The organism is Streptomyces sp. NPDC057424 (assembly GCF_042803315.1).
Classification (GTDB): Bacteria; Actinomycetota; Actinomycetes; order Streptomycetales; family Streptomycetaceae; genus Streptomyces.
Window position 1 is genome coordinate 1 of record NZ_JBHVCP010000022.1, and the last position, 56,145, is coordinate 56,145.

Sequence of the window (56,145 nt, forward strand, 5' to 3'; positions counted from 1 at the left end):
CGGGAAGGCGGGCGGGCCTCTTCGTGTACGGGCGCGTCCTCAGTCCTCGCCCAGGTACGCCTTCCGTACCGACTCGTCGTGCAGCAGGTCCTGCCCCGTCCCGGAGAGGACGATGTTGCCGACCTCCATGACGTGGCCCTGGTCGGCGAGGGAGAGCGCGGCCTGGGCGTTCTGTTCGACGAGGAGGATCGTCGTGCCCTGGGACTTCAGCTCGGAGATCGTCGCCATGATCTTCTGCATCATGATCGGGGAGAGGCCCATGGAGGGCTCGTCGAGCATGAGGAGCTTGGGCTGGGACATGAGGGCGCGGCCCATGGCGAGCATCTGCTGCTCACCACCCGACAGTGTCCCCGCCGCCTGCTTGCGGCGTTCGCCCAGGATGGGGAAGAGGTCGTAGGCGCGCTGGATGTCCTTCTCGATGCCTTCCTTGTCCTTGCGGAGGAAGGCTCCGAGCTGGAGGTTCTCGGCGATGGTGAGGCGGGGGAAGATGTGCCGGCCTTCGGGGGAGTGGGCGAGCCCGAGGGCGACGATCTTGTGGGCGGCGACGCCGTTGAGCGGCTTGCCGTCGAAGAGGATCTTCCCGGCGGTGGGCTTCAGCAGGCCCGAGAGGGTGCGCAGGGTGGTCGTCTTGCCGGCGCCGTTGGTGCCGATGAGGGTGACGACCTGGCCGGCTTCGACGCTGAAGGAGATGCCTTTGACGGCTTCGATCTTGCCGTAGGAGACCCGGAGGTCCTCGACCTCGAGGAGTGCGGTCACTGGGCTTCTCCCTTGGTGCTGCTGGTGCTGCTGGTGCTGCTGGTCGCGTCGGCGGCTGCTTCGGCGGCCTCGACCTCGGCGGCTTCGGCTTCTCCGGGGGCGCCTTCGAAGGGTTCGCCGAGGTAGGCGGCGACGACGCGTTCGTCGGCCTGGACGACGTCGGGGGTGCCTTCGACGAGCTTCTCGCCCTGGACGAGGACGGCGACGCGGTCGGAGAGGTTGAAGACGAAGCGCATGTCGTGCTCGATGAGGAGGACGGCGATGCCCTTGTCGCGGATGGCGAAGACGAGTTCCTCGGCGGCCCTGGTCTCCTGGGGGTTCATTCCGGCTGTGGGTTCGTCGAGCAGGAGCAGGCCGGGCTCGGAGGCCATGGCGCGTGCGATCTCGAGCTTGCGCTGCTCGCCGTAGGGGAGGTTGCGGGCGAGGTGGTCGCGCTTGTGGGCGAGGCCGATGAACTCGAGGAGTTCCATGGCGCGTTCCTCGCTGGCGCGTTCGGCCTTCTTGAAGCCGGGGCCGCGCAGGAGGGCGGACCAGAGGCCTTCCTTGGTGCGGGTGTGGCGTCCGACGAGGACGTTCTCCAGGACCGTCATGTTGGCGAACAGGCGGATGTTCTGGAAGGTGCGGGCGATGCCGGCCTGGGTGACCAGGTGGGGCTTCGGGGGGAGAACGGTGCCCTTGTAGGAGACAGTGCCCTCGGTGGGGACGTACAGGCCGGTCAGGCAGTTGAAGAAGGTGGTCTTGCCGGCGCCGTTGGGGCCGATGAGTCCGACGATCTCGCCGGCGTTGACGGTGAAGTCGACGGAGCGTACGGCGGTGAGGCCGCCGAAGCGCATCGTGACGTCGCGTGCTTCGAGTACAGGTGTGGGCTGTGTGGTCATGGTGGTTACGCCCCCGCCTTGGTGACGGCCGGTTCGTCGGTCAGCGTGGTCTGTTGGGGTACGTCGAGTTGGCCGGTCTCGTGGAATTCGAGCTGGCGCCGGCGGTTGGCGATGATGCCTTCGGGGCGGAAGCGCATCAGGAGGACGAGCGCGATACCGAAGGCGAGGAGCGACTTCTCCTGGAGGAAGACGAGCTTCTCGGGGAGCAGGTAGAGCAGGGCCGCGCCGAGGAGGGGTCCTGCGACGGTGCCCATGCCGCCGAGGACGACCGCGGCTAGGAGGAACGCGGAGTTGGGCGGGGTGGAGCCGGCGAACTGGTACGGCGTGGGGACGACGCTGTAGGTGACGTGGGCGCTGACGGTGCCGGCGAGGCCGGCGAGGGCGGCGCCGAGGGCGAAGGCGACGAGCTTGACGCGGAAGCCGTTGATGCCCATGGCGGTGGCGGCGGTCTCGTCCTCGCGGATGGCGATCCAGGAGCGGCCGATGCGGGAGTCCGCGGCACGTGTGTAGACCAGGACCACGATGGCCATGATGAGGACCATCAGGAGGTAGTAGTTGGCGAAGCGGCCGAGGGTGAATCCGCCGATGTCGTGGGCTTCTCCGAAGTTGAATCCCAGGAGCTTCAGGTCGGGGATGGACGGGATGCCGTTGGGGCCGTTGGTGACGTCGGGTCCGGACTGTCCGTCCATGTTGTTGACGGCGATGCGGAAGATCTCTCCGAAGCCGAGGGTGACGATGGCGAGGTAGTCGCCGCGCAGTCGCAGGGTCGGGGCGCCGATGAGGACGCCGAAGACGAGGGAGGCTGCGGCTCCGGCCAGGGCGGAGGCCCAGAAGGGCAGGTGGACGCCGGAGATGGTGGAGAACTCGGAGCCGGAGACGAGGGCGGCGGTGTAGGCGCCGACGCCGAGGAAGGCGACGTATCCGAGGTCGAGGAGTCCGGCGAGGCCGACGACGATGTTGAGGCCGAGGGCGACGGTTCCGAAGATCAGGATGTTGACGCCGATGTTGGCGTAGTGGTCGTCGGTCTGGGTGAAGGGGAAGGCGATGGCCGCGGCGAAGCCCATGGCGAGGGTGAAGCTGCGGTTGCCGGCGACGAGTGCGGAGAAGCGGTCGAGGAGACCCGCGGTGTGCAGGGCCCAGATGGCGAAGGTGACGACGAAGAGGTAGCCGACGAAGAGTTCGCCGTACTCGGTGTCGATGCCGTAGGTGAAGACGCCGAGGCCGATGATGGTGACCACGGTGATCACGGCCCGCTGGATCCAGGGCGCGGCGGCCTGGGGGGCGGGGGTGCGGTCGGGCTTGGCGATGTAGGCCTTGAGGGCTTCCTTGGTGCCGTCGGTGCCGGTGCGCTCCTCGGGGAGGGCGAAGGCGCCGATGACGGGCAGCAGGGAGGCTACGGCTGCGATCCAGCCACCGGGTTCGAGGTTGACGACGCCGCCGAGCTCGGCGCTGATGGCGATGACGGTGAACCAGGTGACGGCGAATCCGCCGAGGGCGGTGAGGGCGAGCGGCGCGTTGTTGCGGGCGGGCAGGAGCCAGCGGAGGCCGCGGATGCCGTACGCGGCGAGGGCGAACAGCGTGGTGAGGATGCCGGCGGTGAAGGTCAGCCACTGCAGGCCGCCGGGGTAGCCGTTGATGGTGAGGTTGCCGGGGAATTCGGCGGTCCAGGTCCAGGCGAGGAACGCGGCGGCGGCGGTGGCGATGCCTCCGGCGAGCAGCAGGGCGCGGGCGGCGGCCTCGGGCAGCGGTATGAGTCCGCGCAGTGCGGGCGGCGGGGTGGGGGCGGCGTCCGGCACGGGGGTCTTGGTCGTCTCGGTCATGTGATCACGCCCTGTCCGCGACGCGCTCACCGAGCAGGCCCTGTGGCCTGAAGAGGAGCACGAGGATGAGGAGGCAGAAGGCCCAGACGTTGGCCCAGCTCTGGCCGCCGAGCTGCTGCATGCCGGGGATCTCGTCGATGTAGGCGGAGGCGAGGGTTTCGGCGATGCCGAGGACGAGGCCGCCGAGCATGGCGCCGTAGATGTTGCCGATGCCGCCGAGGACGGCCGCGGTGAAGGCCTTGAGGCCCATCAGGAAGCCCATGCGGTAGTCGACGTTGCCGTACTTGAGTCCGTAGGCGACGGCGGCGACGGCGGCGAAGAAGCCGCCGATGGCGAAGGCGATGACGATGATGCGGTTGGTGTCGATGCCCATGAGCTGCGCGGTGTCGGGGTCCTGCGCGGTGGCCTGCATGGCGCGGCCGGTGCGGCTGCGGCGCACGAAGAAGGCGAGGGCGGCCATGCAGAGGACGGCGGCGAGGATGAGGAAGATGTCGGCGTCCTTGATGGTGACGGAGCCGATGGTGTGGGTGGTGTCGAGGCCGGGGAAGGCGCGGGCGCGGTCGGCGCCGGGGTAGAAGTTGCGCACGACCTCCTGGAGGGCCAGGGAGAGGCCGATGGCGGTGATCAGCGGTGCCAGGCGTGGTGCTCCGCGCAGTGGTCGGTAGGCGAACCGTTCCGCTCCGACGGCTATGAGGATGGCCACGATGGCTCCGCCGAGGAGCATGAGGGGTACGGCGATGGCCATCGAGGTGCCGTTGGGGAGGATGTAGAAGTAGACCGTGAGGGCGCCGAAGGCCCCGGTCATGAAGATCTCGCCGTGCGCGAAGTTGATGAGCTGGACGATGCCGTACACCATCGTGTAGCCGATGGCGATCAGCCCGTACATCGAGCCGAGAAGCAGCCCGTTGGCCAGCTGCTGCGGCAGGGTGTTCACCGCATGGCCTCCATGTCGCTGGTGGTCGTGTGCACTGGATGCGTGCGTGGTCGCGTGCTGTGTGGGGGTGCGGAAACGGGCCGCGCGGTCGGGGTCCTCCTCCGCGCGGCCCGTGATGCGGCGTTGTGGCGGGCCGGACTACTGCAGGTCGGCGGTGCCGGTCTCCACGTCCTTCCAGGCACCCTTCTCGACCTGGTAGACCGTCAGCTGCTTGTTGGTGGTGTCGCCGTAGTCGTCGAAGGAGATCTTGCCGGTGAGGCCTTCGAAGTCGGACTTCTGGACACCGTCGACGACCTTGGAGCGCAGGTCGTTGATGTCGGTGGGCACCTTGCCGCCGTTGGCGTCGGCGGCGGCCTTGACGGCCTTGATGATGGCGGTGGTGGCGTCGTAGGCGTAGGCGCCGTAGGCGCCGTAGTCGCCCTTGTAACCCTTGTCCTTGTACGTCTGGATGAACGTCTTGGCCGCGGGCAGGGTGTCGGCGGGGACGCCGATGGCGGTGGCGAGGTCGCCCTCGGCGGACTTGCCGGCGGCCTCGATGTAGGTGGAGGCGAACATGCCGTCGCCGCCGAACAGCGGGATCTTGACGCCGGCGTCCTTGAGCTGCTTGGTGATCAGTGCGGACTCGTCGTACTGGCCGCCGTAGTAGAGCAGGTCGGCGCCGGAGTTCTTGATCTTGGTGACGAGGGAGCCGAAGTCCTTGTCGCCGGTGTTGACGTGGTCGGTGCCGACGACCTTGCCACCGAGCTTCTTGTACTGCTCGTTGAAGATCTTCGCGAGGCCGGCGCCGTAGGTCTGCTTGTCGTCGACGACGAAGGCCTTCTTCTTCTTGAGGCCGTTGTACGCGTAGCCGGCGGCGAAGCTGCCCTGGAGTTCGTCGGTGGTGGCGGTACGGAAGTACGTCTTGAACGGACGCTTCTTGTCCGTCTGCCAGTTCTTGCCCTGGGTCAGCTCGGGGGCCGTGTTCGCGGGGGAGATCTGGACCATGTTGGCCGAGGCGAACACCTGCTGCATCGTCTGGGCGACGCCGGAGTTGAGCGGGCCGACGGCGCCGACGGCGGTCTTGTCGCCGACGAGGTTGGTGGCGTTGGACTGGCCGGTGGCGGGCTGCGCCTTGTCGTCCAGGGCCTTGAGCTTGAACTTCACGCCCGGGACCCAGTTGTTCTTGTTGGCGTCGTCGATGGCTATCTGGGCGCCGTACTGGATGCCGAGGCCGGTGGTGGAGTTCTCACCGGAGAGGGGGGCGTCCACGCCAATGGTGAGTGTGGTGCCGCTGCCGCCGTCTCCGCCCTTGTCACCGCTGTCGTCTCGGGAGCCGCAGGCGGTGAGAGTCAGAGCTCCGGTCGTGAGAACGGAGGTAAGAATCACCAAGGAACGCTGTCGCACAATCAGTCCTTTCACAGGCAGGCCCCGCCCTGGTCGGGGGGTGAGTGCCGCGCTGGTACCGAACTCCCGATGGAGCGGTGACTGGCCGTGACTCTAAGCCCGGGCTATGGGCAGGGGCAGCGGCGCGGGCTCGCTTGTGACTTTCTTGTTATGACGGGGTGGAGGCCCGGTCTCGGCGGCGGACTCTCTCGACGGGTTTGGTGGTTTTTCGCCGAGGTCCGCATTCTGAGAACCCGCACTTCCGGTTGGCCATGGCTGAGATCATGCGGTGCGCGGGCCGTTCGCCGCCCGGAAGAGATCAAAAAGGTTCCGGGTGTGGGCGCGGCCGAGGATGAAGCGGTGTGTTGCATTGCGCGCGCATTACGGAGCGTTACGCCGAGAAAAAGGGGGTCGGCGTCCGGGAAGGGGTGCCGAGCCGATCGAAACGGCGACTTCCACGGTGCCGCTGAGGGGGCGCCGGCCGGTGCGGGTGGTTCGCCCCGGTGTGGGAGGCGCGGGTGACCCGGAGGGTGGGGCGGCCCCCGGTCGTCGATCGCCGAGAATCGTAACCGATCTGCTTTTCCGGGGGAGTTGAGGGGTTCGGCGAGGCCGAAACAGTGCCGGGTGGTGACGCCGGCGGGCCAGGGCGTGGGGGCCGACTCGTGCGGCCGCCGCGACGGCCGCCCTTCTCCGTGCGGACATGGCGGCGCCGATGACGTCCCGACTCTGTTTCGCATACGGCGAGTTGGCCGGTTCGACGGGGCCGGTGCCCCGCCGCTTCGCGGGATGCGCGACGCGGCGGGGCGGTAGGTGTCACGGCGGTACGCGTTGCTGCGGTACGGGTTACGGCAGCTTCACGAACGGCGCCAGGAAGGCGCGGGCGCCGGGGGTGTCCAGGCGGTACGTCACGTTGGTCGCGTAGCAGGGGGTGTCGCCGGTGATGGTGGTGGCGGCGAGGATGCTCCTGCCGCCGATCATGGCGAAATTGGGCCCGCCCGAGTCGCCGTAGCAGGCACCTCCGTTGCCCTGCGGCGCGGTCATCGCGAGCCGGGCCCACGAGTCGTTGAGGGCGTTGAAGGTGACGGGAGCCTTCATCCGGACACCGCCGCCGGGGTGGGTCTGGCCGCCGGGGCCGTTGACGGCCTCCTGGGTGCCGTACCCGGCGACGAGCCAGTCGGTCGCGTTCAGGCCCCGCGGGCCGAGTCTGCCGAGCTGGTTCGCGGTGGGCAGGGTGGCCGGGGTGAAGCTCCAGCGGGCCTCGACCTCGGCGGCGGGCAGTTGGATCACGGCGATGTCGTGCGTGTCGGAGGCGGGCCCCGGGTAGCCGGGGTGCGTGTGGGCGGTGCCCCGGACGGCGACGGCGGCGGCCTGCGCGGCCGGGTCGCCCGGGTACTTCTTGGCCGCCGCGTCGAGCCCGGACTGCACGTCCTGGTCCAGGGAGACGGAGAAGCGCACGTTGTCGGGCCAGTCGGAGGTGCAGTGCGCGGCGGTCAGGAAGGTGTCGGCGTCGACCATGGTGCCGGTGCAGACCCAGTCGGCCCGGTCGGGGGTCGCCGGGTCGCCGTCGTGGTCCCAGGTGGCCACGAGCGCGCCCACTTCGGTGCGTTCGGGGGCGGGCGCGGCGTTGTAGGAGTTGACGGCGGAGGACGGCAGCGCGGTGGCGAGCACGGCGGCACAGGCCGCGGCGGTGACGGCGAAGGCGCGTACGGAGGTCAAGAGAAACCCTTCTGAGGGTGGGACGGGTCTTCTCCTGTGGGGGTGGAGCGCCAGTGAAAGGCCTGGGGGCGGTCGCGACAAGAGCGCGCCCGCCTCTCCAGGGTTTTCCCTGTGTCGGTCAGTTCGCCGCGCGGATGAGTTCCTCGTCGCCCGGCTTCACGTCGCGCAGGAGGCAGGTCAGCCGGGCCGTGCACACCCTCTTGCCGTTTTCGTCCGTGATGACGATGTCGTACGTGGCCGTCGTCCGTCCCCGGTGCACGGGCGTGGCCACACCGGTGACCAGGCCGGAGCGCACCCCGCGGTGGTGGGTGCAGTTCAGGTCGACCCCCACGGCGATCTTGGAGCTGCCGCCGTGCAGCATCGAGCCGATCGAGCCGAGTGTCTCGGCCAGCACCGCGGAGGCCCCGCCGTGCAGCAGTCCGTAGGGCTGGGTGTTGCCCTCCACCGGCATCGTCCCGACGACCCGGTCCGCCGACGCCTCGGAGATCTGGACGCCCATCCGGTTGCCGAGGTGGCCCGCGGAGAACAGGGCCAGCAGATCCACGCCGAGCGCGGCGTACTCGTCGATGACCTCTTGCGGGAACTTCACATGCTGCTGCTCACCCATCGGGCCCGGCTCCGTTCGTCCTCGTCACTCGGCTGCCTGTGCTGCCTGTGTCGCTGAGCAAACGCTCAGTCGGTCGCCGATTGTTCCAGACGCACCACGACGGACTTGCTGGCCGGGGTGTTGCTCGTGTCCGCCGTGGCGTCCAGCGGCACCAGCACGTTGGTCTCCGGGTAGTACGCGGCGGCACATCCCCGCGCCGTCGGATAGTGCACGACGCGGAAGCCGGGTGCCCGGCGCTCCACGCCGTCCTTCCACTCGCCGACCAGGTCGACGTACGCACCGTCCGCCAGCCCCAGGGCCCGCGCGTCCTCGGGGTGCACCAGTACCACCCGGCGGCCGTTCCTGATGCCCCGGTAGCGGTCGTCGAGGCCGTAGATCGTGGTGTTGTACTGGTCGTGCGAGCGCAGCGTCTGCAGCAGCAGACGGCCCTCGGGCAACTTCGGGTACTCCACGGGCGCGGCCGTGAAGTTGGCCTTGCCGGTGGCCGTGGGGAAGCGGCGCTCGTCGCGCGGGGCGTGGGGGAGCGCGAAGCCGCCAGGGCGACCAGCAGAACCCGCCACGCGCGCGTTGAAGTCCTCGAAGCCCGGGATCACGCGCGCGATACGGTCCCGGATCGTCGCGTAGTCCTTCTCGAACTCCTCCCACGGCGTGCGGCTGTTCTCGCCGAGCACACGGCGGGCCAGACGGCTGACGATGGCCGGCTCCGACAACAGTTGCCGGCTCGCGGGCTCCAGGCGGCCCCGGGAGGCGTGCACCATACCCATCGAGTCCTCGACCGTCACGAACTGCTCGCCGCTGCCCTGGAGATCGCGCTCGGTGCGCCCCAGCGTCGGGAGGATCAGGGCCCGCGCGCCCGTGACCGCGTGCGAACGGTTCAGCTTCGTCGACACGTGCACGGTCAGCCGGGCCCGGCGCATGGCCGCCTCGGTGACGTCCGTGTCGGGAGACGCCGAGACGAAGTTGCCGCCCATGGCGAAGAAGACCTTCGCCTCGCCGTCGCGCAGGGCGCGGATGGCGCGCACGACGTCGTAGCCGTGTTCGCGCGGGGGCGCGAAGCCGAACTCCTTCTCCAGGGCGTCCAGGAACGCCGGGGCGGGCCGCTCGAAGATGCCCATCGTGCGGTCGCCCTGCACGTTGGAATGCCCGCGCACCGGGCACACGCCCGCGCCGGGGCGGCCGATGTTGCCGCGCAGCAGGAGGAAGTTGACGACTTCCCTGATCGTGGGGACGGAGTGCTTGTGCTGGGTCAGGCCCATCGCCCAGCACACGATGGTGCGCTGGGAGTCGAGGACCATGCGGAGAGCCTTGTCGATGTCCTCCTGGGCCAGGCCGGTCGCCGTGAGCGTCTCGTCCCGGTCGGCGGCGCGGGCGGCCTCGGCGAACTCCTCGTAGCCGTGCGTGTGCTCGCGCACGAACGCCTCGTCGACCGCGCCGTCCGTCTGAAGGATCAGCTTGTTCAGGAGGCGGAACAGGGCCTGGTCGCCGCCGATGCGGATCTGCAGGAACAGATCGGTGAGCGCGGCGCCCTTGACCATGCCCTGCGGGGTCTGCGGATTCTTGAAGCGCTCCAGACCCGCCTCGGGCAGCGGGTTGACGCTGATGATCTTCGCGCCGTTGTCCTTGGCCTTCTCCAGCGCGGACAGCATGCGCGGGTGGTTCGTCCCCGGGTTCTGCCCGGCGACGATGATCAGGTCGGCCTTGTAGAGGTCCTCCAGCAGGACGCTGCCCTTGCCGATGCCGATCGTCTCCGACAGGGCCGAACCGGACGACTCGTGACACATGTTCGAGCAGTCGGGGAGGTTGTTCGTGCCGAACTCGCGGGCGAACAGCTGGTAGAGGAACGCGGCCTCGTTGCTGGTGCGGCCGGAGGTGTAGAAGACGGCCTCGTCCGGGGAGGCGAGCGCGGCGATCTCCTCACCGATGATGTCGAAGGCACGCTCCCAGGTGACCGGCTCGTAGTGCGTACCCCCCTCCGGGAGGTACATGGGGTGGGTGAGCCGGCCCTGCTGCCCCAGCCAGTAGCCGCTGCGGCCGGCCAGGTCGGCGACCGGGTGCGCGGCGAAGAACTCGGGCGTGACCCGGCGCAGGGTGGCCTCCTCGGCCACGGCCTTCGCGCCGTTCTCGCAGAACTCCGCCCTGTGCCGGTGCTCCGGCTCCGGCCAGGCGCAGCCCGGGCAGTCGAAGCCGTCCTTCTGGTTCACGCTCAGCAGCGTCAGCGCGGTGCGCTTCACACCCATCTGCTGCTGGGCCATGCGCAGGGTGTGCCCGATCGCCGGGAGGCCCGCGGCGGCGTGCTTCGGCCCGGCGACCTGCGGCGCGTCCTGAACCGGATCGCTCTTGGGCGGTTTCGACGCCATCGCACGCTCCCCTTCGGCTGAGCTGTGAGGTACATCTCCGATCCTCGCACGCGGAGGTGACATCGGGCGGGGCCGGGCTGGAGTCGATGCCCCGCGGCGGTGCCCGCGCGGCCGGGCCGGGACGGAGTGTCAGTGGGGCGTGGCAGGATCGGGGGCGTGGCAGAGACAGCATCGAAGACGACCGACAAGACCTCCGGCGGCAGCCGGCCGCGACTGATGCTCATGGACGGGCACTCGCTGGCCTACCGCGCGTTCTTCGCGCTGCCCGCGGAGAACTTCACCACCGCGACGGGCCAGCCGACGAACGCGATCTACGGCTTCGCGTCGATGCTGGCCAACACGCTGCGCGACGAGGCGCCCACGCACTTCGCGGTCGCCTTCGACGTCTCCCGCAAGACCTGGCGGTCCCAGGAGTTCACGGAGTACAAGGCGAACCGCTCCAAGACCCCGGACGAGTTCAAGGGCCAGGTCGAGCTGATCGGCGAGCTCCTCGACGCGATGGGCGCCCAGCGCTTCGCGGTGGACGGGTTCGAGGCGGACGACGTCATCGCCACGCTGGCCACCCAGGCCGAGGCCGAGGGCTTCGAGGTGCTGATCGTCACCGGCGACCGTGACTCGTTCCAGCTGGTCAGCGAGCACACCACGGTGCTGTACCCGACCAAGGGCGTCTCCGAGCTGACCCGCTTCACCCCGGAGAAGGTCTTCGAGAAGTACGGGTTGACGCCCGCGCAGTACCCCGACTTCGCGGCCCTGCGCGGCGACCCCTCCGACAACCTCCCCGGCATCCCCGGTGTCGGGGAGAAGACCGCCGCGAAGTGGATCAACCAGTTCGGCTCCTTCGCCGAGCTCGTCGAGCGCGTCGAAGAGGTCAAGGGCAAGGCCGGCCAGAACCTCCGCGACCACCTGGAATCCGTCAAGCTCAACCGCCGGCTCACCGAGCTGGAGCGCCAGGTGGAGCTCCCCAAGGGCGTCACCGACCTGGAGCGCGCGGCCTACGACCGCAAGGCCGTCGCGATGGTCCTGGACACCCTGGAGATCCGCAACCCCTCGCTGCGCGAGCGGCTCTTCGCCGTCGACCCCGGCGCGGAGGAGGCCGAGACCACACCGGTCAGCACCGAGGGCGTACAGCTGGACGGCACGGTGCTCGGCACCGGCGAGCTGCCCGCCTGGCTCTCCGAGCACGGCACCCAGCCCCTCGGCATCGCCACGGTCGACACCTGGGCACTCGGCACCGGCTCGGTCGCCGAGATCGCCCTCGCCGCGCCCGAAGGCCCCGCCGCCTGGTTCGACCCCTCCCAGCTGGACGAGGCCGACGAGAGGGCCTTCGCGGCCTGGCTCGCCGACGCCGGCCGCCCCAAGGTCTTCCACAACGCCAAGGGCGCCATGCGCGTCTTCGCCGAGCACGGCTGGACCGTCGAGGGCGTCACCATGGACACCGCGCTCGCCGCCTACCTGGTCAAGCCGGGCCGTCGCTCCTTCGACCTGGACGCGCTGTCCCTGGAGTACCTGCACCGCGAGCTGACCCCGGCCGCCGCGGCCGACGGACAGCTCGCCTTCGGAGCGGACGACGGCGCCGAGGCCGAGGCCCTGATGATCCAGGCCCGGGCCGTCCTCGACCTGGGTCAGGCCTTCGAGGGCCGTCTGGAGGAGGTCGGCGCCGCCGACCTGCTGCGCGACATGGAGCTGCCCACGTCCGCGCTGCTCGCCCGCATGGAGCGGCACGGCATCGCGGCCGACCGGCCCCACCTGGAGGCCATGGAGCAGATGTTCGCCGGCGCCGTCCAGCAGGCGGTCAAGGAGGCCCACGCGGCGGCCGGGCACGAGTTCAACCTGGGCTCGCCCAAGCAGCTCCAGGAGGTCCTCTTCGGCGAGCTGGCCCTGCCCAAGACCAAGCGGACCAAGACCGGCTACACCACGGACGCCGACGCTCTCGCCTGGCTCGCCTCGCAGACGGACAACGAACTCCCGGTGATCATGCTCCGCCACCGCGAGCAGGCCAAGCTCCGCGTGACGGTCGAGGGCCTGATCAAGACGATCGCCGCGGACGGCCGGATCCACACCACGTTCAACCAGACCGTCGCCGCCACCGGACGCCTGTCCTCGACCGACCCGAACCTGCAGAACATCCCGGTCCGCACCGACGAGGGCCGCGCCATCCGCCGCGGCTTCGTCGTCGGTGAGGGCTTCGACTCCCTGATGACGGCCGACTACAGCCAGATCGAGCTGCGGGTCATGGCCCACCTCTCCGAGGACGAAGGCCTGATCGAGGCGTTCACTTCCGGCGAGGACCTGCACACCACGGCCGCCTCCCAGGTCTTCGCGGTCGAGCCGACCGCGGTCGACGCCGAGATGCGCCGCAAGATCAAGGCCATGTCCTACGGCCTGGCCTACGGACTGTCCGCCTTCGGCCTCTCCCAGCAGCTGAACATCGAGGCGGCGGAGGCCCGCGCCCTGATGGACGCGTACTTCGAGCGGTTCGGCGGCGTACGGGACTATCTGCGCCGGGCGGTCGACGAGGCCCGGGCGACCGGCTACACGGCGACGCTCTTCGGGCGCCGCCGCTACCTCCCCGACCTCAACAGCGACAACCGCCAGCGCCGCGAGGCCGCCGAGCGGATGGCCCTCAACGCCCCGATCCAGGGCACGGCGGCCGACATCGTCAAGATCGCCATGCTCAAGGTGGACGACGCCCTGAAGGACGCCGGCCTCGCCTCCCGCATGCTTCTCCAGGTCCACGACGAAATCGTGCTGGAGATCGCCCCCGGGGAACGGGCCGCCGTCGAGGAACTGGTCCGCCGGGAAATGGCGAACGCCGTTCACCTCCGCGTCCCGCTGGGCGTCTCGGTCGGCGTGGGCCCGGACTGGGAGTCGGCGGCCCATTAGGCGCATCGACCTGGGCGTTGTTCGCACGGCTGATCGGTGGCCGGCCGCCGAGTGCGGGTGGCAGTGGTCGTGGTGGCAGGTGTGCAGGAAGCCTGCCAGGGCGTTGGTTCGTTCGGTGTTGCTGGTGTACCGAGGCGGGCGGTGAGCAGCCTCGCAGCCGGGCGTCCCGCCTCGGCCGGGCGCCGGTGCTTGCCCGAGCCCGGGCACCGGTCTCCGCCCGAGCCGGGCCACGGCCCTGTCCGAGCCGGAGCGCTGGGTTCGCCCGGGCCGGGCCACGGCCCTGTCCGAGCCGGAGCGCTGGGTCCCGCCCGGGCCGGGGCGCCAGGTTGCCCCGGCGACCCACGCACCCCCGACCCCCTCGGAAACCGTCACTCGCGTGGCCCCCGACAAGGCGCCCCGGCCCTCGGTGGTCGCAAAGATGCGGGGCATGGGTATACGTACGCTCCTCAGCCGCACGGCACCAGGCGTGGCACGGCCGCCGACCCCGGCGATCGAGGCCGCCGCGAGTACGGTTCGCGTCCCCGTCACCTTCACCACGGCCCTGCGCCGAGCGACGGCGGACCTCCGGCAGCGCCTGGCCGTCCGTGGACGGCGGCCCACCGGCTCCGGCGACCTGACTGCCGCCACGACTCTCCCCGGCGGCGACGACCCGGCCGCCGCTCCTGTCCTCGCCGGCCTCGCCGACACCGATGTCCTGTCAGCCCTCACCGGCCTCGCCCGATCCGATGTCCTGTCCGCCCTGACCGGCGCCAACACCAAGCCGACCGGTACCGATCCGCCCGCCGCCACCGGCCACGCACCCACCGAGGCCCGGCCCCGTCGCACCCCCAAGATCCCGGGCAAGCCCTCCCGCGCCTGGGCACAACTCGCCCGCGACTACCTGACGCTCGTCCTCACCCTGCTCCCACGCCCCCGCCCCGCGCACACCACGATCACCGTGTACATCACGACGACCGGCAGCGCCCTCAGCGAGCGGCCGGGCGGCTCGGCTCAGTCCCGGGGTCAGGGACAGGGACAGGACCGGCGTGGGCCGGAACCGGACGCCGCACCCTGACTCCCACGGCGTACAGCAGCAACGCCGGGACGAGTCCCGCGCCCGCCCCGAAGCACACCGTCGGAATGATCTCCCACGGCTTCGCCGCCGAGCCCCAGTAGGCCCACCACCGCGACGCCCGCTGCACCGCTCCCACCAGCGTGAATCCGCCGATCACGACAGCGGCCGCCCACCGGTCCCGTACCGTCAGCACGGGAACCCCCATCGGCTCGCACACGGGCGCCCGCCGCAGCGCGTGTGCCACGAACACGGCGATCACGACCGCGGCCACCGCCGAACCGCCGTACTGCAGGTACCAGTACAGCGGCGAGCCCGCCACCTCCCGGCCCAGCACCGGAAACAGCCGCATCCCCCACCGGTCGAGATGCGTGAACGCGTCCCACACCACATGGGTCGACGCACCGAGCACCGCGGACACGTACCACCGCGCCACCAGTGACGGCCGCACCCGCGCGCGGGGCGCCCCGCACCGCAGCAGCGCCGCCACCCGCCCCTGCCGGGCCCGCGGCAGCAACGCCACGAGCGGCTCACGTACCAGCAGCCACAGCCCCACCAGCGCCCAGGCGATGAGCACATCGACCGTGAAGACACCCGGGAAGGAGTGCGTGACGTCACCGAACTCCATCGCCCCGGACAGCACACTCGCCGCGTAGTAGGTCATGTCGGGCGCGAAGGAACCCGCCACGAGCACGGCGGGCACCAGCGGGCCCCGGCCGGTGCCGTCGGCGCGGACGGCGGGCAGTACCGCTGCCGCATGGCTCAGTGTGAACGGCAACTCGGCTCCTCGCGACGGTCGTTGCACCAGGCCGGGACGCCCGGCGGTCAGTGGCCCAGTATGCGGGATCCCCCTACGCCGACGGCGTCACGACCGCACGTGACCAACTGGTGAACAGCGGTCACGAACGGGTGCCCGAGCAAAGGAAGTTGTCGTAGGGTCGCCAGAGTCGCCGCGCCAGGAGCGCGGCGACCACGTGACGGGAGTGAAGAGCAGAGCACGCACGAGAACAGAGTTGTGACCGTCGGAGGGCAACCCCTCGGGCGGTTGGATCGTCACAACAGGGCGAACACTGCAGACGTTGACCGGACGCTCGGGCGTCCACGGGAGGGGTTCACTCTATGGCGGCGCAATTCGGCAGGAGGCTGCGCAAGGGGGCGGCGACCACCGCCGTGGCCGCGGTAGCGGTCGCGGCCCTGTCCGCCTCCCAGGCTCCGGGCGTGAACGACCACGGCAGACAGACCGCTGCCGACGCCACGCCCTCACCCGAAACGAGCGCCTCCGATGGCAGCGCGACGGGCAACTCGCCGTACTACACGGACCTGCCCCCGCTCAAGAGCCCGAACCCCTCACCGTCCACAGGGCCCGGCCCTGGCGGCACGGGCACGACGGAAGCCGGCATTCCCGCGACCGTCCTCGACGCCTACAAGAAGGCCGAGACCGCGCTGCGTGAGGCCAAGCCCGGCTGCAACCTGCCCTGGCAACTCCTCGCGGCCATCGGCCGGGTGGAGTCGGGACAGGCCCGCGGTGGCCAGGTCAACGCCGAGGGCACCACCCTCAAGCCGATCCTGGGCCCGCAACTCGACGGCAACGGCTTCGCCCTCATCAAGGACACCGACGACGGCGCGTACGACGACAACAGCTCCTACGACCAGGCCGTCGGCCCCATGCAGTTCATCCCCTCCACCTGGGCCTGGGCCGGCCGTGACGGCAACGGCGACGGGAAGGAGGACCCCAACAACATCTACGACGCCGCGCTCGCCGCCGGCCACTACCTGTGCCGCAACAACTGGGATCTGTCCGACCAGAACGACCTCGACCGGGCGATCCTCAGCTACAACAACTCGCGGGAGTACCTGAACCTCGTCATGAGGTGGCTGGAGTACTACCGCAAGGGCACGCACGAGGTACCGGACGGCACCGGCACGCTGCCCGACAACCGCAGCGACGTCGGCACGGGCGCGAGCCCGACGCCCACCACACCGGGCACGACCGCTCCAGGCGGTTCGACGCCCAAGCCCGGCCCCAAGCCCGAAAAGCCCGGCTCCAAGCCCGAAAAGCCCGGCAGCGGTGCGACAACCCCGAAGCCGCCGGCCACACCGCCCGGCACGCCTACGCCGCCCGGCACCCCCACACCGCCCGGCACCCCGACCCCGCCGCCCACGACGCCCCCCACCCCCACCGACACGGTGGACCACCTGGAGGACGCCGGAACCGCGAAGCTCACCGCGATGGCCGGCGACGCGTTCAGCCGGCGGATCAGTACCCGCGCCGAGACGGAGGCCGGAAAGGCCGTCGCCAAGGTCAGGGTCCGCTTCACGATCATCGGCGACACGGACACCACCTTCACCGGCGGGGAGAGCGTGGCCACGGTCGCCACCAACAGCTCCGGTGTGGCTGTGGCACCCGCCTTGCAGGCGGGGGAGAAGACCGGCGCCGTCACCGTCCGCGCCACCGTGGTGGGCCGTGTTGTCCCGGGCCTCGACTACAAGGCCACCGTCACCGAGCGCGCCGCCGACGCCGTCGCCCGCACCGGTGACGCCCCGCTGACCTGTGCCCCGGGCGGCGAGTTCGCGAACCAGGTCGAGGTGAAGGCCACGTACAGGGGGGCCGTCGCCGACGGTGTCGCGGCCACCGCCACGCTGGTCACGTCGGCGGACGACCCGGCTGCCAACGACAAGGGCCCCTACTTCAAGGACGCCGACGGCAAGACCGTCCGCACCCTCACGGGCCTGAAGACGGACGCGAAGGGCCTGCTGAAGCTGCCCAAGCTGTACGCGGACGACACGGCCGGCGCATTCCTGCTCCGCATCACCACGGCAGGCGGAGCGACACTCACGGTCGAACTGACGGTGGCGGCGGCCGGGACATCCTCGCCGAGCCCGTCGGCCAGCCCGAGCCCGTCGGCCGGCCCGAGCGCGTAGCTCTCCGGTACGACAGACGACGCCCCTCTTATAAGGAGGGGCGTCGTTGTGTGTGCAACGTGTTCTCATCTCCGCCGCGCGTTGCTACGGTGCCGAGAAACCTGACGGGGTATCAGTTCTGCCCGTCACGACCCGTGGGGAGGCTCCGTATGCGTGTCCTCATCGCCGTCGCCACCGGTCTCGCCCTCGCGTTCGCCGTGGTCCTGACGCTGACCGCCCTCGGCTCCCCCTCGGGCGGGACGTCCCCGGAACCACTGCTGACGACGGTGCCCGCACACCCCTGACCGCCCGCCCGGGAGGGAGGCCGAGATGCGCCGCAAGGCCGGCCTGGTCCTGCTCGCCCTCGCCGTGTTCTTCGCGGCCCTGTCCCCGCTGCTGCGCTGGTACGCCTTCCCGCGTCTCGCCAAGATCCCCGCGAACCACTACCAGGACATGGTCCTGGAGGCGAAGGACGCCACCCTCCTCGACTACGGCACGATGCGGGCGAAGAAGGTCTCCAAGGTCACCATCGTCCAGACCCTCAAGGGCAACGTGGAGGCCTCCGAACGGATCGAGGAGTCGGCCGGCCGGGACGTCGTCGTCTGGGACGGGCTGTCCTATGTCGTCGGCCCCGACGGCAAGATGGTCTCCAAGATCCCCGAGCGCTACATCTTCGACGCCCACACCCAGGACCCCGTCCACGCCACCGGCGAGATGGTCGACGGCGACCCGGTGCGCCGCCAGGGCATCGAGTTCAAGTGGCCCTTCCTGACCGAGAAGCGGGACTACGAGTACTTCGACGCCCAGGCCCGCGTCACCGCCCCCATCACCTACAAGGGCACCCAGGACTTCCGCGGCCTGGAGGTCTACTACTTCGAGCAGACCATCCCCTGGACCAAGGTGAGGATCCCGAAGACCCTGCCCGTGGAGGGCCTCACCCCCGAAGCGGTGGCACAGACCGGCACGACCCGCTGGTACACCACGGTCCGCAAGTTCTGGGTCGAGCCCCTCACCGGCGCCCCCGTGTACGGAGAAGAGATCCACGAGGAGGAACTGCGCGGGGGCACCCTCCTCGGCGACCGCGACAAGGTGACCGCGTTCGCCGGCCACGTGAAGATGCGCGAGGACTACATCACGCACACGGTCGACCTGGTGAAGTCACAGCGTCTGCTCATCCTGCTGATGACGTCCTACCTGCCGTGGGGCTTCCTGGTCCTCGGCGTCCTCCTGCTGGTCCTCGCGCTGTACCTGGAGGCCCGCAGCCGCCGCTCCTCCGGCCCGGCACCCACGTCGGCCGGGGAACCGTCGTCGGTCAGCGCCTGAGCCGCGCGCTGGTGTGCCGGGTCGGCTCGGCGCCCGCCGGGTCCTCGGGCCACGGATGCTTCGGATACCGCCCCCGCAGCTCCGCCCGCACGCCCTTGTAGCCGTCCCGCCAGAACGACGCGAGATCGGCGGTGACGGCGGCCGGCCGCCCGGCCGGGGACAGCAGATGCACGAGCAGCGGCACTCCGGCGACCCGGGGTGACTCCTGGAGCCCGAACATCTCCTGCAACTTCACCGCCAGCACGGGCTGCTCGGGCCGGGAGTAGTCGATGCGGATGCTCGACCCGCTCGGCACGGTCATCCGCTCCGGGGCCAGCTCGTCGAACCGCCCCGCCTCACCGGAGGCCCAGGGCAGCAGCCGGGCGAGCGCCTCCCCGGCATCGATCCGCGCCAGATCGGCCCGCCGCCGCGCCCGGCCGAGCTCCGGCTCCAGCCACTCCTCCACGCGCGCGTGCAGCGCGTCATCGGACACGTCCGGCCAGGGCTCACCGAGATGCTGCCGCAGGAACGCGAGCCGCTGCCGCAGGACGCCGGCCTGCGCCGGCCACCGCAGCAGCCCGAACCCCTCCCGCCGCAGCCCGTCGAGCAACGCCTCGCGCACGCGCCCGGGATCGGCGTCCTCGAGCGCCCGCACCGCCACCTCCACGGCCCCCAGCCGCTCCACCCTCCGCGCCACGACGTCCCCGCCGTCCCAGCCGACCTCGTCCCGCTCCTCCAGCAAGGCGCCGGCCGCGATCCGGGCCGTCTCCTCGTCGACGGCAGCCCCGAGCTGCACACGCGCGTGTCCCTTGCCGACGGGCCGGTCGGCCATGGCGACAGCGATCCAGGGGGAACCGCGCAGCGCGCTCGCATCGCCGACCTCCGCGCGGGTCCCGGACACCATCAGATACGACCCGCCGTCGGCCTTGGCGACCCGCTCCGGAAAGGCGAGAGCGGCGACGAGGCCGGCCTGCTGCTCCTCGGAGAGGTCCTCCAGTCCCCGTGACGTACCTGGAGAGACGCCCCGCAGCCGCCGAACCTCCGCACGCCACCGTCCGGAATAGGCGTCACCCCCACGCCGGGCTCGGCGCAACGCACCCGCCAGATCATCCCCGTACTCGCGCGGCGCCTCCTCACTGAGCAGCGCGACGACCTCGGCGGCCCGCTCCGCCCCGACCGGCCCGGACCCGTCCAGCAACGCCCGCCCCAGCCGGGGATGCAGGCCCAGCCGGGCCAGGGCGGCTCCCCGCTCGGTGGCCCGCCCCGCGGAGTCCACCGCCCCCACCGCCCCCAAGACATCCCGCGCCGCCGCCATCGCCCCACTCGGCGGCCCGTCCAGCAGCGCCAGACCGGACGCGTCCGGATCCCCCCAGCACGCCACCTGCAGCGCGAACGCCGTCAGGTCGGCCACCTTGATCTCCGGCGATGGATACCGCGGCAGACGCGCGTCCTCGGCCTCCGCCCAGCAGCGGTACACCACCCCCGGCGCCTCCCGCCCGGCCCGCCCTGCCCGCTGCCGCCCGGCCGCCTGCGACGCCCGCACCGTCGTCAGGGCACTCAACCCGCGCGCGTGGTCCACCCGCGGCTCGCGCGCCAGCCCAGAATCCACGACCACGCGCACCCCGGGCACCGTCAGCGACGACTCGGCGACGGACGTGGCCAGGACGACCCGCCGCCGCTCCCCGGGCACCAGCACCGCGTCCTGGACGGCCGCCGGAGCCCGCCCGTGCACCCGCAGCACCTCGACGTCACCGAGCCCTCCGAGCTGCCCGGCGACCCGGGCGATCTCGCCCACGCCCGGCAGGAAACACAGCACGTCCCCGTCCCGCTCGGCCAGCGCCCGCCGCACCACGGACGCCACATGCGCCAGCAGCGCCGGATCGACCCGCATCCCGTGCGGCGGGCGTACGGGCCGCACCGGCGGCGCCCACACGGCTTCCACCGGATACGCCGTCCCCTGCGCCTCGACCACCGGCGCCCCGCCCAGCAGTCGCGCCCACCCCCGCGCGTCGGTCGTCGCCGAGGCGGCCACCAGCCGCAGCTCGGGTCTGAGCGTCTGACGCACGTCCCAGAGGAAGGCCGCCGCCGTGTCCGCGTCCAGGTGCCGCTCGTGGCACTCGTCGAGCACCACCACGTCGGCACCGGCCAGCTCCTGGTCCCGCTGGAGCCGCTGCACCAGCACACCGGTCGTGACGACCTCCACGCGCGTGCGCCGCCCGACGACCCGCTCCCCGCGCACGGTGTAACCGACGCTCTCACCGGGCTTCTCGCCCAGCAGCCACGCCATCCGCCGCGCAGCGGCCCGGGCCGCGATCCGCCGCGGCTCCGCCACGATCACCCGCCGCTCGGGCCCCTCCCCGAGCAGTCCCGCAAGCGACGGCGGCACCAGCGTCGTCTTGCCGGTGCCCGGCGGCGCCACGAGGACGGCGGTGCCGTGTCCCTCCAGGGCGTCGTCCAGGGCGGGCAGGGCACCGCGTACGGGCAGGGCGTCCAGGGCGTCGTAACGGATCACGCCATCAGTGTCGTACGCCCGGGAAGAGGTTCCACGCGCGCGTGCATCAATCCCGCTCGCAGACGAAGATCGCCGTCCCCGGGATCAGGTTCCCGCGCAGCGGAGACCAGCCGCCCCACTCGGACGTGTTCCAGACGGGCCACTCCGGCTCGACCAGGTCGACCAGATGGAAGCCCGAGGCCACGACGTCCCGGACGCGGTCGCCGAGCGTGCGGTGGTGCTCGACGTAGACCGCCCGGCCCTCGTCGTCCTGCTCGACGTAGGGAGTGCGGTCGAAGTACGAGCCCGACACCGACAGCCCTTCCGGCCCCGGCTCGTCCGGAAAGGCCCAGCGGATCGGATGCGTCACCGAGAAGACGAGACGGCCCCCGGGGCGCAGCACCCGGCGCACCTCGCGCAGGACCTGACGCGGATCGGCGACGAAGGGCAGCGCCCCGTACGCCGAGCAGGCCAGGTCGAACGAGCCGTCCGCGAAGGGGAGCGCTCCGGCGTCGGCGCACACCAGAGGGAAGGAACCGCCGATGCGCAGGGCGTGCTGCAACTGCCGGTGCGAGATGTCCAGGGCGACCGGGCGCGCTCCCTGGGAGGTCAGCCAGCGCGAGCACTGCGCGGCGCCGGCGCCGATCTCCAGGACGTCCCGGCCCTTCAGCCCCTCCGGCGGGCCGAGCAGTTCGGCCTCCACCTCGTCCAGCCCCTCGGGACCCCAGACGAAGCGGTCGTCGCCGAGGAACGTGCCGTGCTCGATCTGGTACTCGTCCGCGTTGCGGTCCCACCAGCCGCGATTGGCGAGGGAGCTCTCCGTGGCACCGGCGTCACGCCGGGTGGCCTCGGGTTCGGACGCTTCGGACTCTTGGATGATCGGCTCCCTCGTCGTACTCTTCCGTCCAGCCGGTCCCGGTGGTGTCACGAGGGGGCGTCGTACGCCGCGCGTGGCCTCGGACGACAGGACTTGTGCCGGGTATGCGGTGGTCTGCCCCGCGTGGGCGGCTTCGCGCATTGACCCTGCCCGGCTGCCCCCGTATGCTACAAGTTGCGCTGCGGGCCTGCGCACCTCAGACGTAGCAGGCTGCGCTCGCATCTGTATGTATGTCCCCTCGGTTGTCGAGGCGTCACCGTTTTTGCGTGGCGCTTCCTTGGCTGTCCGGCTTCTGCAGAGCGAAACGGGCTCCCGGCGTAGCAGTACCTACGACTTCAATGTCCGTACCGGAGCCCTTTCCCACATGACGAGCAGCACCGAGACCACCGCCACCACCCCGCAGGTAGCGGTCAACGACATCGGTAACGAGGAAGCCTTCCTCGCCGCGATCGACGAGACGATCAAGTACTTCAACGACGGCGACATCGTCGACGGCGTCATCGTGAAGGTCGACCGGGACGAGGTCCTGCTCGACATCGGTTACAAGACCGAAGGCGTGATCCCGAGCCGCGAGCTCTCGATCAAGCACGACGTCGACCCCAACGAGGTCGTCGCCGTCGGTGACGAGATCGAAGCCCTTGTTCTCCAGAAGGAGGACAAGGAAGGCCGCCTGATCCTCTCGAAGAAGCGCGCCCAGTACGAGCGTGCCTGGGGCACCATCGAGAAGATCAAGGAAGAGGACGGGATCGTCACCGGTACCGTCATCGAGGTCGTCAAGGGTGGTCTCATCCTCGACATCGGCCTCCGTGGCTTCCTCCCGGCCTCCCTGGTCGAGATGCGCCGCGTTCGCGACCTCCAGCCCTACGTGGGCAAGGAGCTCGAGGCCAAGATCATCGAGCTGGACAAGAACCGCAACAACGTGGTCCTGTCCCGCCGTGCCTGGCTCGAGCAGACCCAGTCCGAGGTCCGCCAGACGTTCCTCACGACCCTCCAGAAGGGTCAGGTCCGTTCCGGCGTCGTCTCCTCGATCGTCAACTTCGGTGCCTTCGTGGACCTGGGTGGCGTCGACGGTCTGGTCCACGTTTCCGAGCTGTCCTGGAAGCACATCGACCACCCGTCCGAGGTTGTCGAGGTCGGCCAGGAAGTGACCGTCGAGGTCCTCGACGTGGACATGGACCGCGAGCGTGTCTCCCTGTCGCTGAAGGCGACCCAGGAAGACCCGTGGCAGCAGTTCGCCCGCACCCACCAGATCGGCCAGGTCGTGCCCGGCAAGGTCACGAAGCTGGTTCCGTTCGGTGCGTTCGTCCGCGTGGACGAGGGCATCGAGGGTCTGGTCCACATCTCCGAGCTGGCCGAGCGCCACGTGGAGATCCCGGAGCAGGTCGTCCAGGTCAACGACGAGATCTTCGTCAAGGTCATCGACATCGACCTCGAGCGCCGTCGCATCAGCCTCTCGCTGAAGCAGGCCAACGAGTCCTTCGGTTCGGACCCGGCCTCGGTCGAGTTCGACCCGACGCTGTACGGCATGGCCGCGTCGTACGACGACCAGGGCAACTACATCTACCCCGAGGGCTTCGACCCCGAGACCAACGACTGGCTCGAGGGCTACGAGACCCAGCGCGAGGCGTGGGAGACCCAGTACGCCGAGGCGCAGCAGCGCTTCGAGCAGCACCAGGCGCAGGTCATCAAGTCCCGCGAGGCGGACGAGAAGGCCGCCGCCGAGGGTGGCGAGACCGCCGCTCCGGCCGCGTCCGGCGGTGGCGGTTCGTACTCCTCCGAGGGTGCGGACAACTCCGGTGCGCTGGCCTCGGACGAGGCGCTCGCCGCGCTCCGCGAGAAGCTGGCCGGTGGGCAGAGCTGAACGCTCGCCACTGAGGCTTAGCCGATAGCCGAGGGGCCGTACCTTTCGAGGTGCGGCCCCTCGGTGTTGCCGTGAGCGGGCCGTCCGGTCGGCTGCGGGCGGCGGGGTGGGTCGCGCGGTTCCCCGCGCCCCTTCAGGACGTCGTCCCCGCCGGCAAGATCATGAGTCTCCTCCTCCGGGAATGCCCGTGCCCGCAACGGCGTTGTGGAGTATGAACACGAGGAGGAGCGGTCACTGTGCTTGATCCGCAGGATTTGTACGCCTGGGAGCCGAAGGGGCTGGCCGTCGTCGACATGGCGCTCGCCCAGGAGTCGGCCGGACTTGTCATGCTCTACCACTTCGACGGATACATCGACGCGGGCGAGACGGGCGACCAGATCGTCGGCCGGGTGCTCGACTCCCTGCCCCATCAGGTGGTCGCCCGCTTCGACCACGACCGGCTCGTCGACTACCGCGCCCGCCGCCCGCTGCTGACGTTCAAGCGCGACCGCTGGAGCGACTACGAGGACCCCGCCCTCGAGGTGCGGCTCGTGCAGGACGCCACCGGCGCGCCCTTCCTGCTGCTGTCCGGCCCCGAGCCGGATGTGGAGTGGGAGCGCTTCGCCGCCGCCGTGAAGCAGATCGTGGAGCGGCTCGGCGTCCGCCTCTCCGTGAACTTCCACGGCATCCCCATGGGCGTCCCGCACACCCGGCCCGTCGGCCTCACCCCGCACGGCAACCGCACCGACCTCGTCCCGGGCCACCCCAGCCCGTTCGAGGAGGCGCAGGTGCCCGGCAGCGCCGAGTCCCTCGTCGAGTACCGCCTGCTCCAGGCCGGGCACGACGTCCTGGGCGTCGCCGCGCACGTCCCGCACTACATCGCCCGCTCCCCGTACCCGGACGCGGCCCTGACGGTCCTGGAGGCGATCACGGCGGCGACCGGACTGGTCCTGCCCGGCATCGCCCACGCCCTGCGCACGGACGCCCACCGCACCCAGACGGAGATCGACCGGCAGATCCGCGAGGGCGACGAGGACCTCACCGCGCTCATCGAGGGCCTTGAGCACCAGTACGACGCCGTCGCGGGCGCCGAGAGCCGGGGCAACATGCTCGCGGAGCCGGTGGAGATCCCGTCGGCGGACGAGATCGGCCAGGAGTTCGAGAAGTTCCTGGCGGAACGAGAAGGCGACAGCTGATCCCGGTAAGGCCTGGGTGAGGGCCCTGCCAGTGGCAGGGCCTAAGCTGCGGGACATGCTGAAGGTGGGCCTGACCGGCGGCATCGGTGCCGGCAAGAGTGAGGTGTCACGGCTGCTCGTCGCGTGCGGGGCCGTGCTGATCGACGCGGACCGCATCGCGCGGGAGGTCGTGGCGCCGGGGACGCCGGGGCTCGCCTCGGTCGTCGAGGCCTTCGGGGAGGAGATCCTCGCCGCCGACGGCAGCCTGGACCGGCCCCGCCTCGGCGCCATCGTCTTCGGCGACGCGGACAGACTCGCCACCCTCAACTCGATCGTGCACCCTCTGGTGGGCGCCCGCTCCCGCGAGCTGGAGGAGGCCGCCGCCGAGGACGCGGTCGTGATCCACGACGTCCCGCTCCTCACCGAGAACGGCCTGGCGCCGCTGTACGACCTCGTGATCGTCGTCGACGCGGCTCCCCAGACGCAGCTCGACCGGCTCGTACGACTGCGCGGCATGACCGAGGAGGACGCCCGCGCGCGGATGGCCGCCCAGGCGACGCGCGAGCAGCGCCGGGAGATCGCGGACATCGTGATCGACAACGACGTCCCGCTCAAGGAGCTGGAGCAGCGGGTGAAGGACGTGTGGGCCGACCTGGTGCGCAGGTCGGCCGAGCCCCGGCCGTCTCCCGCGGAATAGCGGCGCCTCATGGGGGCGTTGAACCCGTGCAGTGAGGGAAGGACTCTGCCGTGCCCGAGACCAGCGGTTCGACCGGACGTACCCCGGAGACGCATGTCATCGACTTCCGTGCCGCCGAGCAACTGCTCGCGGCGCGGGACCCGCGGGGCGCGGTGAAGCTGCTCGACGGAGTCATCGCCACGCACCCGGAGAACACCGCGGCGCGGCTGCTGCGGGCGCGTGCCTTCTTCGCGGCGGCGCAGCTGAGGCCGGCGGAGCTCGAGTTCCAGATCGTCCTGGAGCGGGAGCCGGACAACGCGTTCGCGCACTTCGCGCTCGCCCGCACGTATGAACGCCAGGGCCGTCCCGACCAGGCGAAGCGCCACTTCCGCCTGGCGGCCGCGCTCGACCCGAATCCGGAGTTCCTGAAGGCGGCGCGCTTCGACTCGTGAGCGGCCGCCTAAGATCGCTTCAGGAGTGTTGGTCCGGCGGCTGGTAGGGCGGGATGCCCGGGCCCGGCTGGTAGTGCGGGCCCTGACGGATGTGCCGGAGGACGACGGCCAGGTCGGTCGTGACGATCAGCAGCAGCACGCCGCAGGCGATGGCCCAACCGGTCCGCCCGGTGAGCGCGAACGCCACCGTCCCGAAGAGCGCCCAGGCCAGCCCCCACACGCTCAGCCAGAAGCGCGCCCGCAGGGCACTGCGCGCGGTCCGCGGTTCACTGCCTGTACGCATCCTTCGACCACCACTCCTGCCTGCAACGTACTCTTCGTGGCGAGGGTTCACCAAGGTCGACAGGAGAGCCGTGCATGCTGCCGGACGCCGACACGCTTCCCGAGATCCTGCTCGATCTCGCCGTGCCGCACGAGGACATCAACGACCTGGTCGCCCTGCGGCGGACACTCACCGGGGATGCCGGGGCCATGAGGCTCCTGGAGGAGTGCGTCGAGCAGCTGGTACGGGACATCGGAGAGGTCGGGGCCGAGGTGCCGCTCGCCGAGCGCCTCGCCGAAGCCCCGGCCGCGCTGGGCTCGTACTTCCCCGTGTACGTGTTCGTCGCGGCGTTGCCGCACACACGCGCGTACCACGGCGAGCGGGGTGTCACGGCGGACGTCAGCCGCCGGACCCTTGCCGACCTCGGGCGGAACATGGCGTTCCATCGACGGCGGCACGGCACGGGAGGAGTGCAGGTCTCGCGGTGGCTCACGCACCACTTCCGGGGTGAGCTGTACCAGCTGGGACGACTCCAGTTCGAGCGGGCCCGCCTCGGGCAGCGGACGGGGCGGGCGGTGGCGGCGGCCGGGCTGGACGCGGCGCCTGGGGAGCCATGTCTGAACCTGCACATCCCGGACTTCCATGGGCCGCTGTCACCAGCGGCCTGCGACCGTTCCCTGGAAATGGCGCGGGAGTTCTTCGCCCGCCACTTTCCGCGGGAGCGATATCGCGTGGCGGTGTGTCACTCCTGGCTGCTCGACCCGCAGCTGAAGCGCCACCTCGACCCGGACTCCAACATCATCCGGTTCCAGGAACGCTTCGAGCCCGGCCGCGACGCCGGTGAGGAGCCGGAACCGGCGGACACCGAGCCCGTCCGCTTCGTCTTCGGAGACCCGGACCTGCCGCGGGCCGACCTGCCGAGGCGCACGTCGGTGGAGCGAGCGGTGGGGGACCACCTGCGGGCCGGCGGCCACTGGTACGTGGAGCACGGCTGGTTCCGGCTGTAGTCACCGTGGCCTCAACTCCCCTCCCTCGCCGTCCCGTTCACTCGGTCGGGTGAAGGCGGCCGTCAGGGGAACGAGCGTGCGCATACGGCCCGTTGGACGGGCATGGAGATGAAAATGCGGGAGGGGTACGAGGGGACGGGACCCGGGGCCATCACCCCGGACGGCTGCGCGGTGGAACTCTACTCACGGCTGCCCGTCGGGGATGAACCGGAGGTCATCGCCGCCGCCGTCCCCGAGGGCGCGAGCATCCTGGAGCTGGGCAGCGGAGTCGGACGCATGACCCACGCACTGCTGGAGCGCGGCTTCACGGTCACGGCGGTGGACGAGTCCGCCCCGATGCTGGAGCGCGTGCGCGGCGCGCGGACGATACACGGCCCGATCGAGGAACTGGACCTGGGCGAGACGTTCGATGTGGTGCTGCTCGCCTCGTTTCTCGTACACACCGGAGACGCCGGGGTGCGGCGCGGCATGCTGCACACCTGCGTGCGTCATGTCGCGGAAGGCGGCTGCGTGCTGATCCAGCGGGAGGGCGAGGACTACCACGAGAACGTGCCGCGCGAGCGCAAGGACCCCAGCGGCTTCACCGTACGGATCGCGTCGTCGGAACCGGCCGGCGACGGGGTCAACTCGGTGCGTGCGGAGTACGAGTTCCCGGACGCCGTCTGGACCCAGACGTTCCGGGCGCGACCACTGACCAAGGAGCAGTTCGAGGAGGCGCTGGAGGAGGCGGGCCTGAAGGTGGACCGCTATCTGACGGAGGACCGGATATGGGTGCGGGCGGTGGCGGCGGTCTAGGGGACTCGGGTGCGTGAGAGCCCGGCTGGGGGAGCGGAACCGTGGCGCCTCAGCGGCTACGACACGGTCGCGACCTCCCTGGCGCTGCTCGGGGACACCGAACTGCGCGAACTGGTCCGCAGAGCCGTGCCGTTGGGCACCGGCATCGGCGGAGTATCGGCCCGGCTGGACGTGTCCGGCACCCCGGTCTTCGTGAAGCGGGTGCCCCTCACAGACCTGGAGCAGCGGCCGGAACACCGCGGGTCGACGGCCAACGTGTTCGGTCTGCCCATGATCTGCCAGTACGGCATCGGCGGGCCCGGGTTCGGGGCATGGCGGGAGGTCGCCGCCCACACCATGACCACGAACTGGGCGCTCTCCGGGCAGTTTCAGGGATTTCCGCTGATGTACCACTGGCGGGTGCTGCCGGACGGAATCCCCGATCTGCCGGAGGAACTGGCCGATGTGGAGAAGGCTGTCGCCTACTGGGGAGGGAGCGCGGCCGTACGACGGCGCATCGAGGCCCTGCAGCGGTCCTCGGCGAGCATCGCCCTCTTCCTGGAGTACGTGCCCCAGACCTTGCACGCGTGGCTCACGGCGCAGGCGCGAGCCGGTGACGAGGCGTTCGACCGGGCGTCCTCCCTCGCGGAGAGGGACCTGGCGGCCGGCACGTCCTTCATGAACAGCCGTGGGCTGCTCCACCTCGACGCCCACTTCGAGAACGTCCTCACCGACGGCCGGCGCCTTTACTTCACCGACTTCGGCCTGGCCCTGTCCACCCGCTTCGATCTCACACTCACCGAGGCCGGCTTCTACGACCGGCACAGCACCTACGACCGCTGCTACCGGGGTTCATTCGCAGTGCATCGGGCTTCAGCCCGGTGGTGAAGCGAATCTGATGGCTGCGGCGTGGAGCGTCGCCGCGTCTGGTCCGGCGGAGCCGGGCACGGCATGTTCGCAACCCGCGGCGCGGAGCGCCGCGGGTTGCTGGTCCCGGCGGAGCCGGGCTGTGCTCACACCGGCCGGTTCTGCTGCTCGATGTACTGCCTGACCACGGCGAGCGGGGCGCCGCCGACGGTGCCGGCGAAGTAGGAGCCCGACCACAGCTTGTTGGCCCGCCAGTAGTGCCGTACCAGGTCGGGGAACTCCATGCGCAGACGGCGTGAGGAGACGCCCTTGAGGGAGTTGACCAACTTGGTGACGGCTACCTTGGGCGGGAAATTCACCAGCAGGTGGACGTGGTTGTTCTCGCCGTTGAACTCCACCAGCGTGCACTCGAAGTCCGCGCACACCGACCGCATGATCTCCTCCATGCGCGTCAGATGAACATCGGTGAACACCTTGTGCCGGAACTTGGTCACAAAGACCAAGTGCACATGCATCACGAAAGTACAGTGCCGACCAGTCCTGATCTTCTGCATCTCACTCATAACCCAAATATGTAGCGTGGCCGTCATGCAGCTCAGGTACGCCTTCAGGCTGTACCCGGACACCGGCCAGCAGCAGGCGTTGGCGAAGGCGTTCGGGTGCGCCCGCGTCGTGTTCAACGACGCCCTGCACGCCCGCGAGAGCGCCCGCAGGGCCGGGAAACCGTTTCCGAAGATCGGCGAGCTGTCCAAACGGCTGATCACCCAGGCGAAGCAGACCGTGGAGCGGTCCTGGCTGGGCGAGGTCTCCGCGGTCGTTCTCCAGCAGTCCCTGCGCGACACCGAGACCGCCTACAGCAACTTCTTCGCCTCCCTCAAGGGCACCCGCAAGGGGCCCAGGACCGGTGCGCCGCGGTTGAAGTCCCGCAAGGATGCCCGCCAATCGATCCGGTTCACCGCCAACGCCCGCTGGAAGATCACCGACAGCGGACGGCTGAACCTGCCGAAGATCGGGGCGGTGAAGGTGAAGTGGTCCCGCACGCTGCCCACCACCCCCACCTCGGTCACCGTGGTCAAGGATTCCTCCGGGCGGTACTTCGCCTCCTTCGTCATCGACACCGACCCACAGGCGGATGCCGAGCGGATGCCCGCCACCGACCGCACCGTCGGCATCGACCTCGGCCTCACCCACTTCGCCGTCCTGTCCGACGGCACGAAGATCGACTCCCCGCGGTTTCTGCGCCGCGCGGAGAAGAAGCTGAAGACAACCCAGCGGGAACTGTCCCGCAAGCAGAAGGGTTCGAAGAACCGCGAAAAGGCCCGGCTCAAGGTCGCTCGCGCCCACGTCAAGGTCACCGACGCCCGCCATGAGTTCCACCACCAGCTCTCCACAAAACTGATCTCCGAGAACCAAGGGATCGCCGTGGAGGACCTGTCGGTGACGGGACTGGCACGCACCAGGCTGGCCAAGTCCGTCCACGACGCCGGCTGGGCCTCATTCGTGAACATGCTGGAGTACAAAGCACAACGGTACGGACGGACCCTGATCAAGATCGGCCGGTACGAGCCGACGAGTCAGGTCTGCTCCACCTGCGGCGTCAAAGACGGGCCCAAACCCCTCGACGCGAGGGAATGGACCTGCGCCGCCTGCGGCACTGTCCACGACCGGGACACCAACGCCGCGATCAACGTGAAGACGGCCGCCGGACTGGCGGTATCGGCCTGCGGAGCGCCGGTAAGACCAGAACTCGTTCTGGCACAGCGCGAAGAAACAGGAAGCCACGGATTCCCGACCGAACCCCGTGCCGCGTAGCGGCACAGCAACAAGTCGAGAAGGCCAGAATCCTCGGGCTTCAGCCCGAGGTGCAAGTCAAACGGCCAGTTACCTCGTGAACTGGCTGATCACCGCCCTGTACGGCGGAGACTGGGAGACACGTGACGAACTGATACGAGCGTGAGCCGAAGGGCTGCAACCCACCGGGGTGCCACCCGGGACAGCGGAGATCCTCACCCGCAACGCCCCGGTCGCGGCCGTGATGACCGACTTCTACCGCACCCTCCAGGGGGAAAGCCGGACGACTCCCTACCCGAGGGAGAAGCTCCAACGGCTTGTCCCTGACGGGCTGAGGGGATCGGCGTGACATTCCGCTCGGCTTCTCCTCCATGGCGATGAGTTCCGGGAGGACGGCCGGTCTACCTCTCCGGCACCACCACGGACCGCTTCCCTCAGGAGACCTCGATGCCCGAGACCGCCGCCACCGCCACCGCCGCCACCGCCACCGCCACCGCCGCCGCCGCCGTCGGCTCCACCCCGGCCGGCACCGTCATCGCCGAGTCCGCGACCGCTCGCGGGCGGCGTGCCCGGATCGCCCTGCGCGCTCTGCAGGTGCTGCTCGCCCTCTTCTACGCGATACCGAGCGCCCTGCCCAAGCTGATCGGGCACGCGTCGGCCGCCGAGTCGTTCGAGCGGCTCGGCTGGGGCAGCGTGGGGATGTACACCATCGGTGTGCTCGAACTGGCCGGAGCGATCGCCCTGTTGATCCCGGTGCTCCAGTCGGTGGCGGCGATGGCGCTGAGCGCGTTGATGGTGGGCGCGTTCATCGTGCAGATAGCCGTCTTCGACGGGCAGTACGCTGCGACGCCGCTGATTCTGATCGTGCCGCTCGCCCTCATCGCGTGGGCACGGCGGGGGCACAACGCTGAGCTGCTCCGGCTGTTGCGGCGAGGGGCGTGACCGGGCGCGACCGTGTCGCTCACGGCTCCAGCGGTGTCCGGCAGGGCCTGGCGGCCCCTCCCGGGCACCGGCGGCCCGAGGGGTGCGGCCGGTTCCTCGGCCTGCTCACGGCCTGGGTTTGCCCGAGCCGCTGCCGAACCCCCCGCCTGGACCGGGGCCAGCGGCGGGACCGGGCATGCTGCCCGGGCCGGCCACGCCGCGGAGGCGTTCCATTTCGCGGCGGTCGCGCTTCGTCGGGCGGCCGGCGCCGCGGTCGCGGATGCCGGCGGGGGCGACGGCCTCGCGGGGCGGGGGCGGCGGGGAGTTGTCGATGTAGCACTGGGTGGCCACGGGGGCTCCGACCCGCTTGCGGATCAGCCGGGTGACGACGACGACCCGCTCGCGGCCCTCGTGCCGCAGACGCACCTCGTCCCCTACGCGGACGTTGTGTGCGGGCTTCACGCGCTCGCCGTTGACGCGCACGTGGCCGCCCCGGCAGGCGGTGGCTCCCATGGAACGAGTCTTGACGAGGCGTACGGACCAGATCCAGCTGTCGACGCGCACGGCCGTGCCGCTCTGCGGGCCCGCGGCCTCGGCGGCGGCGATCGCCGCGGCGACCTTCGGATCCAGGGTCTTCGTATCACCGTTCCCGGAGCCGCCGGCGGCCTCGGGGGTCTCGGGCGCCGTGCCCGGGCCCGCGTCCTCGGTCCCGTCCGTCCTCTCGTGCTCCGCACCTTGAGAAGCCATGCCCCCGACCTTAGTCCTCCGAGTCGCCCTGCCGGGCGGGATATCGCCCTCCGAGCGACTATCCCGACTCCATCGCAGCGTCTCCAGCGCGGGTCGCGCCACCGCGCTGTCCGTCCAGTCCCTCGCCCAGCAGCTGGTCGGCGCGCTCACCGGCCTGATCGTCGGGGCCCTGAGGCCCGGCCCGTTGCCCTGGCTGCTGACGGAAGCCGCACTCTGGCCGGCGCCCTGCTCTGGCTCCGCCGGAGCGGTGAACGGCCCCGCAGGTCAGCAGCGCCTGAGCCCGCACCCGGGCGGCGCCGGACCCGCCCAGGATCTTGCCCCCTGTGACGAGCGGGCCCTCGCCTGCACCTACCGTGGAGTGATGGATGCCAGCGGCCTTCCCCTCCTCGACCGGCGCATCGCGGACTGCCGGGCCTGCCCGCGGCTGGTCTCCTGGCGCGAGGAGGCGGCCCGCGCCAAGCGAGCCGCCTTCGCGGACTGGACGTACTGGGGCCGGCCGGTGCCCGGTTTCGGGCCCGGGGACGCCCGGCTGCTGATCGTGGGGCTCGCCCCCGCCGCCCACGGCGGCAACCGTACCGGCCGGATGTTCACCGGCGACCGCTCCGGAGACGTCCTCTTCGAGGCGCTGTACGACGTGGGCCTCGCCTCCCAGCCGACCGCCCTGCACGCCCATGACGGCCTGGAGCTGCACGGCGTACGCGTCACCTCGCCCGTGCACTGCGCCCCGCCCGCCAACAAACCCACCCCCGAGGAGCGGGACACCTGCCGCCCCTGGCTCGTGCAGGAACTGCGGCTGCTGCGCCCGACGCTGCGGGCCGTGGTCGTACTCGGCGCCTTCGGCTGGCAGGCCGCGCTGCCCGCGTTCGCCGAGGCCGGCTGGTCCGTGCCCCGGCCGCGCCCCGCCTTCTCCCACGGTGCCCGGTTCCTTCTCGACGGCCTGGAACTCTTCGGCTGCTTCCACGTCAGCCAGCGCAACACCTTCACCGGCCGGCTCACCCCCGCCATGCTGCGCGACGTCCTGCGGACGGCCGGGCGGGCGGCGGGTCTGCCCAGGGAAGGCGGCTAGGGAACCTCCTCGCCGAACAGGTGGCGGACCGTGGAGCGGTAGTTGGTCCGTACGTGCGTCAGCGCGTGCGCGCGGGCGCGCTCCGGATCGCCCGAGGCGATGGCCTCGTACAGCTCGCGGTGCTCCACGAGGAGCTGCGGCCACTCCTCGTTGCGCCGGGTCATCCAGCGCAGCCGGCCGGCGACCGGTTCCAGGGCCTCGGTGAGCAGGCTGTTGCCGGCCATCGCCACGATGCGGTCGTGCAGCAGGCTGTTGACGTCGGTGATCGTCTCGGCGTCCCCGGCTTCGGTGGCGGCGGCCGCGCGGCCGAGGAGGTCCCGCATCTCGGTCAGATCCCCCGGTGTCGCGCGGGAGGCGGCGAGTCCGGCGGCGTAGACCTCCAGGGCCTCGCGCAGCTCGAACAGTTCCTTGACGTCGGTCGGGGTGAGGCGCCGTACGACCGTACGGCGGGGGGTCTCGAAGTGGACGAAGCCCTCGGTGACGAGCGCCCGGATCGCCTCCCGGACCGGCACGCGCGAGACACCGAAACGCTCCGCCAGCTCGCGTTCCACCAGGCGGTCGCCCGGGCGGAGACTGCCCGCGATGATCTCCTGGCGCAGATCGGCCGTGACGCGTTCGCGTACCGCTCCGAGGGGTTCGATCTTCGTCATGGAGCCCATCTTCGTCGACGCGAGGGGTGTTTTACGTAGCGTTAACGAGAGCGACATCGGTCAGAACGGTTGACGGGGAGACCATGAGCGCAGTTTGGTATACCAAAATCCCCCCGCTGGGCAGTGCCCACCGAACAGTCCTCCGCCGTCCCCTCGCTCATGGAGGCCCCGTGTCCCTCGCCGACCGTGCCGCAGCCACCGGCACCCCAGCGTTCGTCCCAGACCCCCGGCTCACCAACGAAGACCTCGCGCCTGCCAAGAAGCGCAACTGGAAGGTCTTCGACCTCTTCGCCATGTGGATGTCCGACGTCCACAACCTCGGCAACTACACCTTCGCCGCCGGGCTGCTCTTCCTGGGCATGAACGTCTGGCAGATCTTCACGTCCCTGCTCGTCGGGTTCGTGATCATCTACATCGGCATGAACTGGATGGGCAAGATCGGCCAGCGCCACGGCGTGCCCTTCCCGGTGGTCAGCCGGATCGCCTTCGGTGTCTGGGGCGCCAACATCCCGGCGCTGATCAGAGCCGTGATCGCCATCATGTGGTACGGCATCCAGACCTACCTCGCCTCCGTCGCCGTCAACGTGATGCTGCTCGCGGCCTGGCCGAGCCTGGAGTCGTGGACGCACAACTCCTTCCTCGGCCTGGACGCCCTCGGCTGGTTCTCCTTCATCGTCCTGTGGCTGGTCCAGGCGGCGATCATCAGCCGGGGCATGGAATCGGTCCGCAAGTTCCAGGACTTCTGCGGTCCGGCGATCTGGCTCGTGATGATCGCGCTGGCCGTGTGGATCCTCGCCAAGGCCGGCTGGACGATCTCGCTCACCTCCACCCCGCACCCGGTCTCCGTCGGCGAGCAGTGGCGCCAGTGGTTCGGCGCGATCGGCCTGGTCCTCGCCACGTACGGCACCCTGATGCTCAACTTCTGCGACTTCTCCCGCTTCGCCCCGGACTACAAGTCCGTCAGGCGCGGCAACTTCTGGGGCCTGCCCGTCAACTCCACTGCCTTCGTGATCGTGTCGGTCATCGTCACCGCGGGCGCCTTCGAGGTCTTCGGCAAGGAGATCACCGACCCGGCCTACCTCGTCGCCGAGATCGGCAGCACCTGGGTGCTGGTGCTGGGCGCGCTGACCTTCGCCATCGCCACCATGGGCGTCAACATCGTCGCCAACTTCGTCTCACCGGCGTACGACCTGGCCAACGTCTGGCCGCAGAAGATCACCTTCAAGGTCGGCGGCATGATCAGCACGGTCGCGGCGCTGCTCGTCACCCCCTGGAACCTCTTCTCCAACCCGACCGTCGTGAACTACTTCCTCGGCGGCCTCGGCGCCTTCCTCGGCCCGCTGTTCGGCGTGATCATGCTCGACTACTACTGGGTCAAGCGCGGGCGCGTGAACGTGGACGAACTGTTCGACGCCACCCCCGGCTCCCGCTACTACTACCGCAAGGGCGTCAACCCCAAGGCACTCTGGGCGTTCCTGCCGGCGGCCGGTGTCGCCGCGGTGCTCGCGCTGGTGAAGACCTTCAGCGACGTGGCGCCGTACTCCTGGTTCATCGGCACGGCGCTCGCGGCCGGGCTGTACGCGGTGCTGTGCCGCCCCGAGCGCACCACCGCGGAGGTCTGAGAGACGTGCGGATCGTCGTCACCAACTGCAACACCACGCAGGAGATGACCGAGGAGATCGTACGAGGTGCCCGGGCCGCCGCAGGCCCGGGCACCACCGTGACCGGACTGACCCCCGCCTGGGGGCCGGCGTCCGCGGAGGGCTGGCTCGACAGCTACCTGTCCGCCGCGGCCGTCCTGGACACGCTGCGGACCTACGACGGACCGCCGTACGACGCCGTGGTCATGGCCGGATTCGGGGAGCACGGAAGGGAGGGCGTACGGGAACTGGTGGACGTACCGGTCGTCGACATCACCGAGGCCGCGGCTCACCTCGCCTGCCTGCTGGGCCGCCGCTACGGCGTCGTGACCACGCTGGAGCGCTCGTGCGGCCAGATCGAGGACAGCCTGGAGACGGCGGGCGTGGCGCGGAACTGCGCGGCGATCGTCGCAACGGGCCTGAACGTGCTCGGCCTCGGCGACGACGAACGTACCGAGACGGCGTTCCTGGCCGCTGCCGAACGGGCCTGTGCGGCCGGGGCGGAGGTGCTCGTCCTGGGCTGCGCCGGCATGACGGGACTCCACCGGGCCGTCGGGGAGAAGCTGGGCCTGCCGGTCGTCGACGGGGTCGCCGCGGCGGTCAAACTGGCGGAGTCGCTCGTGGTGCTGGGCCTGACGACGAGCCGGGTGGGGAGCTACGCCGAGCCGCTCGCGAAACGGAGGGAGTGGGGGAGGCCCGCAGGGCAGGAGCTCAGGCCGGGCCGTCGAGTGTGACGTCGTCCTGGTGGGTGCCGTACAACCCCACCTGCCGGGCCATCACCTCCCGCATCGACGTGCCGGCGACGTCGGAGCCGACCCACACCTCCCCGCCCTCCCCGGTGAGCACCGCCCCGTGCAGCACCCGGCTGCGCTCACCGAGGACGACGGCCCCGCACAGGACGGCCGTAGGGGCGACGTGAGCGGACCCGGGGACGACGGGACGCCGCCCGCGGTGCTCGACCACCGTGGGACTCTCCTCAGGCGGACGACCCCTCGGGCACGACGGCCGTCGCCGTGATCTCCACCAGTTGTCCCGTGTACCCGAGACACGCCACGCCGATCAGCGTCGACGAGTGCGGACCCGCACTGAGGCCGGACGCCTCGACGACGCTCCAGACGGCGGACAGCACGGCGGGCTCACTGCTCACCACGTACACGTCGGTCGCCACCACGTGCGCCAGACCGCTCCCGACGGCGGCCAGTTGCTCCCGCAGGTTGTCGATGACCTGCTCGGCCTGCCGCACCGGATCTCCGGGCCCGACGAGTGTGCCGTCGGAACCCAGCGGTACGGATCCGGCGAGGAACGCCAGCCGTGTGCCGGCCTCGACGACGGACACGTGCGAGTAGGCGGGCGGCGGGAAGAGGCTCGGGACGGTGACGCGGCGGATCACGGGAGATCTCCGATCTGCGGGCGGCGACAGGACGACCCACCGATCATGCGGGCCCCGGCAGGCGCACGCACCCGTAATTCGGTTCCCGGCGACCGGGCCGCCCCCTACGCTTCTTCCCCGGACCCGCGCCTGCCCAGGAGCCCGCCGTGCCCACCCTCCCGGACCGGACCTTCCTCGCCACCACCGCCGACCGCCTCGCCGCCCTGCCCACCGTGGAGGCCGTCGCCCTCGGCGGCTCCCGGGCCCGGGGCACCGAACGGCCCGACAGCGACTGGGACCTGGCGGTCTACTACCGCGGCGGCTTCGACCCGGCCGGTCTCCGCGCGGCCGGCTGGGAGGGCGAGGTCAGCGAGATCGGCGCCTGGGGCGGAGGCGTCTTCAACGGAGGCGCCCGGCTGACGATCGAGGGCAGGAGGGTGGACGTCCACTACCGCGATCTGGCCGTCGTCGAACACGAGCTGGCCGAGGCGGAGCAGGGCCGTTTCCGCGTCGAGCCCCTCATGTTCCACCTGGCGGGCATCCCGACGTACCTGCTCGTCGCGGAACTGGCGATCAACAGGGTGCTGCGGGGCGACCTGCCGCGCCCGGGCGCCTATCCGCGGGCCCTGCGCGAGAGCGCCCCGGCCCACTGGCACGGGATGGCCGCGGCCACCCTCGCCTACGCCACGGCCGGCCACGCCCCGGGGAACGCCGTCACTCAGGTCGCGGGCGCGATCGCCCTCGCCGCGACACAGACCGCGCACGCGGTGCTCGCCGCGCGCGGGGAATGGGTCACCAACGACAAGGGGCTGGTGGCGCGGGCGGGGTTGCAGGAGGTGGACGCGGTCGTACGCGACCTCACGGACGGTCCGGCCGCGCTCACCCGGGCCGTCGCCGACACGGAGACGCTCCTCGCCCGGGCCGTGGGAGCCGTCACCGCCGGGTGAACTGGACGCGGGCCGGCTGTATGGCGTCCGGGCGGACCGCCATGCCGTCGACGGTGAGCTGTTCGCCGTAGATGTCGGTGAGCCTGAGGGGGCCGCCGCAGCCGGTGCCGTCGGGGGAGAGGAAGTAGTTGTACTCGGTACGGGTCAGCCGGCTCCAGCCGCTGCCGGTCCTGACCTCCAGCCGGGCCAGCGGGTTGCGGTGGCCCAGTGCCTGGATGCCGCACCAGTGGCGGCTGGAGCCGGTCTTGTAGCGGACCGAGATCGTGTCGGACGTACCGGGGCTCAGCAGGCTCCAGGTGACCGGGATCCGTCCCGCGGAGAGGCCCGCGAGCTTCGCGAACGCCTCCTTGCTGAGGTCGAGTTGGCCGGGAGCGCAGGGCAACGGGCATTCGTTGGTGATCCGGACCGTGACGGAGGCGCCGTTCGCCGCGCGGACGAGGATGTGCGCCCCGCACGCCTGGGACGTCTCGTAGTCGGTGTGGTTCATCGCCGCGACCATGAGGCCGGGGCTCGGCCCGTACAGACAGGCGCCGTCGCCGTCCTCGGCGTCGTAGTGGGTGGCGACGCCGTCGTAGGTGGTCCCGGGCTTGATCCGTCCTGCCAGGGGTGCGGTCCCGGAAGCCGGACGCGGGGCGGACGACCCGGTGGCGGTGGGCGAGGGCCGCGCCGGCGTGGTGCTCGGGGTGGGCTTCGGCGCCGGGGAGGACGGGGAGGCCGTGGAGGGCTTCGGTGCCGGTGTGGGCTTGTGTGTCGTCGGCGGGGCGCTCGGACGGGTGCTGGTGGCTGCCCCGGCCGCCGTCCGGACGGTGTCCGGTTCGCCGCCGGGGCGCAGGGCGATCACGAGGGAGACGAGGAGTCCGACGGCTGCCACGGCGACGGCCCAGACGAGGGCCGTGCGCCGCTTGCGAAGGGGACGGCGGTGGGATGCGGATGCCACGGATGAGTCCTTCGGTTCCTTGCGTGGTTCAGGAGAACGCGCGCTCACGACTCACCAGTGGTCACCGGGCCCGAAAAGGTTGCCGGGTCTCCTTTCCTGATTGCGTACATAAAGAACGCCGACTTCGAGCCGTCCGACATGTTCCGGAAACCTATCCTCCAGGAACCCCGCCTACCGTGGTCAGCCACACCCCGCCCCGGCCGCCGTCGCCCGAAGGCTCACCCCTGCCCTCGTCGAGACGACAGGAGCTCTGTGTCCCGCCGCATCACCCCGCACCTTCCGCCCTGGCTCGCGCACGCCCTGCGTCCTCAGCGGGGGCCGGTGCCCTGGAACGCGGTGACGCGGGGGGCCCTGTCCGCCGGGCCGTTGCTGCTCGTGGCCGTCCAGACCGGTCTCACCTCCCTCGGCGTCGTCGCCGCGGTCGCCGCCATGCTGGCCGGCATCAACGACCGGCCCGGGAGCCGGCGCGTCTCGGTCAAGCGGATCGGAGTGCCCGCCCTGGGCGGTGCGCTGGGGCTCGTGATCGGGACGTACACCGGGCAGGCGACCGGGGCGGTCGTGCTCACCGTGGTACTCACCCTCGTCGGGCTCGTCGCCGGGGGGATGAGCGCCGTCGGGCCCGTCGCCTCCGCCGTCGGGACACAGGTGCTGGTCGGCGCGGCGATCGGCGCCGGGATGCCCCTGCCGGAGCCGGGATGGGAGCGGGCACTCGCCTATCTCGCCGGGGCGGGGTGGCTGCTCGTGCTGCGGCTCGCCCTGCCCACACCCGGCTCCCTCGCCGGTGACTTCCGGTTCGACGGGGAGCGCGCGGCCGTGGCCGGTGTGTACGAGGCCGTCGCCGAGCTGCTCGACGCCGTCGGAGGCCCCGACGCCATCCGCCGCCGTGCCGCCCTGACCGCCGCCCTCGACCACGCCCAGGACGCCCTCGCCGGGCCCCGGCTGCGGAAGTACGCCTCCTCCTCCACCGAGCGGCGGCTGCACGCGCAGTACGCCGCGGCCCTGCCCCTCGCCGAGGCCGCCACCGCCCTCGCCTGGGCCGAGGAGGCCGTCGCCGGGCGGGCCTCCGAAGGCCCCCGGCGGCTCGCCGCCGCCGTGCGCGGCAACACCCACACCGGGCCGCTGCCCGCACCGTCCCGCTCGGCGCCCGCCCTGCGCGCCCTCGACGACGCCCTCCTGCACGCCGCCGAAGTGTTCGACCAGGGCCGGGGCGGCGATCTGCACACCCGGCCCCGCAGCGCCGGGGACCGGCTGCGCGCCGCCTTGGGCAGTGCCGGACGCGAGTACGGGCTGCGAGTCGCCCTCTGCTTCGGCGCCAGCTCGGCGGTCGCCCAGGCCCTGCACCAGACCCAGTGGTACGGACAGCACGAGCACTGGTACTGGCTGCCCGCCACCGCCGTCTTCCTGGTCAAGCCCGACCTCGGGCCGCTGGCCTCACGGGTCCTGAACCGGGCCGCCGGGACCGTGCTCGGGGCGCTGCTCTTCGCCGGGCTGGCCGCCGTCCTGCCCAGCCCGGAAGGGCTCATCGCGCTCGTCGCCCTCAGCGGAGCGCTCATACCCGTCGCCACCCGGCACTTCGCCGCCCAGACCGCGGTCGTCACCGTCCTGGTCCTCGCCCTGATCATGGTCGGCGGCGAGCCCCAGGCCTCCGCCGGCCGGATCGGCGAGACGCTGCTGGCCTGTGCGATCGTGCTGATCGTCGGGCACCTGCCGATGCCCGGACAGCGCGGCGGGGGCGTGCGCGCCCGGCTCGCGGCGGCGAGCGAGGCCGCGCACGCCTACCTCACGCACGTGCTCGACGAGGCCGACGCCCCGCGCATCGGGACCTCCGGCACCCCCTCCGACCACCGCGCCACCCGCTGGACCCTGCGTCGCGAGGCCTACCGCACGCTGGCCGAGGCCCGCTCGGCCATCTCCCTCGCCGCCCACGAACTGCCCGCCCTCGCCCGCCACACCGAGGGCGCGGACGAGGTGGCCGACCTCCTCGAACGCCTCGTCGACACCACGACCGCCTGCGCCGTGCACCTCGATGACACGGGCCGGATCGGGCCTCGCCACAAGGACCGCCTCGCGGCCGTCCTCACCGAACTCGCCGGACGGGGGGAACGGGTGGGGCTACATCCGCCCCGGACACCCCTCGCCGGGTAGCGCCCGGCACCGCCGCGGGCCTGCGGGTCGTCCGTCCGGCCGTGGTCGCCTCCTGGTTGCGGCGGCCGCTCCGGCACCGGCGACGTGCTCAGCCGCCGACCCGTACCCACACCGGAGCGTGATCCGATCCGGGCTCGCCCCGGCGCTCCGCCGGGTCGGGGCCGACCGACGGCAGGCCGGGCGGGCCCTCGCCGGGCAGCCCCGTGCCCGCCGCCGTCGCCCGGCGCACCAGGCGGTGGCTCAGCAGTATGTGGTCGATCAGCTCGCGCCGCCCGGAGTGCACCCGGGACCAGCGCTGCCCGGGCGGGATGAGCGGCGCCACGTCCCACAGCCGCGTCGCGTCGCCCCGGTCGGTCCGGTCGTAACCCGGTGTGCCGATCTCCGAGCCGGGCGGGCCGAGCAGGATCTGCGTGGTCGCCGCCTGCACCTCGTCGTTGAGGTCGCCCAGTACGGCCACGTCCCGAGCCCGCCCGTCACCGGCCAGCAACTCGTCCGCGAGCGCGCGCAACGCCGTCGCCTCGGCGGCCCGCCGGAACAGGGCATAGGCGCCGTAGCGGGCCCGTTCGCCCTCGTCGCGCGGCTGGAACCGGCCGTTCGGATACGACAGCAGCTTCGACTTCAGATGGCAGACGGCCACCCGCAACGGCCCGTCCCCGCCCTCGACCTCCACCGCCAGGACACCCCGCCCCGCCCGCCCCGCCGTCAGCCCCGCGTCGTCCGCCTGGACGGGACGCAGCTCCGCCGGGAACGCCCGCGTGTCGGCCAGCACCCTCACCGTCGTACGGCTCAGGAACCCGACCCGTATGCCCCGGCTGTCCGCGTGCTCGGACACGGCGACGTGCCAGTCGTCGTCGAGCATCCCGGCCAGGTCCTTCAGGGCCTCGGGGTCCCCGACCTCCTGCACACCGAGCAGGGCCGGATCGAGTTCGGTGATCACGGCGGCGAGCGCGGCGAGCTTCGCCTCGTACCCGGCCTCGTCCCGCGGGCCGTACGGGCCGCCGGGCCGGTACAGGTTCTCCAGATTCCAGGTGCCGAGGAGCATGCCGGGCTCCTTTCCGAAGCCGACAGACGGGGTGGTGAGGCCAGGGTGCGCGCCCGGCCCGTCCCGCGACAGAGCCGTGACGGGATGTGCGGTTCGGCTCATGCCGCCCTACGACGTCGTCGTACGTTGGCGTGGTGACGCCCTCTGCCGCGGACGGTCCCGCCGACCTCATCATCAGCGCATGTACCGTCCTCGTGCACGACGATCAAGAGCGGATCGAGTTCGCGCGGGACGCCGCGATCGTCGTACGCGACGGGGTCGTCGACGCGGTCACGACCACCGCACAGGCCGCGGACCTGCCCGCCGCCGAGCGGATCGACGCCCCCGGCCAGGTCGCCCTGCCCGGCCTGATCAACTGTCACACGCACGCACCGATGGTCGCGCTGCGTGGCCTCGCCGAGGACCTCCCCACCGAGGAGTGGTTCAACGACGTCGTCTGGCCCGTCGAGTCCAACCTCACGGCGAAGGACGTCGAGTTGGGGGCGCGGCTCGCCTGTGCCGAGATGATCCGCGCGGGCGTCACGTGCTTCGCCGACCACTACTTCGCGATGGACGCGGTGGCGCGAGTGGTCGCGGACTGCGGCATGCGGGCGCTGCTCGGGGAGGCCTTCTTCTCCTCGCAGGGCCCCGAAGGCCGCGAGCGGTCACTGGAGTTCGCGCTGCGGCACCGCGGCGCGGCCGACGGCCGGATCACCACCGCGCTCGCCCCCCACGCGCCTTACACGGTCGACGACGCCGCCCTCGCCGCCACCGCCGAGCTCGCCCGCACCCACGGCCTGACCGTGCACCTGCACGCCGCCGAGAACCGCGACCAGACCGAGACCAGCCTCGCCCGCCACGGCGCGACCCCCATCGGGGTCCTGGAACGCACCGGCATCCTCCACACGGACCTCCTCCTCGCCCACGGCACCGGCATCATCGACAGCGACCTCCCCGTGCTGGAGCGGGCAGACGGTCGTACGGCCGTCGCCTGCGCGCCCCGCGGCTACCTCAAGTTCGCCTGGCCCGACACCACACCGGTCCGCGCCCTGCGTGACATCGGCGTCGATGTCGGACTCGCCACCGACGGCGCCGCCTCCAACAACAACCTCGACGTGTGGGAGTCCATGGCTCTCACCTCGCTGGTCCAGAAGTCGGCCGAGGGCGACCCCCGCTGGCTGACCTCCCGCCAGGCCCTGCACCACGCCACCGTGCAGAGCGCCCGCGCCGTGGGCCTCGGGGACAGCGCCGGCAGCATCGCGCCCGGCCGGAGGGCCGACATCGTCCTGGTCGACCTCACCGGGCCGCACACCCGGCCCGTCCACGACCTCGCCGCCACCCTCGTGCACAGCGCCCGCTCCGCCGACGTCCGCACCACGATCGTCGACGGACGGATCCTCATGCGTGACCGGGATCTGCTGACGATCGACGTGCCGACCGTGGTCAGGGAACTGGAGGAGCGGCTGCCCGCGCTCGTCGACCGCGGCCACGGCCGGCGCATCCAGCGGTACGACACCTGACGGCACGCGAAGACGTTCCGGAAATTCTCCCGGGCGGCGATGAGTTCCGCGCTCGACCTGTTCGAGGGCCGGAGGCAGCTCGTCGTCTCCCCCTTCATGTCCGCGCCCGAGTGGGACGCGGGCTGCCGCAGCTGCTCCGCATTCCTGGACCAGATGGGGCATATCGCCCATCTCCAGGCCCAGGACGCGTCGTTCGCAGCCGTACCCCGCGCGCCCTACCCGAGGATCTTCCTGCCGGCCCGGTGCGGTGGGCTCCAGCAGGCCAGGAGCCGAAGGGGCGCGCGTCCGCCTTTGGGGCGCCTGTGGGAAGCGAGTGCATCAAGTTTCACGACGAGTGACGACTATTGATACGGAAAGTGAACACATAAGCCAAGAGGCTGAGAGGTTGGTCACACTTGACGGTGAACGCGTGTCAACTACGTCTCAGAACCGTCACTTCGCGAGCCGTTCACCCCATGGTTGGCGTTTAACTCTACGAGTACAGCGCTACATGGAGGTGCAGGGTGAACGGGCGAACGGTGCTCGAGCGCTTTCCCGCCGGTGGGCCGCGTGGCTCCTGGCCTGCGGAGGAGTTCGCGCAGGCGCGGCGGAGCGAGGGCCTGCCTGCCGAGGTCGTCATGGACCTCGCCACGGACATGTTCCTGGTGATCGTGCGCAGCGGGGACGTGGCCGACGCCACGGCCTGAGGCGTGCCGTCAGCCCGTCTTCGGCGCCGGCACCTTGCTGACCGGCGCGGACGACGAGGCGAACTGCTCCGCCTGGAGCGCGTACAGCTCGGCGTAGAGCCCGCCGGTGGCCAGCAGCTCGTCCGGCGTCCCGGACTCCACGAGCCGGCCCTGGTCCAGGACGTGCACCAGATCCGCGTGCCGTACGGACGCCAGCCGGTGTGTGATCAGTACGACCGTCTGGCCGCTGTCGGCCAGGGCGCGGATCCGCTCGAAGACCTCCAGCTCGGCCCGGGCGTCCAGGGCCGCCGTCGGCTCGTCCACGATCAGGATGCGGCCCCTGCGGTAGGCCGCCCGGGCGATGCCCAGCCGCTGCCACTGGCCCCCCGACAGTTCGTGCCCGCCGCTGAAGTTGCGGGCGAGCAGTGTGTCCAGCCCGCGTGGCAGGTCCGCGAGCACCGTCTCCGCCCCGGCCTCGGCGACCGACGCGGCCAGCCGGTCCTCGCACACGGGCACCGAGGGACGCCCCAGGGCGACGTTCACCCGGGCCGTGAACGGCCACCGCTTGAAGTCCTGCGCCACCATCGCGATCCGCTCGGCCAGCCGGTGCCGGTCCGCGGTCGCCGCGTCCACGCCGTCCCACAGGATCCGCCCCCGTTCCGGCTTGTACAGCCCTGCGAGCAGCTTGACCAGTGTCGTCTTTCCTGAGCCGTTCTCGCCGACCAGTGCCACGATCCGGCCCAGCGGCAGGCTGAGCGTCACGTCGTCGAGCGCGGGGCGGGCCGAGTCGCCCGGGTAGCGAAACGTGACGTTCTCGAAGCGGATCTCGCGAGGATCCTCCGGCAGCGGCGCGCCGCCCGCAGGGATCGCCCACTGGTCGGCCTCGGTGTACAGCCGATGCAGATCGCCGACGAAGAGCGCCTCTTCGTGCAGCGCGTTGACCTCCACCACGAGCGTGTCCAGGCTCTGCGAGCCGGTCCGGATCGCGATCACGGCCGTACCCGCGACGGACAGGGCCATCGCGCCCGCCAGCAGCAGCCCGCCCAGCGTCGCGTACGTCGCCGCCGTCGCCAGGCCCGTCCACGCCGCCGCGATCAGACCCGTGCGCGCGGCGAGCCCGGCCAGGCGGGCCTGCTCGGCCTCGGCCGTCTCCGACATCGCCCGGAAGTGCCGCAGCAGGAAGGAGCCCACCCCGTGCACCCGGATCTCGGGAGCCGCCTCCGGCTCGATCAGCAGGCTGCCCAGCAGCCGGCCCGCCCGGGCGTGCTGCACCCAGGCGTGGAAGGACTCGTAGCGCCGCCGGGCGACGGTCAGCGCGCTCCAGGCGCTCGGCAGGGTCATCGTGACCAGCAGCGGCAGCAGGGCCGGGTGCAGCACGGTCAGCACGCCCGCCGCCGCGACCAGCGAGATCATCGCGTTGATCACACGCGTCCCGTAGGAGATCATCCGGCGCGCAGAGGCGGCGCCGTACTGCGCGGTGTCCAGCAGTTTGTGGAAGGCGTGGTCCTCGATCGCGGCCAGCTCCACGGCCGCGGCCCGCTCCAGGTACCGTTCGGTCGCCACCCGCTCCACCTTGGGCTCAAGCCGGCCGGTCGCGTAGGTGCTAGCGGCCCGCAGCAGGGCCGCGAGGAACATCACGACGGCCAACGTGACCAGGGCGGGGACGGCTCCGCGCAGCCGGTCGTCGATCTCCCCGCCGCCCATCAGCCGGGCCAGCACGCTGTTCACCGCGAGCAGGCTCACCGCCTGCGCCACGCCCCGGCCCGCCTCGGCGGCCAGCACGATCCGCGCGGCGCCCCGGTCGGCCTGCCGGGCGAGCCGGAGGCTGGACGCGAGCAGGGACGGCAACCGGGTGATCATGGCCCGGAAGTTCAGCTCCAGGAACGCGTCGGCGTGCTGGTTCCAGCCCATGTCGTAGCGCAGCGGTCCGCCGAAGAGCAGCCGCTCCGACTCGGACACCTCCGGCGCGGTCCGCTTCTTCCCCACCGTCCACCGACCTCCCCGCCTCGTCCCCCGCCTGTGAGCGGCCCACTATCGCGGCGCGGAGCCCGCCCCGGGCAGGGCGCAGCCCGGGGCGCCGGAGGCGCGCGGGCGCACGACCTGGCCGGGGGGAGGTGCGCGGCGGCGCGGGGGTGTGGGGCGGTGTGGAGGCTGGTGGCCACGCCGGGGGAGCGGACGGGGGGAGCGCCTGGTGCGGCGGTGGGGAGGCGGGGGCCGGTCGTGCGGGGGCTGTTGTGCCGGGGCTTGTCGTGCGAGGGGCGGGGCGGAGCCGGAGGCGCAGACCGGGGAGGCGGTGGCCGGTCGTGGGGCGGTGCCGTGTGGGGCCGGTCGTGGGGGCGGTCTGGCGAGCGGGGCCGGCGTGCGGAGGCCGGACGGGCAAGGGCCGGTCGTGCGGGCCACGCCGTGCGGAGATCGGGCGCGCGAAGGGCGGTCGTGCGGGCCGGGCCGCGGCGCTGCCGTACCAAGGCAGGTCAGGCCAAGACCGGTCAAGCCAAGGCCGCTCAAGCGCAGGCCGTTCGGAGTCTGGCCTACGCGCTGACCGTGCGGGACCAGGACGGGGCCGTTCCCGTCACGCGGCACAGCGCCAGGTAGAGGGGTATCGGCGGGGTGTACGGAAGCGTGCCGTCCGGGCGGTGGATCAGGTCGGGGACCTCCGGCAGATCCGGGACGACCGCGCCGGTGACGTACCGCGCCGGGGCGGGCCACTCCAGGGCGTGGTCGGAGTCGGACGGCACCAGCCACCACCAGTGCGTCCCGTCGGCGTAGACGCAGCCCACACGGGGCAGTCGCGGCATGACCAGCGGGCCGACACGGGCGGGGACCGCGACCGCGTCGCAACCGAGCGGGGCGGTCATGCCGCCGGGAACGGGCAGCCGCAGGGCCGGGCCCGGGGTGCGCAGTCCGCGCCGGACGCGCACCAGCGTGTCCAGGTTCAGCACGCGGCCTCCCTGCGCGGGGCTCATGCGTGCCCCCGCTCTCGACGGCGCTCCTGCGGAGGGACCTCCGGGGCGCTCCGCGTGTGGTGCGCCTGGCTGGCTTCGTCCCCGTCGTCCGGGTCGTCGGACGGGCCGGGCTTGGGACGGGCGCCCCAGCCCAGGTCGCTCCGCGGCTCGGCCGGATCGTCCGGTGTGTCCGCCGTGCGCGGCAGCTCGGCCCAGACCAGCAGGCCGGGGCCGTTCTCGTGGGCACCCCAGGAATGGCAGAGGGCGTCGACGAGAAGCAGTCCCCTCCCGTGCTCCTCCTCGGGCCGTGTCCGGCTGGCGGCGTGGGGCTGACCCGGGGCGCAGCCCTCGTCGCGCACGGCTATCCGCACCAGGTCGTCACCGTCGTGCAGCTCGCACACTATGTGGGTGCTCGCCGTGTGCACGATGGCGTTGGTGACCAGCTCGGAAACCACCAGGGCTGCGCTGTCGCACGTGTCCTCGCACACCGACCAGCCCGTCAGCCGGGCCCGTGTCAGGCGTCTGGCCTGAGCGGGAGAACCCGGATGTGCGGCCAGCTCGAAACGGAACCGGCGCCCGGCAGCGGCCCCGAGGGGGGCCTCTCCCGTGGCGGCGCCAAGCCGGGGAGGGCTTGCGGCGGCGTCTGTTCCTAAGGGCGCGGACGGAATCACGCTTGCCACTATCGCCCCGCCGTGAACACTTGGCAAGTGTCACTCTGAAAATTGCAGAGTGCTGTGTGACGGTCTGGAAGGCCGTGGCACACTGCTCGCAACAGCACCCCACGCGGCGCCAGTTGAGATCGTCGAAGATTCGTTCGGAACGTTTGTTCGGATCAGTACTTCGAAAGGGTCCTCGAATGGCGCCGCCGGGCTGTCAGCGTTCTTTTGTGGCCGGCTCGTCAGAACTCTTCGTGGAGGTGGAGCGTGAGTGAACCGCGGTCCGCACCGACGGTCGGTCAGGTCGTTCTCGGCCGACGCCTGTTGGACCTGAGGGAACGCGCGGGGATGAAGCGCGAGGAGGCCGCACGCATCCTCCGCGTCGCCCCCGCCACGGTGCGTCGTATGGAGACGGCCGAGGTCGCGCTCAAAATCCCGTATCTGCAACTGCTCCTCAAGGCCTACGGAATCTCCGATGAGGAGGCCGAGGCCTTCGTCCAGCTGGCCGAGGATGCCAACAGGCCCGGCTGGTGGCAGCGTTTCCACGACATCCTGCCCGGCTGGTTCTCGATGTACGTGAGTCTGGAGGGCGCGGCCGCCGTCATCCGCAGTTACGAGCCCCATTTCGTCCCCGGGCTGCTGCAGACCGAGGACTACGCGCGCGGGGTGCTCCGGTCGGGCGCCATCGGCCAGACCCGGCCCGAGGACATCGAGCGCCACGTCGCCCTGCGCATGCGGCGCCAGAACCTGCTCACCCGCGAGGACGCGCCCCGGCTGTGGGTCGTGATGGACGAGACCGCGCTGCGGCGCCCGGTCGGCGGCCCGGAGGTGATGCGCGCCCAGATCGACAGACTGCTCGACGCCACGAAGCTGCCCAACGTGACCCTGCAGATCGCCCCGTTCGCCAATGGGCCGCACCCGGGCACGTACGGGCCGTTCGTGCTGTTCCGATTCGCCGTGCCCGAACTGCCGGACATGGTCTACAGCGAGTACCTGACCGGCGCGGTCTATCTCGACGCGCGCACCGAGGTGGCGACCCACCTCGAGGTCATGGACCGCATGGCGGCGCAGGCCGCTACGGCACATCGCACGAAGGAGATCCTCCGGGACCTCCGCAAGGAGCTGTAATGGATCGCATCAAGCCGCGCAAACACGTCTACAACGGCATGCCCGCGCGTGACTTGGGCAGCGAAGGCTGGCACAAGCCGTGGAGCGGCGGAAACGGAGGCAACTGCCTGGAGGCGATGAAACTCGCCGACGGCCGGATCGCCCTCCGGCAGTCCACCGACCCGGACGGTCCGGCGCTCATCTACACCACCGACGAGATGACGGCCTTCATCGAGGGGGCCAAGGCGGGGGAGGCGGACTTCCTGCTGTCCTGACGTGATTGCCGTTGCTGTCGCTCGACTTCCTGACGTTGCCATTGAATCGCTGGTGCTGAATTGACCACCACCTGGCCTCACGGAGTGCCTCATGACCGGGCAGGACTCCACGTCGGCCGTCCAGATCGACACCACCGGACCCCATTCCGCGCGGATGTACGACTGGTACCTGAGCGGTAAGGACAACCACCCGGTCGACGAGGAGATGGGCGTGTTGCCCCGGGCCGGTCACGGCGGTGGCAGTGCACCGCACAGCGCCTCCAGGGCCGGCCCGTAGGCGTGCTCGGAGGGGGTCGCGTACCCCACGACGAGCCCGTCGCCCACCGGCATGTCCGTCCCCGGGTGCCGGAACGCGGCGAGACCGTCGAGGGCGATGCCCTGCCAGGCGGCGGCCTTGACCGCGGATGCCTCGGTGCCGGGCGGCAGCCGCAGCACCGCGTGCAGCCCGGCCGCGACGCCGGTGGCCTCGATGTGCGGCGCGTGCTCGGCGAGCGCCGTGACGAGCCGGTCCCGGCGGCTGCGGTAGCGCTGCCGCATCCGTCGCACGTGCCGGTCGTACGATCCGGAGGCGATGAAGTCCGCCAGGCACAGCTGGTCGAGGACACTCGCCCAGGCCTCGCGCTCGCCCTTGGCGGCCACGACGGCGTCGACGTACCCCTCCGGGAGTACCATCCAGCCCAGCCGTACCGCGGGCGACAGGCTCTTGCTGACCGAACCGATGTGGATCACGCGCTCGGGGTCGAGGCCCTGGACGGCGCCGACCGGCTTGCGGTCGTAGCGGAACTCCCCGTCGTAGTCGTCCTCCAGGACCAGCCCGTCACGCGCGCGTGCCCAGTCGATCACGGCCGCCCGGCGCGCGGGATGCAGCGGGCCGCCGGTCGGGAACTGGTGCGCCGGCGTGAGCAGCACGGCACGCTCGCGCCCCAACCGGTCGACCCGCGCGCCGTGTTCGTCCAGGGGGAGCGGCACGGTCCGCACGCCGGCACCGGCCAGGACCTCCCGGTGGAACCCGAGCCCGTACGCCTCCACCGCGAGGGGCCCGCGCAGGACGCCGCCGCCGAACAGCAGCCGCAGGGCGTGCGCGAAGCCGGAACAGACCACGATCCGGCCCGGCTCGGTCCGCACACCACGCGCGCGTGCCAGGTACTCGGTGAGCGCCTCCCGCAGCTCCGGCCGGCCGGCGGGGTCGCCCGGCCCGAACACCTCGCTGGGCGCCTGCTGGAGGGCCCGCCGGTAGGAGGCCAGCCAGGCGGTGCGCGGGAAGGCGGAGGCATCCGGCGTGCCCTGCGTCAGGTCGTGCCGGGGGCCACGCGCGCGTGGGGGTGCCTTCTTGGGCACGCGGGCGGGCGGCCGCAACGGCTCGGCACTCCCCCATTGCCTGAAGGGCATGGGCGGTACCCCCATCGCGACCCGCGTCCCCGAGCCCTGCCGGGCGGTGAGCCAGCCCTCCGCGACGAGCTCCGCGTACGCGTCCGCCACCGTGTTGCGGGCGACGCCGAGGTCCGCCGCGAGCGAGCGGTACGGCGGCAGCCGCGTGCCCGGAGCCAGCCGCCCGCTGCGCACGGCCTCGCGCAGGGCCCGGATCAGCGCCGCCCGCCGGCCGCCCGGCCCGGTCAGCTCCAGATGCAGGTCGGCCCCGATCCGCTCAGCGGAATTGACCCACGAATTCGCCATGGAAATGCACCCTACAGTGGGTCTTTCCGGCTCGTAGGTTGAAGGGCATGACGACGAACACGAGCACGAACAGCACCGATGTGACGGCGACCCGGCTGGAGTTCGGCAAGTCCGCCCCGAAGGCCTTCAAGGCCCTCATCGCCTTCGACGCCGCGGCCCGAGAGGGCATCGACCCGGCCCTCGTCGAGCTGATCCAGATCCGCTCCTCGCACCTCAACCACTGTGCGTACTGCCTCCACATGCACACCAACGACGCCCGCAGGGCCGGCGAGAGCGAGGACCGGCTGCACATGGTCGCCGTGTGGCGCGAGGCCCGCCACTTCTTCACCGAGCGGGAGCAGGCGGCCCTCGCCCTCACGGACGCGATGACGCTCGTCGCCGACGCCGGCGTCCCGGACGCCGTCTACGCGCAGGCCGCCGCGCGGTTCGACGAGCGGGAACTGGCCCAGATCCTCGCCCTGATCTGCACGATCAACACCTGGAACCGGGTGGCGCTGGCGACGGCGAAGGTGGCGGGGACGGACGAGCGGTGATCGTCCCCGGGGTGGGGTGACGGCCTACGCCATCATGGGCCGGTCGTACGGCCCGATCGGTGCCGGCAGTCTCGAACCGCCCGTCAGATGCCGGTCGACGGCCGCCGCGACCGCCCGCCCCTCGGCGATCGCCCACACGATGAGCGACTGCCCCCGGGCCGCGTCACCCGCGGCGAACACCCCGGGCACGTTCGTGGCGAAACCGGAGTCCCGTGCGATCGTCCCGCGGGGCTCCATCTCCAGCCCCAGCTGGTCGACGAGCCCGTCCTCCCGGTCTGGCCCGGAGAAGCCGAGGGCGAGCAGCACGAGGTCGACCGGGAGCGTCCGCCCGGTGCCCTCCATCGGGCGGCGCCGCGCGTCCACCTCGACCAGGTGCAGCGACCGCACATGCCCCTGCGCGTCACCGTCGAAGCGCAGCGTGGACGCCGCGAACAGCCGTGCATCCGCGTCCGCCACCGGGGCGGTCCGCAGGTCACGGGCCTCTTCATGGGCGGCGGACAGCCGGTAGACCCGCATCGGGTACGTCGGCCAGGGCTCGGTGTTCTCGTCGCGCTCCGCGTCCGGCAGCGCGTAGATGTCCAGCTGGGTCACGGACGCGGCACCCTCGCGGACGGCCGTGCCCAGGCAGTCCGCCCCGGTGTCGCCGCCGCCGACGATGACGACGTGCTTCCCGGCGGCCGACATCGGGGACGTCTCCAGATCCCCCTCGCACACCCGGTTGGCCGACGGAAGGTACTCCATCGCCTGGTGGATGCCCGTCAGCTCCCGTCCCGGCACCCGGAGTTCACGCCACGCGGTCGCCCCGGTGGCGAGCACCACGGCGTCGTAGCGAGTCCGCAGTTCGTCGGCTTCGATGTCCCGTCCGACAGCCGTCGACGTCCGGAACTTCGTCCCCTCGGCCCGCATCTGCTCCAGCCGCCGCTCCAGATGGTGCTTCTCCATCTTGAACGCGGGGATGCCGTACCGCATCAGCCCGCCGAGCCGGTCGTCCCTCTCGTACACGGCCACCGTGTGCCCGGCCCGTGTCAGCTGCTGGGCCGCCGCCAGCCCGGTCGGGCCCGAGCCGATCACCGCGACCGTCTTGCCGGACAGCCGCTCCGGCGGCCTCGGCGGCGCGAAGCCCTGCTCCCAGGCCCGGTCGGCGATCGCGCACTCGACGTTCTTGATGGTGACGGCCGGCTGGTTGATCGCCAGCACACACCCCGCCTCGCACGGCGCCGGGCACAACCGGCCGGTGAACTCCGGGAAGTTGTTCGTGGCGTGCAGCCGGTCGGCGGCCGACCGCCAGTCCTCCCTGGACACCAGGTCGTTCCACTCGGGGATCAGGTTGCCCAGCGGGCAGGCGTCGTGGCAGAAGGGGATGCCGCAGTCCATGCAACGGTCGGCCTGCTTGCTGATGATCGGCAGCAGCGCCCCGGGGACGTAGACCTCGTCCCAGTCCCGGGCCCGTTCCTCGACCGGCCTGCGCGGCCAGTCCTGGCGGGGCGTGGTCATGAAACCCTTGGGATCGGCCATGGCCGTCTTCCTTGCGTGCGCGTGTGGCAGGCCGTGCGTCGTCGGGCGGCACTCTTCTCACTCGCCGTGCGGCACTCTTCTCGCCACGATACGTCTGCCTCCCGGACGCTGCCTGTCGCCGCCTGGCACAGGCGTCAGGTGAGGGCCAGCACGTACGCCAGCGCCGCCCCGGCCGAGGCGGCCGTGCGGACGTGGTTCCACAGCGTCCACTCGCGCACATACACCGGCCAGTACGCCGCCGCCTCCGGTGAGCCCGGCTCCAGCTCGGCCAGCGCGTCATTGCGCGGCACGTTCGCGACCATGGTCAGCCCGAACGAACCGAACAGGTACAGAGCGCTGCCCACCAGCAGCTCCGCCGTCCCCTCGTCCGGCCACAGCACGAACGTCACCACGGCGATCACCGCGCACAGCAAGGCCGACCCGAGGAACACGATCATGAAGGGCGGAGTCACAGCGGCCACGTTGATCGCTCTCATCGCCGCGACCCCCTGCGCGGGCGGCAGCATGCCGAGGCCCTGCATCACGAAGGTCGAGAACCCGCAGAACACCCCGGCCACCAGACCGGTCCCGAGCACACCCAGCACCGTCAGTACGTAGTACGGTCCGGCGATCATGTCCCTCTCCCGCCCGTCGAGCCGGGATCATGCCCGGCACCCTTCCTCACCACAAGGGAATTCCCGTACAAGCACAGTGACCATGGCCGAGAGGAGCGGGGCCATGCGCAGACGTCCTCATCCACCGAACGGCCCTGGCCGCCCGGTTTGACCGCCGCCGCCACGTCACCCCGCGGAACCGAGCCCCGCCTCGCTCCAGCCCCTCAGCACCGTCGCCACCGACGCCGCGATCCGCCGCCGCGCCTCGTGTCTGGGCACGCCGCTCATCAGCAGCCGGTCGTACGGCGTGTCCAGATGCCGCACGGACGCCACGACCGCCGAGGTCACCGCATCCCCGGTCAGGGCACGCCCCGCCGCGCTGCGGCCCACCCGCCCGCTGCCCCGCTCCGAGGCGTGCAGCGCGATGGCCCGCGCCCGACCGGCCGGGCACCCCGGAAACAGCCGGACGATCTCCGTCGTGAACGCCTGGGCGAACAGGGCGTCCTGAGCCGCCCGGCGCCGCGCGTCCCGCATCCGGCGCCGCCGTCTCGCCTCGGCGTCCGCGAGACACCGCCGCTCGGCCCGCGCCAGCGCCGCCTCCTCGACCAGAACCCCCTGCCTCTCGTACCGGCTCCTGCGCCGGTTGAACCGCACGACCACCGCCGACAGCGTGCTCTCCTCACGAGATCTGCGCGTCAGCGCGGTGTCGCCGCTCGCCAGGAACACCAGATGCCCGAGGTCGGCGCAGTCGAGGCAGCGCGGGGTGCCGTCCTCGAGGACGAGCAGCGGCAGCGGCCCTCGCCGGCACTCGGCGCAGTACCGCCGCCTGAGGGGCTGGAAGACGAGAAGTCCGGCGAAGGGCGGAGGTGTCGCGCGGGGGACCATAGGGGGTTCATTCCCCCTGACGGCGGCGCGAACTGCGCATGCCACGACAGACCCTGGCGGTCCGGTCGCCGCCCTGTGCGGGCCCCGCGGGCGGGACGCCTCCGGCCCCGGCTGACGCATCATGGGCCGTGTGCGACTCGAAGCGATCACCTGGGAACGGCTCGGCGACCTGCTCGCCGAGCGCGTGCTCGATCTGAAGCCCGCCGACGGCAGCCCCTGGCCGCGCATCGCCTTCGACGGCGCCCCGGCCGCCCGCCCCGGAGATCTCGCCCACCGTGTCTGCGATGCGCTGCGCATACGCGGCCGCTCCTCGCTCGTCGTCGGCACGGAGGGCTTTCTGCGCCCCGCCTCCGTCCGGCTGGAGTACGGCCACCAGGACGTCGAGGCCTACTACAGCGGCTGGTACGACACCGGTGCCCTGTGGCGCGAGGTGTTCGGCCCGCTCGAGGCCGACGGCGACGGCCGCGTCCTGCCCGACCTGTGGGACCCGGCCGCCGACCGCGCCACCCGCAGCCCTTATACCGAACTCCCTCCGGGCGGTGTGCTGTTGCTGCACGGTCCCTTCCTCCTCCGGCACTGGTTCCCCTTCGATCTGAGCGTCCACGTCCTCCTCTCCCCGGGCGCCCTGCGCCGCCGCACACCCGAGGCCGGGCACTGGACTCTCCCGGCCTTCGAGCGCTACGAGCACGAGACGGACCCGGCGGGCACGGCGGACGTCCTCGTGCGGGCCGACGATCCGCGCCGTCCGGCGTGGGGCGGCTGAGCCACAGGCCGGTGCCCGGCGCCGGGTGGTGGTGGGCATGCGTGCGCGGGCTTCCGTGTGCGGGCATCCGGTGGCGCGGCGAGAATGAAGGGCGCCGGGACTCGCGGCGCGTCCCGTGCCGCGCCGGCCGTACGGCACCGGGAGGTACTCCATGACCACCGCCGGAGACATCATGCACCGCGGCGCCCAGTGGATCCCCGCCCACGAAACCCTCGACCGCGCCGCCCAGCTCATGCGCGAGCTGAACGTCGGCGCCCTGCCCATCAGCGACGAGAACGAGCGGCTCTGCGGCATTCTCACCGACCGCGACATCGTCGTCGGCTGCGTAGCCATGGGCCACGACCCCGCCAGGATCACCGCGGGCGAGATGGCCAAGGGCACGCCCCGCTGGATCGAAGCGGACGCCGATGTCAGCGAGGTGCTCCACGAGATGCGGGAGCACCAGATCCGCCGGCTGCCCGTGATCCGGGACAAGCGTCTGGTCGGCATGATCAGCGAAGCCGACCTGGCCCGGCATCTCGCGAAGGACCAGATCGCCTCATGGGCGGAGAGCGTCTACGCCACGACCGCCGTGCACTGACCTCGCGGATCTCCTCGCAGGCGCCCCTCGGCCCTCCGCGGGCCGCGTCAGAGCCAGCCGCTGCGCCGGAACCCCCGGTACAGCGCGAGACACGCGACGGATATCACGCCGATGACCATGCCGTAGCCGTACCGCCAGTGCAGCTCCGGCATGTGGTCGAAGTTCATGCCGTAGACCCCGCAGACCATCGTCGGCACGGCGACGATCGCGGCCCA

At 71.5% G+C, this 56,145-nt stretch carries 52 protein-coding genes and 3 pseudogenes (1 of these 55 only partly in view); 28 read left to right on the forward strand and 27 right to left on the reverse strand.

Features of this window, described 5'->3' with window-relative positions:
• Positions 1 to 39 precede the first annotated feature (39 nt).
• The 8 genes from ACFU3E_RS19080 to ACFU3E_RS19115 form a co-directional block, all read right to left on the reverse strand.
• Positions 40 to 756, reverse strand: a complete 717-nt coding sequence (locus ACFU3E_RS19080; protein WP_384159146.1) for an ABC transporter ATP-binding protein — start codon at positions 754 to 756, stop codon at positions 40 to 42.
• A complete protein-coding gene (locus ACFU3E_RS19085) occupies positions 753 to 1,634 on the reverse strand; it encodes an ABC transporter ATP-binding protein (RefSeq protein WP_384159149.1) in 882 nt (293 codons plus the stop codon). The genes ACFU3E_RS19080 and ACFU3E_RS19085 overlap by 4 nt, the downstream gene beginning before the upstream one ends.
• 5 nt (positions 1,635 to 1,639) lie before the next feature.
• A complete protein-coding gene (locus ACFU3E_RS19090; RefSeq protein ID WP_384159152.1) occupies positions 1,640 to 3,454 on the reverse strand; it encodes a branched-chain amino acid ABC transporter permease in 1,815 nt (604 codons plus the stop codon).
• Between the two features lie 4 nt (positions 3,455 to 3,458).
• Positions 3,459 to 4,388, reverse strand: a complete 930-nt coding sequence (locus ACFU3E_RS19095; protein WP_384159155.1) for a branched-chain amino acid ABC transporter permease — start codon at positions 4,386 to 4,388, stop codon at positions 3,459 to 3,461.
• Positions 4,389 to 4,526: 138 nt separating this feature from the next.
• On the reverse strand, positions 4,527 to 5,756 hold the full coding sequence (locus ACFU3E_RS19100; RefSeq protein WP_384159403.1) for a branched-chain amino acid ABC transporter substrate-binding protein: 1,230 nt from the start codon (positions 5,754 to 5,756) through the stop codon (positions 4,527 to 4,529).
• Positions 5,757 to 6,593: 837 nt separating this feature from the next.
• Entirely contained in the window at positions 6,594 to 7,466 is an 873-nt protein-coding gene (locus tag ACFU3E_RS19105) for a trypsin-like serine protease (protein ID WP_384159158.1), read from the reverse strand.
• 118 nt (positions 7,467 to 7,584) lie between these two features.
• Positions 7,585 to 8,073: a PaaI family thioesterase gene (locus tag ACFU3E_RS19110; protein WP_384159161.1), complete on the reverse strand. Its 489-nt coding sequence runs from the start codon at positions 8,071 to 8,073 to the stop codon at positions 7,585 to 7,587.
• 65 nt (positions 8,074 to 8,138) lie between these two features.
• Complete coding sequence (locus ACFU3E_RS19115; protein ID WP_384159164.1) at positions 8,139 to 10,430, reverse strand: FdhF/YdeP family oxidoreductase; 2,292 nt, start codon at positions 10,428 to 10,430, stop codon at positions 8,139 to 8,141.
• Between the two features lie 156 nt (positions 10,431 to 10,586).
• Here ACFU3E_RS19115 and polA point away from each other — a divergent pair, with 156 nt between their 5' ends.
• Both polA and ACFU3E_RS19125 read left to right on the forward strand, forming a co-directional pair.
• Entirely contained in the window at positions 10,587 to 13,313 is a 2,727-nt protein-coding gene (gene polA, locus ACFU3E_RS19120) for a DNA polymerase I (RefSeq protein ID WP_384159167.1), read from the forward strand.
• Between the two features lie 427 nt (positions 13,314 to 13,740).
• Positions 13,741 to 14,367, forward strand: a complete 627-nt coding sequence (locus tag ACFU3E_RS19125) for a hypothetical protein (RefSeq protein WP_384159170.1) — start codon at positions 13,741 to 13,743, stop codon at positions 14,365 to 14,367.
• On the opposite strand, the gene ACFU3E_RS19130 is transcribed toward ACFU3E_RS19125, so the two are convergent.
• Positions 14,279 to 15,142, reverse strand: coding sequence for a DUF4184 family protein (locus tag ACFU3E_RS19130; RefSeq protein ID WP_384159173.1), 864 nt, complete (start codon positions 15,140 to 15,142; stop codon positions 14,279 to 14,281). The two genes, ACFU3E_RS19125 and ACFU3E_RS19130, sit on opposite strands and share 89 nt — an antisense overlap.
• Before the next feature lie 341 nt (positions 15,143 to 15,483).
• Between ACFU3E_RS19130 and ACFU3E_RS19135 the strand changes: the two genes are divergently transcribed.
• The 3 genes from ACFU3E_RS19135 to ACFU3E_RS19145 all read left to right on the forward strand — a co-directional run bounded on the left by ACFU3E_RS19135 (position 15,484) and on the right by ACFU3E_RS19145 (position 18,588).
• Entirely contained in the window at positions 15,484 to 17,286 is a 1,803-nt protein-coding gene (locus tag ACFU3E_RS19135; protein WP_384159176.1) for a lytic transglycosylase domain-containing protein, read from the forward strand.
• 149 nt (positions 17,287 to 17,435) lie between these two features.
• A complete protein-coding gene (locus ACFU3E_RS19140) occupies positions 17,436 to 17,570 on the forward strand; it encodes an SPW_0924 family protein (protein WP_384159179.1) in 135 nt (44 codons plus the stop codon).
• Between the two features lie 25 nt (positions 17,571 to 17,595).
• Positions 17,596 to 18,588, forward strand: coding sequence for a DUF3068 domain-containing protein (locus ACFU3E_RS19145; RefSeq protein WP_384159182.1), 993 nt, complete (start codon positions 17,596 to 17,598; stop codon positions 18,586 to 18,588).
• Here the strand turns inward: ACFU3E_RS19145 and hrpB are convergent.
• Together hrpB and ACFU3E_RS19155 are read right to left on the reverse strand one after the other, a co-directional pair.
• Positions 18,578 to 21,079 carry an ATP-dependent helicase HrpB gene (gene hrpB, locus ACFU3E_RS19150; RefSeq protein ID WP_384159185.1) on the reverse strand — a complete coding sequence of 834 codons (2,502 nt, stop codon included), beginning with the start codon at positions 21,077 to 21,079 and terminating at the stop codon, positions 18,578 to 18,580. The two genes, ACFU3E_RS19145 and hrpB, sit on opposite strands and share 11 nt — an antisense overlap.
• Positions 21,080 to 21,125: 46 nt before the next feature.
• On the reverse strand, positions 21,126 to 21,986 hold the full coding sequence (locus ACFU3E_RS19155) for a class I SAM-dependent methyltransferase (RefSeq protein ID WP_384159188.1): 861 nt from the start codon (positions 21,984 to 21,986) through the stop codon (positions 21,126 to 21,128).
• A gap of 313 nt (positions 21,987 to 22,299) precedes the next feature.
• Between ACFU3E_RS19155 and rpsA the strand changes: the two genes are divergently transcribed.
• The 4 genes from rpsA (at position 22,300) to ACFU3E_RS19175 (ending at position 26,078) form a co-directional block, all read left to right on the forward strand.
• Positions 22,300 to 23,796 (forward strand): 30S ribosomal protein S1, encoded by a 1,497-nt coding sequence (gene rpsA, locus ACFU3E_RS19160; RefSeq protein WP_384159191.1) that lies wholly within the window; start codon positions 22,300 to 22,302, stop codon positions 23,794 to 23,796.
• A gap of 236 nt (positions 23,797 to 24,032) precedes the next feature.
• Positions 24,033 to 24,971: a PAC2 family protein gene (locus tag ACFU3E_RS19165; RefSeq protein ID WP_384159193.1), complete on the forward strand. Its 939-nt coding sequence runs from the start codon at positions 24,033 to 24,035 to the stop codon at positions 24,969 to 24,971.
• Positions 24,972 to 25,026: 55 nt separating this feature from the next.
• On the forward strand, positions 25,027 to 25,647 hold the full coding sequence (coaE, locus tag ACFU3E_RS19170) for a dephospho-CoA kinase (RefSeq protein ID WP_384159196.1): 621 nt from the start codon (positions 25,027 to 25,029) through the stop codon (positions 25,645 to 25,647).
• Positions 25,648 to 25,697: 50 nt separating this feature from the next.
• On the forward strand, positions 25,698 to 26,078 hold the full coding sequence (locus ACFU3E_RS19175; RefSeq protein WP_283969766.1) for a tetratricopeptide repeat protein: 381 nt from the start codon (positions 25,698 to 25,700) through the stop codon (positions 26,076 to 26,078).
• Between the two features lie 19 nt (positions 26,079 to 26,097).
• On the opposite strand, the gene ACFU3E_RS19180 is transcribed toward ACFU3E_RS19175, so the two are convergent.
• Positions 26,098 to 26,361: a DUF6343 family protein gene (locus ACFU3E_RS19180; RefSeq protein WP_384159199.1), complete on the reverse strand. Its 264-nt coding sequence runs from the start codon at positions 26,359 to 26,361 to the stop codon at positions 26,098 to 26,100.
• Between the two features lie 74 nt (positions 26,362 to 26,435).
• Between ACFU3E_RS19180 and ACFU3E_RS19185 the strand changes: the two genes are divergently transcribed.
• From ACFU3E_RS19185 to ACFU3E_RS19195, 3 genes and pseudogenes are all read left to right on the forward strand, one after another.
• Positions 26,436 to 27,347 carry an acyltransferase domain-containing protein gene (locus tag ACFU3E_RS19185; protein WP_384159201.1) on the forward strand — a complete coding sequence of 304 codons (912 nt, stop codon included), beginning with the start codon at positions 26,436 to 26,438 and terminating at the stop codon, positions 27,345 to 27,347.
• Positions 27,348 to 27,461: 114 nt separating this feature from the next.
• Positions 27,462 to 28,142, forward strand: coding sequence for a class I SAM-dependent methyltransferase (locus ACFU3E_RS19190; protein WP_384159203.1), 681 nt, complete (start codon positions 27,462 to 27,464; stop codon positions 28,140 to 28,142).
• Positions 28,143 to 28,151: 9 nt separating this feature from the next.
• Positions 28,152 to 28,988, forward strand: a pseudogene (locus tag ACFU3E_RS19195) (protein kinase family protein); the annotation flags it as partial.
• A 146-nt stretch (positions 28,989 to 29,134) separates the two neighbouring features.
• Here ACFU3E_RS19195 and tnpA read toward each other — a convergent pair.
• Positions 29,135 to 29,551, reverse strand: a complete 417-nt coding sequence (gene tnpA, locus ACFU3E_RS19200; RefSeq protein ID WP_384159206.1) for an IS200/IS605 family transposase — start codon at positions 29,549 to 29,551, stop codon at positions 29,135 to 29,137.
• A 25-nt stretch (positions 29,552 to 29,576) separates the two neighbouring features.
• Between tnpA and ACFU3E_RS19205 the strand changes: the two genes are divergently transcribed.
• Complete coding sequence (locus tag ACFU3E_RS19205) at positions 29,577 to 30,800, forward strand: RNA-guided endonuclease InsQ/TnpB family protein (protein ID WP_384159209.1); 1,224 nt, start codon at positions 29,577 to 29,579, stop codon at positions 30,798 to 30,800.
• A gap of 426 nt (positions 30,801 to 31,226) precedes the next feature.
• Entirely contained in the window at positions 31,227 to 31,721 is a 495-nt protein-coding gene (locus ACFU3E_RS19210; protein WP_384159212.1) for a DoxX family protein, read from the forward strand.
• 105 nt (positions 31,722 to 31,826) lie between these two features.
• Here the strand turns inward: ACFU3E_RS19210 and ACFU3E_RS19215 are convergent, their stop codons facing one another.
• Positions 31,827 to 32,447, reverse strand: a complete 621-nt coding sequence (locus ACFU3E_RS19215; protein WP_384159216.1) for an RNA-binding S4 domain-containing protein — start codon at positions 32,445 to 32,447, stop codon at positions 31,827 to 31,829.
• Positions 32,448 to 32,808: 361 nt separating this feature from the next.
• Between ACFU3E_RS19215 and ACFU3E_RS19220 the strand changes: the two genes are divergently transcribed.
• Positions 32,809 to 33,513 (forward strand): uracil-DNA glycosylase, encoded by a 705-nt coding sequence (locus ACFU3E_RS19220; protein ID WP_384159219.1) that lies wholly within the window; start codon positions 32,809 to 32,811, stop codon positions 33,511 to 33,513.
• On the opposite strand, the gene ACFU3E_RS19225 is transcribed toward ACFU3E_RS19220, so the two are convergent.
• Positions 33,510 to 34,172 carry a GntR family transcriptional regulator gene (locus ACFU3E_RS19225; RefSeq protein ID WP_384159222.1) on the reverse strand — a complete coding sequence of 221 codons (663 nt, stop codon included), beginning with the start codon at positions 34,170 to 34,172 and terminating at the stop codon, positions 33,510 to 33,512. The two genes, ACFU3E_RS19220 and ACFU3E_RS19225, sit on opposite strands and share 4 nt — an antisense overlap.
• Positions 34,173 to 34,333: 161 nt before the next feature.
• Between ACFU3E_RS19225 and ACFU3E_RS19230 the strand changes: the two genes are divergently transcribed.
• Positions 34,334 to 35,785 carry an NCS1 family nucleobase:cation symporter-1 gene (locus tag ACFU3E_RS19230; protein ID WP_384159225.1) on the forward strand — a complete coding sequence of 484 codons (1,452 nt, stop codon included), beginning with the start codon at positions 34,334 to 34,336 and terminating at the stop codon, positions 35,783 to 35,785.
• Between the two features lie 5 nt (positions 35,786 to 35,790).
• On the forward strand, positions 35,791 to 36,537 hold the full coding sequence (locus ACFU3E_RS19235) for an aspartate/glutamate racemase family protein (protein WP_384159228.1): 747 nt from the start codon (positions 35,791 to 35,793) through the stop codon (positions 36,535 to 36,537).
• Here ACFU3E_RS19235 and ACFU3E_RS19240 read toward each other — a convergent pair.
• The gene (locus ACFU3E_RS19240) at positions 36,515 to 36,766 is read right to left on the reverse strand and encodes a hypothetical protein (protein ID WP_384159231.1); all 252 of its coding nucleotides are present in this window, start codon (positions 36,764 to 36,766) and stop codon (positions 36,515 to 36,517) included. The two genes, ACFU3E_RS19235 and ACFU3E_RS19240, sit on opposite strands and share 23 nt — an antisense overlap.
• Positions 36,767 to 36,779: 13 nt before the next feature.
• Complete coding sequence (locus ACFU3E_RS19245) at positions 36,780 to 37,193, reverse strand: RidA family protein (protein WP_384159234.1); 414 nt, start codon at positions 37,191 to 37,193, stop codon at positions 36,780 to 36,782.
• 146 nt (positions 37,194 to 37,339) lie between these two features.
• Here ACFU3E_RS19245 and ACFU3E_RS19250 point away from each other — a divergent pair, with 146 nt between their 5' ends.
• On the forward strand, positions 37,340 to 38,119 hold the full coding sequence (locus tag ACFU3E_RS19250; RefSeq protein WP_384159237.1) for a nucleotidyltransferase domain-containing protein: 780 nt from the start codon (positions 37,340 to 37,342) through the stop codon (positions 38,117 to 38,119).
• Here the strand turns inward: ACFU3E_RS19250 and ACFU3E_RS19255 are convergent.
• Complete coding sequence (locus tag ACFU3E_RS19255; RefSeq protein ID WP_384159241.1) at positions 38,106 to 39,056, reverse strand: expansin EXLX1 family cellulose-binding protein; 951 nt, start codon at positions 39,054 to 39,056, stop codon at positions 38,106 to 38,108. The two genes, ACFU3E_RS19250 and ACFU3E_RS19255, sit on opposite strands and share 14 nt — an antisense overlap.
• A gap of 252 nt (positions 39,057 to 39,308) precedes the next feature.
• On the opposite strand from ACFU3E_RS19255, the gene ACFU3E_RS19260 reads away from it, so the two are divergent.
• A complete protein-coding gene (locus tag ACFU3E_RS19260; protein WP_384159243.1) occupies positions 39,309 to 41,201 on the forward strand; it encodes an FUSC family protein in 1,893 nt (630 codons plus the stop codon).
• Between the two features lie 88 nt (positions 41,202 to 41,289).
• Here the strand turns inward: ACFU3E_RS19260 and ACFU3E_RS19265 are convergent, their stop codons facing one another.
• Positions 41,290 to 42,243 (reverse strand): endonuclease/exonuclease/phosphatase family protein, encoded by a 954-nt coding sequence (locus ACFU3E_RS19265; RefSeq protein WP_384159246.1) that lies wholly within the window; start codon positions 42,241 to 42,243, stop codon positions 41,290 to 41,292.
• A 134-nt stretch (positions 42,244 to 42,377) separates the two neighbouring features.
• Between ACFU3E_RS19265 and ACFU3E_RS19270 the strand changes: the two genes are divergently transcribed.
• The 3 genes and pseudogenes from ACFU3E_RS19270 to ACFU3E_RS19280 all read left to right on the forward strand — a co-directional run bounded on the left by ACFU3E_RS19270 (position 42,378) and on the right by ACFU3E_RS19280 (position 44,428).
• Positions 42,378 to 43,742 carry an amidohydrolase gene (locus ACFU3E_RS19270; protein WP_384159248.1) on the forward strand — a complete coding sequence of 455 codons (1,365 nt, stop codon included), beginning with the start codon at positions 42,378 to 42,380 and terminating at the stop codon, positions 43,740 to 43,742.
• Between the two features lie 42 nt (positions 43,743 to 43,784).
• A pseudogene (locus ACFU3E_RS19275) lies at positions 43,785 to 43,991 on the forward strand (DUF899 family protein); the annotation flags it as partial.
• Between the two features lie 254 nt (positions 43,992 to 44,245).
• Positions 44,246 to 44,428 carry a hypothetical protein gene (locus ACFU3E_RS19280; RefSeq protein ID WP_010039591.1) on the forward strand — a complete coding sequence of 61 codons (183 nt, stop codon included), beginning with the start codon at positions 44,246 to 44,248 and terminating at the stop codon, positions 44,426 to 44,428.
• Positions 44,429 to 44,437: 9 nt separating this feature from the next.
• Here ACFU3E_RS19280 and ACFU3E_RS19285 read toward each other — a convergent pair whose 3' ends face one another.
• From ACFU3E_RS19285 to ACFU3E_RS19295, 3 genes are all read right to left on the reverse strand, one after another.
• On the reverse strand, positions 44,438 to 46,393 hold the full coding sequence (locus ACFU3E_RS19285) for an ABC transporter ATP-binding protein (RefSeq protein ID WP_384159251.1): 1,956 nt from the start codon (positions 46,391 to 46,393) through the stop codon (positions 44,438 to 44,440).
• Positions 46,394 to 46,935: 542 nt separating this feature from the next.
• Positions 46,936 to 47,370, reverse strand: coding sequence for a hypothetical protein (locus ACFU3E_RS19290; RefSeq protein ID WP_384159254.1), 435 nt, complete (start codon positions 47,368 to 47,370; stop codon positions 46,936 to 46,938).
• Positions 47,367 to 48,056 carry an ATP-binding protein gene (locus ACFU3E_RS19295; protein ID WP_384159257.1) on the reverse strand — a complete coding sequence of 230 codons (690 nt, stop codon included), beginning with the start codon at positions 48,054 to 48,056 and terminating at the stop codon, positions 47,367 to 47,369. The genes ACFU3E_RS19290 and ACFU3E_RS19295 overlap by 4 nt, the downstream gene beginning before the upstream one ends.
• Before the next feature lie 216 nt (positions 48,057 to 48,272).
• Here ACFU3E_RS19295 and ACFU3E_RS19300 point away from each other — a divergent pair, with 216 nt between their 5' ends.
• The 3 genes and pseudogenes from ACFU3E_RS19300 to ACFU3E_RS19310 all read left to right on the forward strand — a co-directional run.
• Positions 48,273 to 49,133: a helix-turn-helix transcriptional regulator gene (locus tag ACFU3E_RS19300; protein WP_384159260.1), complete on the forward strand. Its 861-nt coding sequence runs from the start codon at positions 48,273 to 48,275 to the stop codon at positions 49,131 to 49,133.
• Complete coding sequence (locus ACFU3E_RS19305; protein ID WP_030852880.1) at positions 49,133 to 49,387, forward strand: DUF397 domain-containing protein; 255 nt, start codon at positions 49,133 to 49,135, stop codon at positions 49,385 to 49,387. The genes ACFU3E_RS19300 and ACFU3E_RS19305 overlap by 1 nt, the downstream gene beginning before the upstream one ends.
• A 91-nt stretch (positions 49,388 to 49,478) precedes the next feature.
• A pseudogene (locus ACFU3E_RS19310) lies at positions 49,479 to 49,598 on the forward strand (SAM-dependent methyltransferase); the annotation flags it as partial.
• A gap of 17 nt (positions 49,599 to 49,615) precedes the next feature.
• On the opposite strand, the gene ACFU3E_RS19315 reads toward ACFU3E_RS19310, so the two are convergent.
• Positions 49,616 to 51,061, reverse strand: a complete 1,446-nt coding sequence (locus ACFU3E_RS19315; RefSeq protein ID WP_384159263.1) for a PLP-dependent aminotransferase family protein — start codon at positions 51,059 to 51,061, stop codon at positions 49,616 to 49,618.
• A 47-nt stretch (positions 51,062 to 51,108) separates the two neighbouring features.
• Between ACFU3E_RS19315 and ACFU3E_RS19320 the strand changes: the two genes are divergently transcribed.
• On the forward strand, positions 51,109 to 51,594 hold the full coding sequence (locus tag ACFU3E_RS19320; protein ID WP_384159266.1) for a carboxymuconolactone decarboxylase family protein: 486 nt from the start codon (positions 51,109 to 51,111) through the stop codon (positions 51,592 to 51,594).
• 24 nt (positions 51,595 to 51,618) lie between these two features.
• Here ACFU3E_RS19320 and ACFU3E_RS19325 read toward each other — a convergent pair whose 3' ends face one another.
• From ACFU3E_RS19325 to ACFU3E_RS19335, 3 genes are all read right to left on the reverse strand, one after another.
• Positions 51,619 to 53,109, reverse strand: a complete 1,491-nt coding sequence (locus tag ACFU3E_RS19325) for a glutamate synthase subunit beta (protein ID WP_384159269.1) — start codon at positions 53,107 to 53,109, stop codon at positions 51,619 to 51,621.
• Between the two features lie 134 nt (positions 53,110 to 53,243).
• Positions 53,244 to 53,723, reverse strand: a complete 480-nt coding sequence (locus ACFU3E_RS19330) for a DUF1772 domain-containing protein (RefSeq protein WP_384159272.1) — start codon at positions 53,721 to 53,723, stop codon at positions 53,244 to 53,246.
• Positions 53,724 to 53,888: 165 nt separating this feature from the next.
• The gene (locus ACFU3E_RS19335) at positions 53,889 to 54,587 is read right to left on the reverse strand and encodes a DUF2293 domain-containing protein (protein ID WP_384159275.1); all 699 of its coding nucleotides are present in this window, start codon (positions 54,585 to 54,587) and stop codon (positions 53,889 to 53,891) included.
• Positions 54,588 to 54,708: 121 nt separating this feature from the next.
• Here ACFU3E_RS19335 and ACFU3E_RS19340 point away from each other — a divergent pair, with 121 nt between their 5' ends.
• Both ACFU3E_RS19340 and ACFU3E_RS19345 read left to right on the forward strand, forming a co-directional pair.
• Positions 54,709 to 55,350, forward strand: a complete 642-nt coding sequence (locus tag ACFU3E_RS19340; protein WP_384159277.1) for a uridine kinase — start codon at positions 54,709 to 54,711, stop codon at positions 55,348 to 55,350.
• Between the two features lie 151 nt (positions 55,351 to 55,501).
• Positions 55,502 to 55,930 carry a CBS domain-containing protein gene (locus ACFU3E_RS19345; protein ID WP_384159280.1) on the forward strand — a complete coding sequence of 143 codons (429 nt, stop codon included), beginning with the start codon at positions 55,502 to 55,504 and terminating at the stop codon, positions 55,928 to 55,930.
• 47 nt (positions 55,931 to 55,977) lie between these two features.
• On the opposite strand, the gene ACFU3E_RS19350 is transcribed toward ACFU3E_RS19345, so the two are convergent.
• Positions 55,978 to 56,145, reverse strand: partial view of a magnesium and cobalt transport protein CorA gene (locus ACFU3E_RS19350; RefSeq protein ID WP_384159283.1) — the final stretch only. It continues 960 nt past the right edge of the window; 168 of the gene's 1,128 nt are visible here — the last part of the coding sequence; the start codon falls outside the window, past its right edge — the gene reads right to left on this strand; the stop codon is at positions 55,978 to 55,980.

Coding starts and splice junctions, on each gene's coding strand:
- ACFU3E_RS19205 (WP_384159209.1), top strand. CDS start 29,577: ATGCAGCTCAGGTACGCCTTCAGGCTGTACCCGGACACCGGCCAGCAG.
- ACFU3E_RS19345 (WP_384159280.1), top strand. CDS start 55,502: ATGACCACCGCCGGAGACATCATGCACCGCGGCGCCCAGTGGATCCCC.
- ACFU3E_RS19320 (WP_384159266.1), top strand. CDS start 51,109: ATGACGACGAACACGAGCACGAACAGCACCGATGTGACGGCGACCCGG.
- coaE (WP_384159196.1), top strand. CDS start 25,027: ATGCTGAAGGTGGGCCTGACCGGCGGCATCGGTGCCGGCAAGAGTGAG.
- ACFU3E_RS19135 (WP_384159176.1), top strand. CDS start 15,484: ATGGCGGCGCAATTCGGCAGGAGGCTGCGCAAGGGGGCGGCGACCACC.
- ACFU3E_RS19265 (WP_384159246.1), bottom strand. CDS start 42,243: ATGCTCCTCGGCACCTGGAATCTGGAGAACCTGTACCGGCCCGGCGGC.
- ACFU3E_RS19185 (WP_384159201.1), top strand. CDS start 26,436: ATGCTGCCGGACGCCGACACGCTTCCCGAGATCCTGCTCGATCTCGCC.
- ACFU3E_RS19145 (WP_384159182.1), top strand. CDS start 17,596: ATGCGCCGCAAGGCCGGCCTGGTCCTGCTCGCCCTCGCCGTGTTCTTC.
- ACFU3E_RS19335 (WP_384159275.1), bottom strand. CDS start 54,587: ATGGTCCCCCGCGCGACACCTCCGCCCTTCGCCGGACTTCTCGTCTTC.
- ACFU3E_RS19140 (WP_384159179.1), top strand. CDS start 17,436: ATGCGTGTCCTCATCGCCGTCGCCACCGGTCTCGCCCTCGCGTTCGCC.
- ACFU3E_RS19315 (WP_384159263.1), bottom strand. CDS start 51,061: ATGGCGAATTCGTGGGTCAATTCCGCTGAGCGGATCGGGGCCGACCTG.
- ACFU3E_RS19290 (WP_384159254.1), bottom strand. CDS start 47,370: ATGAGCCCCGCGCAGGGAGGCCGCGTGCTGAACCTGGACACGCTGGTG.
- tnpA (WP_384159206.1), bottom strand. CDS start 29,551: ATGAGTGAGATGCAGAAGATCAGGACTGGTCGGCACTGTACTTTCGTG.
- ACFU3E_RS19115 (WP_384159164.1), bottom strand. CDS start 10,430: ATGGCGTCGAAACCGCCCAAGAGCGATCCGGTTCAGGACGCGCCGCAG.
- ACFU3E_RS19220 (WP_384159219.1), top strand. CDS start 32,809: ATGGATGCCAGCGGCCTTCCCCTCCTCGACCGGCGCATCGCGGACTGC.
- ACFU3E_RS19110 (WP_384159161.1), bottom strand. CDS start 8,073: ATGGGTGAGCAGCAGCATGTGAAGTTCCCGCAAGAGGTCATCGACGAG.
- ACFU3E_RS19215 (WP_384159216.1), bottom strand. CDS start 32,447: ATGGCTTCTCAAGGTGCGGAGCACGAGAGGACGGACGGGACCGAGGAC.
- ACFU3E_RS19180 (WP_384159199.1), bottom strand. CDS start 26,361: ATGCGTACAGGCAGTGAACCGCGGACCGCGCGCAGTGCCCTGCGGGCG.
- ACFU3E_RS19125 (WP_384159170.1), top strand. CDS start 13,741: ATGGGTATACGTACGCTCCTCAGCCGCACGGCACCAGGCGTGGCACGG.
- ACFU3E_RS19225 (WP_384159222.1), bottom strand. CDS start 34,172: ATGGGCTCCATGACGAAGATCGAACCCCTCGGAGCGGTACGCGAACGC.
- ACFU3E_RS19305 (WP_030852880.1), top strand. CDS start 49,133: ATGGATCGCATCAAGCCGCGCAAACACGTCTACAACGGCATGCCCGCG.
- ACFU3E_RS19340 (WP_384159277.1), top strand. CDS start 54,709: ATGGGCCGTGTGCGACTCGAAGCGATCACCTGGGAACGGCTCGGCGAC.
- ACFU3E_RS19085 (WP_384159149.1), bottom strand. CDS start 1,634: ATGACCACACAGCCCACACCTGTACTCGAAGCACGCGACGTCACGATG.
- ACFU3E_RS19090 (WP_384159152.1), bottom strand. CDS start 3,454: ATGACCGAGACGACCAAGACCCCCGTGCCGGACGCCGCCCCCACCCCG.
- ACFU3E_RS19210 (WP_384159212.1), top strand. CDS start 31,227: ATGCCCGAGACCGCCGCCACCGCCACCGCCGCCACCGCCACCGCCACC.
- rpsA (WP_384159191.1), top strand. CDS start 22,300: ATGACGAGCAGCACCGAGACCACCGCCACCACCCCGCAGGTAGCGGTC.
- ACFU3E_RS19330 (WP_384159272.1), bottom strand. CDS start 53,723: ATGATCGCCGGACCGTACTACGTACTGACGGTGCTGGGTGTGCTCGGG.
- ACFU3E_RS19325 (WP_384159269.1), bottom strand. CDS start 53,109: ATGGCCGATCCCAAGGGTTTCATGACCACGCCCCGCCAGGACTGGCCG.
- ACFU3E_RS19190 (WP_384159203.1), top strand. CDS start 27,462: ATGCGGGAGGGGTACGAGGGGACGGGACCCGGGGCCATCACCCCGGAC.